Raw genomic sequence first — 55,815 nt, 5'->3', positions numbered from 1 at the left:
GCCAGAGTCTCCATGAAGTGCACCGCATCACCGATCGAGGCCACCATCTTCTGGTACTCGGCGGCCAGCGGCGAGTGGCTTACCCACTCCAGGTTCCAGTACTCGGGGTGGTGCAGGTCGGCGAAGCCACCATCGATCAGCGCCCGCACGAAGTTCATCGTCATCGCGGAGTGCGCGTGGGCCTGCAGCATCCGCTTCGGGTCCGGCAGGCGCGCCGCCTCGGTGAAGGCCGGCGCGTTGATCACATCGCCGCGGTAGCTCGGCAGCGTCACACCGTCGCGGGTCTCGGTATCGGCCGAACGCGGCTTGGCGTACTGGCCGGCGAAACGACCGACGCGGATCACCGGCTGGCGCAGGCCGTGAACCAGCACCAGGCTCATCTGCAGCAGCACCTTCAGGCGGTTGGAGATGGTGCCCGATTCGCAGTCGCTGAAATTCTCGGCGCAGTCGCCACCCTGCAGCAGGAAGCGCTTGCCCTCCTGGGCCTCGGCCAGCTGCTGCTTCAGCGCCAGGATCTCCCACGAGGTGACCAGCGGCGGCAGCCGCTTCAGCTCGTGCAGGGCAGCGTCCAGCGCCACAGGGTCCGGGTAGGTCGGCATCTGCAGCGCGGTCTTGCCACGCCAGCTCTCCGGCGACCAGGCAGCGCCGGTGGCCGCTGCGACGGGATCGGGGACAGGCGAAACGGCGGACAGGCTCATTGCAGGCTTCCGGAGGTGGGAGACGTTCATGGTCGCAGAGCCGACCGCTGTCGCAAAGGGTCGAACGGCGTCTGCACATGACTGAACGCCGGGGAAAGGGCATCGCGATCGGCCAAAAGCGGCATGCCCACGGCCAGCCGGACAGGCGCATGATTCGCCACGCACTGTTACGAAGTAACACTCAATTCCCATTGGCCCCTTCCACAGCGTATCCGCCATGAAGCCCTCCCTGCTCGCTACCGGCATCACCTTCGCCCTGACCCTGGCCAGCCTGCCTTCCCTCGCTGTGGCCGCCGATGCCGCCGCTCCCGTGAAGGACCTCGACACGGTCACCGTCAGCGCCCAGCTCGACCAGGCCCGCAACGCACTGTCGCCGGACATCGGCAGCAGCCAGTACCAGATCACCGCCGAGGACATCCAGAAGCAGCCGCTGGGCGCCTCCGCGCCGCTCAGCCAGGTGCTGCTGCAGGCGCCGGGCGTGGTCCAGGATTCCTATGGCGGCGTGCACGTGCGCGGCGACCACGCCAATCTGCAGTACCGCATCAACGGCGTGCTGTTGCCCGAATCGATCTCCGGCTTCGGCCAGACCCTGGATGCGCGCACGATCAAGAGCATCCGGCTGATGGACGGGGCATTGCCAGCACAGTTCGGCGAGCGCACCGCCGCGGTGGTCGACATCACCACCCGCAGTGGCGCCGAGCTCGGCAATGGCGGCAGCGTCGGCATCACCACCGGCTCGTTCGGCAAGGTCAATCCGAATGCCTCATGGTGGGGCTCGCAGGGGCGCTGGAGCTGGTTCCTGACCGGCAACTACGACCAGAACGAAGTCGGCCTGGAGAACCCGACCCGTTCGCGCAAGCCGGAGCATGACGATACCCACCAAGGCAAGGCGTTCGCCGACCTGACCTATCTGGTCAACGACACCACCCGCCTGAGCGTGTTCGCTGGCTTCGCCAACAACCGCTTCCAGATTCCGGTCAACCCCGGCCAGACGCCGCAGTTCGGCTACCTGGACACCACCACCTTCGATTCCAGCCAGCTGGATGAGACCCAGCGCGAGACCACGCGCTTCGGCATGCTGGTGCTGCAGGGCACACTGGGCGACACCGCCTACCAGGTCTCGGCCGGGCAGCGATACAGCGATGTCGGCTTCAATCCCGATGTGGTCGGCGATCTGGTGTTCAGCGGCGTCGCCTCGCAGGTCCAGCGCAGCAACCGCGCCAACACCCTGCAGGCCGACTTCTCCACCCCACTGGGCAACGACCACACATTGCGCTACGGCCTGTACGGCAACTACGAGAACGCGCGGGCCAGCAACAACAGCTGGGTATTCCCGGTTGATGATGCCGGCCAGCAGTCCAGCACCACACCGCTGCTGATACCTGACCGCAGCGCGTTCCATGCCAGCACGCTGGCGTTGTACGTGCAGGACGAATGGAAGCTCGGCGACGACTGGACCGTGAACTACGGCCTGCGTGGCGACCGCTACAAAGCCTTCGGCCACACCGAGGGCCAGCTCAGCCCGCGCGTGGGCGTGGTCTGGAATGCCAGCGACAGCACCACCGTGCACGCCGGCTATTCACGCTACTTCACGCCACCGGCCAGCGAACTGATCGCCAGCAGCGACATCGCGCTATACGACGGCACCACCAACCAGCAGCCCAGCGGCGGCAACAACACGCCGCTGGCCGAGCGCAGCGACTACTACGACATCGGCGTCTCGCAGCAACTGGGCGAGCACCTGACCCTGGGCCTGGATGCGTATGACCGACGCGTCGCCCGCCTGCAGGACGAAGGCCAGTTCGGCGCCGCCTACATCTATTCGACCTTCAACTATCGCCGTGGCCATATCCGCGGCCTGGAGTTCAGTGCCGACTACAGCAACGGTCCGTTCAGCGCCTACTTCAACGCCGCGCTGAACAAGGCCATCGGTACCGACGTCATCACCGGCCAGTACAACCTCGATCCGGACGCGCTGGCCTATGTGGCCAACCACTGGATCCACCTCGACCACGACCAGAAGCTGACGTCGTCCGGTGGCCTCAGCTACGCCTTCGCCGGGCACAACCGGATCGGGGCCAACTACGTGTTCGGCAGCGGCCTGCGTTCGGACATCGAGGGCGTGCCCAATGGTGGCGAGCTGCCGTCCTACCTGCAGGTGAATCTCAGCGCCGGACACGATTTCAACGCCGACAGCGGTCATCCGCTGCACGTGCAGCTGGCCGTGATCAACGCACTGGATCGCAGCTACCAGCTGCGTGATGGCGGCGGTGTCGGCGTGTTCGCCCCGCAGTGGGGGCCGCGCCGTGGCGCTTACCTGAGCCTGCAGCAGGACTTCTGAGGTAGTGCCGGCCAGCGGCCGGCACTGCCCTGCTTCAGCGCTTGACCTTGCGCAGCGACACCACCAGCGCCCACAGCGCCAGCAGCACGAACCACACGGCCGACCACATCGGCATGGTCAGGCCCAGGAACGTCCAGTCGATGTTGCCGCAGTTGCCGGTACCGGTCAGCACGGTGCGGAACACTTCCAGCGGCCCCATGGTCTCGCTCAGGAAGGCCAGCGGCGGGCCACAGGTGGAACCCATTTCCGGCGGCAGCATCTGCACGTAGACGTGGCGCGCGGCGATGCCGACACCCACTGCGGCGGCAATGAAGGCCAGCACGCCATAGGTCGCGCGGCCGGGACGGTTGGAAGGCCCGTGCAGTGCACCGATCAGGAACAGCAGCCCCAGCGCGGCAAATGCCAGGCGCTGGAAGATGCACAACGGACACGGCTCCAGGCCCATCTTCAGCTGCAGGAAGATCGCGTAGCCGAGCAGGCCCGCGCAGATCAGGAAGCCCAGGAAGAACTGGGCGCGGAAGGGCCAGCGCAGTGGATTCATCGTCAACGCTCGAATGGATCAGGCGCCAAGCGTAACCGAGAGTGCGCGCCGTCTGAACCACCACAGGTGACGCCCGTCGGAACGGTGTGGGTCGCATTGTGCCGCAGGTAGCGCCGGGCCATGCCCGGCGAGCGTAGCGGATACGGAAACGCCGGGCATGGCCCGGCGCTACCAGAACGCAAAAGCCCGGCAGAGGCCGGGCTTTCGCTGTGTCGCGTTCGAGCAGTCCGATTACTCGGCCACTTCCTCGGCCACGACCGGACGGTCGACCAGCTCGACGTAGGCCATCGGCGCGTTGTCGCCGGCGCGGAAGCCGCACTTCAGCAGACGCAGGTAGCCGCCCGGACGGTTCGCGTAGCGCGGGCCCAGGATGGTGAACAGGTTGCCCACGGCTTCGTTGTCGCGCAGGCGGGCGAAGGCCAGACGGCGGTTGGCGACGGAGTCGACCTTGGCCAGGGTGATCAGCGGCTCGGCAACGCGGCGCAGTTCCTTGGCCTTCGGCAGGGTGGTCTTGATCAGCTCGTGCTTGAACAGCGAGGCAGCCATGTTCTTGAACATCGCTTCGCGGTGGGCGCTGGTGCGGCTGAACTTACGGCCAGACTTCTGGTGACGCATGGTGATATTCCTTGGTTAATGATGAGGCTGTGCGGATCGTTGTCGCCTTCCTGGCGTTGCTGCGCGGACTGCGGTTGGTCCTGGCCGCCCGTCCTGGACGACCTGCCCCGCGAACCTGCGGTTCGTCGTGGCATGTTGTGTTGCGTTGAAGGCCCCACCGCGAACGGTGGAGCCTTCAGGCATTACCGATATCAGCCCAGCATGCCGTGGCTGGCGACACCGGCCGGCGGCCAGTTCTCCAGCTTCATGCCGAGCGACAGGCCGCGCTGAGCCAGCACTTCCTTGATCTCGGTGAGCGACTTCTTGCCCAGGTTCGGGGTCTTCAGCAGCTCCACTTCGGTCTTCTGGATCAGATCGCCGATGTAGTAGATGCTTTCAGCCTTCAGGCAGTTGGCCGAACGCACGGTCAGCTCCAGATCGTCGATCGGGCGCAGCAGCACCGGATCCACGCCGTTGTTGGCCGGCTTCGCCGCACCGCGGTCGCGGTGGGTGAAGTCACCGAACACCGACAGCTGGTCGCTGAGGATGTCGGCGGCGGTGCGCACGGCTTCCTCGGCGTCGATGGTGCCGTTGGTCTCGATATCGATGACCAGCTTGTCCAGGTCGGTACGCTGTTCGACGCGGGCCGCTTCAACGGCATAGGCGACGCGGCGGACCGGCGAGAACGAGGCATCCAGGACCAGGCGGCCGATGGCACGGGTTTCTTCGTCCGGACGACGACGCGCGGCAGCCGGCTGGTAGCCGAAACCACGTTCGATCTTCAGACGCATGTTGATCGCCGTATCCTTGGTCAGGTGGCAGATCACGTGTTCGCCGTTCAGGATCTCCACATTGTGGTCGACCTTGATATCGGCAGCGGTGACAACGCCCGGGCCCTGCTTGGACAGGGACAGGGTGGCGCTGTCGCCGGAGTGCATACGGATGGCCACGTCCTTCAGGTTCAGCAGGACTTCGAGCACGTCCTCCTGCAGACCTTCGACCGTGGTGTACTCATGCAACACGCCGTCGATTTCGACTTCCGTGATGGCGAAGCCCGGGATGGACGACAGCAGCACGCGACGCAGGGCATTACCCAGCGTATGCCCGTAACCCCGCTCCAAAGGTTCGATAACGACCTTTGCACGGGTGTCGGTAAGGCGTTCGATCTGCGGACCGCGAGGACGCAGAACCTGGTTGGCGGTAACCGTCATGTTGCGGGTTCTCCTAGTGAACCCCCGGCCGTCGCCGGGGGCTCTCCAATGTGAATTACTTCGAATACAGCTCGACGATCAGCGCTTCGTTGATGTCCGCAGGCAGATCCGAACGATCCGGAACAGCCTTGAAGATGCCGGTGAACTTGCCGGAATCCACTTCAACCCACGACGGGCTCAGGTCATGCTGGGCGGCGACGGTCAGGGCTTCCTGGACGCGCAGCTGCTTGGCAGCCTTTTCAGACAGGGCGATGGCGTCGCCAGCCTTGACCTGGTACGAAGCCAGGTTGACCGACTTGCCATTCACGGTGACGCCGCGGTGCGACACCAGCTGACGGGCAGCCGGACGGGTCACGGCGAAGCCCATGCGGTAGACGACGTTGTCCAGGCGGGTTTCCAGCAGCTGCAGCAGGTTCTCGCCGGTGTTGCCCTTCTTGGTCGAGGCCTTCTTGTAGTAGTTGCGGAACTGACGCTCCAGCAGGCCGTAGATACGCTTGACCTTCTGCTTTTCACGCAGCTGGGTGGCGTAGTCGGACAGCTTGCCCTTGCGGGCAGTGGCGCCGTGCTGGCCGGGCTTCTGCTCCAGCTTGCACTTCGAGTCCAGCGCACGCGCCGGGCTCTTCAGGGACAGGTCGGCGCCTTCGCGACGGGCGAGCTTACAGGTAGGACCGATATAACGAGCCATTTCTTATCGCTCCCTTTAGACGCGACGCTTCTTCGGCGGACGGCACCCGTTGTGCGGGATAGGCGTCACGTCGATGATGTTGGTGATCTTGTAGCCGACGTTGTTCAACGAACGCACGGCCGACTCACGGCCCGGACCCGGGCCCTTGATGCGGACTTCCAGCGACTTCACACCGTAGTCCAGCGCAGCACGACCGGCCTTTTCAGCAGCCACCTGGGCAGCGAACGGGGTCGACTTGCGCGAACCGCGGAAGCCAGCGCCACCGGAGGTCGCCCACGACAGAGCGTTGCCCTGGCGGTCGGTGATGGTGACGATGGTGTTGTTGAACGAAGCGTGGACGTGGGCAACGCCGTCGGTGACGACGCGCTTGATCTTCTTCTTGGTCTTAGCAGCGGGCTTAGCCATTTCTCAGTCCCTTACTTCTTGATCGCCTTGCGCGGACCCTTGCGGGTGCGGGCGTTGGTACGGGTGCGCTGGCCACGCAGCGGGAGGCCACGACGGTGACGCAGGCCGCGGTAGCAGCCCAGGTCCATCAGGCGCTTGATCGCGATGCCGATCTCACGGCGCAGATCGCCTTCCACGATGTACTTGCCGACTTCGGCGCGCAGGCGCTCGATTTCCGGCTCCGACAGATCGCGGATCTTGGTGGTCGAAGCAACGCCTGCGACTTCGCAGACCTTCTTCGAACGGGTACGGCCGATGCCGTAAATGCTTTGCAACCCGACCCAGACGTGCTTCTGGGCTGGCAGGTTGACGCCTGCAATACGCGCCATGACGCGGTTCTCCAGCTGAGTGATGGCCGACAGCGCGCCTCGGGCACGCCAATCCGGCAGGATGGATCAAAAAAGTGAACTAGCGATACTAACAAGGTTCCGGTTTACATGGAAGCCCGTGAAACCATTGGTTTCATGAACCCGGCCTGGGGAGTGTGCCCAGGCTCCGGCGCCGGATGGGGTTGGACCTGGGGTTTCCCCCGGAGCCGCCCGCGCTACTCCAGCGCGGGACCACCTCATCACACCCCCACCCGGAACCGCTGCGGGGGCCGCCCTTCGTTTGTGTGGCCGGAGTCCGCGAAGCGGAGGGACCATCACGTCAGGAAGACGAAAGTATAACAGGCCAATCAGCCGCGGGCAAAACCGCCGCGGTTGCCGCCCCTCAGGTTGGCCTTCTTCAGCAGGCTCTCGTACTGGTGGGACATCAGGTGCGCCTGCACCTGGGCGATGAAGTCCATCACCACCACCACCACGATCAGCAGCGAAGTACCGCCGAAGTAGAACGAGGCGTTCAGCTGCGTGCGCATCAGTTCCGGCAGCAGGCAGACGATCACCAGGTAGGCCGAGCCGGCCGCGGTCAGGCGGGTCAGCACGCCGTCGATGTAGTCGGCAGTGGCCTTGCCCGGACGGATGCCCGGAATCAGCGCGCCCGACTTCTTCAGGTTGTCGGCGGTTTCCTGCGAGTTGAACACCAGCGCGGTGTAGAAGAACGCGAAACCGGTGATCAGCGCGGCGAAGACGATCATGTGCAGCGGCTCGCCCGGGCCCAGCGCGTTGGCGACCTTCTGCAGGACCTGGCCGAAGCTGCTCTGGTTGGCGGCCTGGCCGGACCACATGGCCAGGGTGGCCGGGAAGGCCAGCAGGCTCGAGGCGAAGATCGCCGGGATGACGCCGGCCATGTTGAGCTTCAGCGGCAGGAACGAGGTCTGGTTCATGTACGCATTGCGACCGCCCTGGCGGCGCGCGTAGTTGACCGTGATCCGGCGCTGGCCACGCTCGACGAACACCACGAAGAAGGTGAAGGCGAGCACGACGATGGCGATCAGCAGCAGCTGGATGAACTGGATGTTGCCGTCGCGGTAGGCGTCGAAGGTGTGGATGATCGCACCCGGCAGGCCAGCGACGATACCGGCGAAGATGATCAACGACACACCGTTGCCGATGCCGCGCTCGGTGACCTGCTCACCGACCCACATCAGGAACATGGTGCCGGCGGTCAGCGCGACCACGGCGGTGAGCACGAAGCCCATGCCCGGTGCGTACACGACCGGAGCGCCCGACGGCGAGACCTGGCCCTGCAGGGCCAGCGCGATCGAACCGCCCTGCACCACTGCCAGCAGCACGGCGCCGATGCGCGAATACTGGGTGATCTTGCGGCGGCCGGACTCACCTTCCTTCTGCATCGCCTTCAGGGCGGGGAAGATGTGCACGGCCAGCTGCATCACGATCGATGCCGAGATGTACGGCATCACGTTCAGCGCGAAGATGCTGAAACGGTGCAGGGCGCCGCCCGAGAACATGTTGAACATGTCCACGATGCCGCCGCCCTGCTGTTGCATCATGGCAAGCATGGCATCGGGATTGACGCCCGGCACCGGCACGTAGCAGCCGATGCGATAGACGATCAAAGCCCCGACGACGAACAGCAAACGTTGGCGAAGTTCAGTGAACTTGCCCATTCCGCCCGCGAGGTTACCGATGCCAGCTTGCGCCATGATTTTCTTACTCCGTTACGCTGCCGCCGGCAGCTTCGATCGCGGCCTTGGCACCCGCCGTGGCAGCGATACCCTTCAGGGTGAACGCCTTGGTCACTTCGCCCTTGACGACGACCTTGGCCTTCTTCGCGGTGCTCGGGACCAGCTTGGCAGCACGCAGGGCGGCGAAGTCGATCTCACCGGCCGGCAGCTTGTCCAGCGCGTACAGCAGCACTTCAGCGGTGTCCTTGGCGATCGGCGAACGGAAGCCGATCTTCGGCAGACGACGCTGCATGGGGGTCTGGCCGCCTTCGAAGCCAGCCTTGATCTTGCCGCCACCCTTGCGGGCGAACGAACCCTTGTGGCCGCGGCCGGCAGTCTTGCCCAGGCCCGAGCCGATACCGCGACCGACGCGGGTACGCTCGGTGCGGGCGCCCGGTGCCGGGCTCAGTTCATTGAGACGCAGAGTCATGGTCGATTACTCCTCAACCTGGACGAGGTACTGAACCTTGTTGATCAGGCCGCGCACCTGCGGGCTGTCCTTCAGTTCACGCACATCGTTGAGTTTGTTCAGGCCCAGGGCACGCACCGACAGGCGGTGACGCGACTGGGTGCCACGCAGGCCACGCACCAGGCGGACCTTGACAGTCTTGTTGGACTCATTAGCCATGGTTGAGTTCCTCCACCTTCTTGCCGCGCTTGGCCGCGATGCGGGCCGGCGACTGCGCAGCAGACAGGCCCTTCACGGTGGCACGCACCAGGTTGATCGGGTTGCGCGAACCGGTGGCCTTGGCCAGCACGTTCTTCACGCCAACGGCTTCCAGCACGGCGCGCATGGCACCGCCGGCGATCACACCGGTACCTTCCGAAGCCGGCTGCATGAACACGCGGGCTGCGCCGTGACCATCCTTGATGGTGTGCCACAGGGTGCCGTTGTTCAGGTCAACGCTGACCAGGTTCTTGCGGGCCTGCTCCATCGACTTCTGGATGGCGACCGGCACTTCGCGGGCCTTGCCATAACCGAAACCGACCTTGCCTTCGCCGTCGCCGACCACGGTCAGGGCGGTAAAGGTGAACTGGCGGCCACCCTTGACGGTCTTGCTGACGCGGTTGACCGCGACCAGCTTTTCGATCATGCCGTCGTCGATCTTCTCTTCGCGGTTACGGTCGCGATCGCGACCCCGCTGCTGACGCTCTTCTGCCATGTTGATTCCTTGGTTGTTTGGGTATGTACGGCTCGAGGCCGCTTATGGTTGTGGAATGTCGCGTTGTTCCGGTGGACCACTGCAGAAGAGTGGCGCCGTCCCGCCTCACTCAGGCGGGCGAGCAGGCGGGCAGGAGACCACAGGTCCCCTGCCCTTATCCCTTAGAACTGCAGGCCGGCTTCGCGGGCGGCTTCTGCCAGGGCCTTGATGCGGCCGTGGTAGCGGTAGCCCGAACGATCGAAGGCAACCTTCTCGATGCCGGCGGCCTTGGCGCGCTCGGCAACGATGCGGCCGACCTTGGCGGCGGCGTCGGCGTTCTTGCCGTTCTTCAGGCCTTCCATGACGTCGGTCTGGGTGGTGTTGGCGGCAGCCAGCACCTTGGAACCGTCGGCGGTGAAGACCTGGGCGTACAGGTGCTGGCCGGTGCGCAGCACCGACAGGCGGGCGACGCCGAGCTCACGGATGTGGGCGCGGGTCGACTTGGCGCGACGCAGGCGGGCGATGTTCTTGTTCATTTTGATTGTTCCTTGAAAGCTGAAGGATGGGCTTTTCCCTGAGGAGTCCGCACATGGATGTGCGGGCTCTTGCGAGGGACTCGCACTTACGCCTTCTTGGCTTCCTTACGGATGATGACTTCGTCGGAGTACTTCACGCCCTTGCCCTTGTACGGCTCCGGCTTGCGGAACGCACGGATCTTGGCGGCAACTTCACCGACGACCTGCTTGTCAGCGCCCTGGACCAGGATCTCGGTCTGGGTCGGGGTGGTGATGGTGATGCCTTCCGGCGCCACGAACACGACCGGGTGCGAGAAACCGAGCGACAGGCTCAGGTCCTTGCCCTGCATGGCAGCACGGTAACCCACGCCGACCAGCTCCAGCTTGCGCTCGAAGCCTTCGGACACGCCCTTGACCATGTTGGCCAGGATCGCACGCACGGTACCGGTCAGTGCGACCAGCTCGGCGTTCTCGGTGCTCAGGGTGGCAACGCCGTTGTCGACGTTGATGGCAATACCGGCCGGCTTGGCCAGCGACAGGGAGCCCTTCGGGCCCTTGGCGGTGACGCTGTCCGACTGGACGTTCAGTTCAACCTTACCCAGGTCGATCGGCTTCTTGGCTACGCGGGACATAGTTCTACTCCTTTCGCCTTAGGCCACGAAGCACAGGACTTCGCCGCCGACGCCCAGCTGGCGCGCCTGCGCATCAGTCATGATGCCCTTGGAGGTGGAAATGATGGAGATACCCAGGCCGTTCATGACCTTCGGCAGCTCGCTCTTGCCGCGGTACTGGCGCAGGCCCGAACGCGAGAAGCGCTTCAGGGTCGCGATGACCGGCTTGCCTTCGAAATACTTCAGCACGATTTCCAGCTCGGACTTGTTGTTCTCCAGCTGGGTCACGCGCAGGTCGGTGATGTAACCCTCGTCCTTCAGGACCTGGGCGATCGCAACCTTGATCTTGGACGACGGGGCTTTCACCGTCTGCTTGCCAACCGCGGCCGCATTCTTGATGCGGACCAGCAGGTCGGCGATGGGATCAGTCATGCTCATATGAGTACCTTTGAGTGCACCGATATCCGCTTTCGCGAAAATCTGTTGTCTCCTGGAAACGGGCCAGGTCCCTTGATGCAGCGGGCCGGAAGCCCACTCCTACGACCCCGTTTGCGCAGGGCAAGACGCGGGAGTATACGCCAAAAGAGCCCGGCTTGCGCCGGGCTCTTCGGTTTTTTTGCGTCGGGAAAGCTGAATGCTTCCCCTGCCCGGTTCAGGAACCCCCGGAGGGGCTCCTGATCGCAGGGCCGGCTGGGATTACCAGCTGGCCTTGCGCAGACCCGGGACGTCGCCACGCATGGTGGCTTCACGCAGCTTGTTACGGCCGAGGCCGAACTTGCTGTAGACGCCACGCGGACGACCCGACAGCTCGCAACGGTTGCGCTGGCGGCTCGGCGACGAATCGCGCGGCAGCTTGGCCAGCTTGGTTGCGGCGTCGATCTTCTCTTCGTAGGTCGCGTCCACGGAGGACACGATCTTCTTCAGAGCTGCACGCTTTTCAGCGTACTTCTTTGCCAGCTTTTCCCGCTTGATGTCGCGGTTGACCATGGAGGTCTTTGCCATTTCGGTTTCCTCGACAGATCAGTTACGGAACGGGAACTTGAACGCTGCCAGCAGCGCCTTCGCTTCCGCATCGGTCTTCGCAGTGGTGGTGATGGCGATATCCATACCGCGGATCGCGTCGACGGCGTCGAAGTCGATTTCCGGGAAGATGATCTGCTCCTTCACACCCATGTTGAAGTTGCCGCGGCCGTCGAAGGAACGACCGGAAACACCACGGAAGTCGCGCACGCGCGGCAGCGAGATGTTGATCAGGCGATCCAGGAACTCGTACATCTTGTGGCGACGCAGCGTGGTCTTGCAGCCGATCGGCCAACCATCACGGATCTTGAACGACGCAACCGACACACGCGACTTGGTGACAACCGGCTTCTGGCCGGAAATCTTGGTCATGTCGCCGACGGCGTTTTCCAGGATCTTCTTGTTGGTGGCCGCTTCGCCGACACCCATGTTCAGGGTGACCTTGACCAGCTTCGGCACTTCCATCGGATTGGTGTAGCCGAACTGCTTCATCAGCGCCGGCACCACTTCGTCCTTGTAGAACTTTTCGAGACGGGAACTCATCTTCTCATTCCTCAGGCGTCGAGCGCCTCACCGCTGGAGCGGAACACACGCAGTTTGCGTCCATCCTCCAGCACCTTGAAGCCAACGCGTTCGCCCTTGCCCGAAGCCGGGTTCAGAACATTCACGTTGGAGATATGGATCGAAGCTTCGCGCTCGACCACGCCGCCGGCAACACCTGCCTGCGGGTTCGGCTTGGTGTGGCGCTTGACGATGTTCACGTTGGCGACGACCACACGGTCGCCGTCGACGCGGACGACTTCGCCCTGCTTGCCCTTGTCCTTGCCAGCGTTGACGACAACCTGGTCGCCCTTCTTGATACGGTTAGCCATGATTATCTCCTGTCGCTCACAGCACTTCGGGAGCGAGCGAGACGATCTTCATGAACTTCTCCGAACGAAGTTCACGGGTCACCGGCCCGAAGATACGGGTACCGATCGGCTCCTGCTTGTTGTTCAGCAGGACGGCCGCGTTGCCGTCGAAGCGGATCAGCGAACCGTCGGCGCGACGCACACCCTTGCGGGTACGCACCACGACGGCGTCATACACTTCACCCTTCTTGACCTTGCCGCGCGGAATCGCATCCTTCACGGTGACCTTGATGATGTCGCCGATGCCGGCGTAACGGCGCTTGGAACCACCCAGCACCTTGAAGCACATCACCTGCTTGGCACCCGAATTGTCCGCGACGTCAAGGTAGCTCTGCATCTGGATCATGATTCAGACTCCTTATTCAGCCGCACGCGTGATGACTTCCACCACGCGCCAGTTCTTGGTCTTGGACATCGGAGCAATCTCGGTCACGCGGACGACATCGCCTTCCTTGCAGGCGTTGTCGGCATCGTGGGCGTGCAGCTTCGTCGAGCGCTTGATGTACTTGCCGTACAACGCGTGCTTGACCTGACGCTCAACCAGGACGGTAACCGTCTTGTCCATCTTGTTGCTGACGACACGGCCTTCGACCGTGCGCAGCGTCTTCTTTTCAGTATTGTCGCTCATAGCGGCCATCCTTACTTCGTGCTGCCGAGCAGGGTCTTGACGCGAGCAATCTCGCGACGGACCCGGCGAATGTCGTGGGTCTTCGGCAGCTGGCCGGTGACCTGCTGCATACGGACAGAGAACTGTTCCTTACGCAGGTCGATCAGGTGGGCCTTGAGTTCGTCAGCCGACTTTTCACGGAGAGTTTTGATATCCATCAGCGCACCGTACGGGTCACGAAAGTGGTGGTGACCGAGAGCTTGGCGGCGGCCAGGCGGAACGCCTCGCGAGCCACTTCCTCGGAAACACCCTCGATTTCATAGATCATGCGGCCGGGCTGGATCTGGGCCACCCAGTATTCCACGTTACCCTTACCAGAACCCATTCGGACTTCGATGGGCTTCTTGGTGATGGGCTTGTCGGGGAACACGCGGATCCACATCTTGCCGCCGCGCTTGACGTAGCGGCTGATCGAGCGGCGGGCCGCTTCGATCTGACGCGCGGTCAGCTGACCGTGTGCGGTTGCCTTCAGGCCGTATTCGCCGAAGCTGACAGCGTTGGCGCTCCAGCTCAGGCCATCGTTACGGCCCTTGTGTACCTTGCGGTACTTGGTTCGCTTGGGTTGCAACATTGTCGTTACCTCGCTTCACGGGCCGGGCGCTGACGGTCACCACGGTCGCCGCGATCGTGACGATCGTTGCGCGACGGGGTGTCGTCCTGCTTTTCCTGGCCAACCTGGGAGAAATCGAAGACCTCGCCCTTGTAGATCCAGACCTTGATGCCGATGATGCCGTAGGTCGTCTTGGCTTCAGCGAAGCCATAGTCGATGTCGGCACGCAGGGTGTGCAGCGGCACGCGGCCTTCGCGGTACCACTCCGAACGGGCGATTTCTGCACCGTTGAGGCGGCCACCAACGTTGACCTTGATGCCCAGGGCACCCAGGCGCATCGCGTTGCCGACCGAGCGCTTCATTGCACGGCGGAACATGATGCGACGCTCCAGCTGCTGGGCGATCGACTCGGCAACGAGCTGCGCGTCCAGTTCCGGCTTGCGCACTTCGGTGACGTTGATGTGCGCCGGGACGCCCATCATTTCGCTCACTTCCTTGCGCAGCTTCTCGATGTCCTCACCGCGCTTGCCGATCACCACGCCCGGACGGGCGGTGTGGATCGTCACGCGAGCGGTCTTGGCCGGACGCTCGATCAGGATCTTGCTGATGCCGGCCTGAGCCAGCTTCTTGCGCAGCATGTCGCGCACTTTCAGGTCGGCTGCCAGGTAACCAGCGAACTCGGCCTTGTTGGCGTACCACTTGGAGTTCCAGTCCTTGGAAATGCCGAGGCGGATACCAATCGGATGAACTTTATGACCCATGGTCTTTTCCTTATCCGCTTACTTGGCGGCGCCCACAACCACAGTGATGTGGCTGGTGCGCTTGAGGATGCGGGTACCGCGGCCTTTCGCCCGCGCCATGAAACGCTTCAGGGTCGGACCTTCATCAACCATGATGGTCTGAACCTTCAGCTCGTCGACGTCGGCGCCCTGGTTGTTTTCGGCATTTGCAATAGCCGACTCCACCACCTTCTTGATCAGGTGGGCAGCCTTCTTGTCCGAGAACTTCAGCAGGTTGACCGCACGCTCGGCCGGCAGACCGCGCACCTGGTCAGCGACCAGACGAGCCTTCTGCGGGGAGATGCGCGCAGTGCGCAGGATGGCTTTCGCTTCCATTGTCATCTCTCCTTACTTGCCCGACTTCTTGTCACCACCGTGACCCTTGAAGGTCCGGGTGATGGCAAATTCGCCGAGCTTGTGGCCGACCATGTTCTCGTTGACGAGAACCGGGATGTGGTTCTTGCCGTTATGCACGGCAATGGTGACGCCTACCATGTCAGGCAGGATCATCGAACGGCGCGACCAGGTCTTGATCGGCTTCTTGCTGCCCGCAGCGGCCTCCACCTTCTTGACGAGGTGGTGATCGACGAACGGGCCCTTCTTGAGTGAACGTGCCATGGTCGATTAGCCCCTACGATCGCGGACGATGAACTGCTGAGTGCGCTTGTTATGGCGCGTCTTGTAACCCTTGGTCGGGACACCCCACGGGGTGACCGGATGCGGATTACCCTGGCCGGCCTTCGCCTCACCACCACCGTGCGGGTGGTCAACCGGGTTCATGGCAGCACCACGAACGGTCGGGCGGACGCCGCGCCAACGCTTGGCACCGGCCTTGCCCAGCTTTTCCAGGCTGTGCTCGTCGTTGCCGACTTCGCCGATGGTGGCGCAGCACTCGACCGGAACCTTACGCATTTCACCCGAGCGCAGGCGCAGGGTGGCGTAGATGCCTTCACGAGCCACCAGCTGCACGGCCGCACCCGCGGCGCGAGCGATCTGAGCGCCCTTGCCCGGCTTCAGTTCGATGCAGTGGATGGTGGTGCCGACCGGGATGTTGCGCAGCGGCAGGGTGTTGCCGGCCTTGATCGGGGCATCCGAACCAGCGATCACCTGATCACCAGCCTTCAGGCCCTTCGGGGCGATGATGTAGCGACGCTCACCGTCGACGTAGCACAGCAGAGCGATGTGCGCGGTGCGGTTCGGATCGTATTCGATGCGTTCCACGCGCGCCGGGATGCCCAGCTTGTTGCGCTTGAAGTCGATGATGCGGTAGTGCTGCTTGGCACCACCACCGACGTGACGCACGGTGATGCGGCCATGGTGGTTACGACCACCCGAGCGGCTCTGCGACTCGACCAGCGCAGCGTGCGGAGCACCCTTGTGCAGGTCGGGAGTGACCACGCGCACGGCCGAACGGCGGCCGGGGGAAGTGGGCTTGAATTTCATCAATGGCATGGGATGTACCTCAGGCCTTGGCCGTTACATCGATCGACTGGCCATCGGCCAGGCGAACGTACGCCTTGCGCCAATCGCCGCGGCGGCCAGCACGGTTACGGAAGGACTTGTTCTTGCCCTTGACGTTGACCACGTTGACGGCTTCGACCTTGACGTCGAACAGCTGCTCAACCGCGGCCTTTACATCGGCCTTGGTGGCTTCGTTCGAAACTTCGAAGACATACTGGTTGGAGAGTTCCTGCAGGCGCGCGGTCTTTTCGGAGACACGCGGGGCACGCAGCACGCTGAAGATTTTTTCGTTGCTGTTCATGCCAGCCACTCCTCGACCTTCTTGACCGCGTCAGCGGTGATGACGACCGTGTCGGCACCCACCAGCGAGACCGGATCCAGACCCTGGACGTCACGCACCTGCACGTACGGCAGATTGCGGGCGGACAGGTACAGGTGCTCGGACGCTTCTTCGGTGACGATCAGCGGGCGCTTGCCCACTTCCAGGCCGGCCAGCTTGGCGATCAGACCCTTCGTGTTGGTCACTTCGACGTCGAAGGACTCCACGATGGTCAGACGGCCCTGACGGTTCAGCTCGGACAGGATCGCGCACATGGCGGCACGGTACTGCTTACGATTGACCTTCTGCTCGAAGCTGCGCGGCTTGGCCGCGAAGGTGACACCGCCGCCGACGAAGATCGGAGCCGTCAGTGCGCCATGACGCGCGCCGCCGCCCTTCTGCTTCTTCGACTTCTTGGTGGTACCAGCCACTTCGGAGCGAGTCTTCTGTGCCTTGGTGCCGGCGCGACCGGCGTTGCGGTAGGCAACGACGACCTGGTGGACCAGATCTTCGCTGAAATCGCGACCGAACACGGCGTCGGAGACCGAGACCTTGTTGTTGCTACCCGTGATAACGAGTTCCATCGTCATCTCTCCTTATGCCTTGCTCGCCGGACGGACGATCACGTCGCCACCCGCCGCGCCCGGAACGGCGCCGCGAACGGCGATCAGACCGCGCTCGACGTCGACCTTGACCACTTCCAGGTTCTGGGTGCTCTGCTGCACCGCGCCCATGTGGCCCGACATCTTCTTGCCCGGGAAAACGCGACCCGGGGTCTGGCGCTGACCCAGCGAACCCGGCGCGCGATGCGACAGCGAGTTACCGTGGGTTGCATCGCCCATACGGAAGTTGTGGCGCTTGATGGTGCCCTGGAAGCCCTTACCCTTGGTGACACCCTGAACGTCGACGATCTGGCCGACTTCGAAGATGTCCGCCTTGACTTCGCCGCCAACGGCGAAATCGCCGAGCTGCGCGTCTTCAACGCGGAATTCCCACAGGCCACGACCCGCTTCCACCTTCGCCTTGGCGAAGTGGCCGGCTTCCGGCTTGTTGACCAGAGCAGCGCGACGCGCGCCGACGGTCACCTGCACGGCGCTGTAGCCGTCGGTTTCGACGGTCTTGATCTGCGCGATGCGGTTCGGGGTTGCTTCGATCAGGGTCACCGGGATGGAGCGGCCATCTTCAGTGAACACGCGGCTCATGCCGGCCTTGCGGCCCACGAAGCCCAACGAATACTTCTTCGTCATGGTCGTAGTCCTCAGGTCAGCTTGATCTGAACGTCGACGCCGGCAGCCAGTTCGAGCTTCATCAGCGCGTCCACGGTCTTGTCATTCGGGTCAACGATATCGAGCACGCGCTTGTGCGTGCGGGTCTCGTACTGGTCACGCGCGTCCTTGTCGACGTGCGGGGAAACGAGAACGGTGTAACGCTCGATCTTGGTCGGCAGCGGGATCGGGCCACGCACTTGCGCGCCGGTCCGCTTTGCCGTTTCAACGATCTCGCTGGCCGAACGGTCGATCAGACGATGATCGAACGCTTTCAGCCGGATCCGGATCTTTTGGTCCGCCATGGCGGTAGGTTCCTTCGTTAAAAGAGCGACAGACAAAGCCTCTGGGTTGCTTTGTCCCATGAAATTCCTGAATACGGACGGCCCACACTCCTGCAGGCCGACAAGGTCACTCCATAGACCTCAAAAACGTAGGCAGACCCGTTCCCAGGCCTGCCCAGACGTGGAAGCATAATGGCACGCAAGGCAGCTGTCAACAGTCGCCTGTTGACGCCGCCTGAATGGCATTGACCCTTCCTGGTCCGGGGAACACAAGGCACATCCTGTGCCTGCTTTCCCATTTGATACGCCCCGATGCCCTACCCAGGCAACATCGGGGCGCAGATACTACCAGATTACTCGATGATCTTCGAGACCACGCCGGCGCCGACGGTACGGCCGCCTTCGCGGATGGCGAAGCGCAGGCCTTCGTCCATTGCCACCGGGTTGATCAGGGTGACGACCATCTTGACGTTGTCACCCGGCATCACCATTTCGACGCCTTCCGGCAGTGCAGCTGCGCCGGTGATGTCGGTGGTGCGGAAGTAGAACTGCGGACGGTAGCCGTTGAAGAACGGGGTGTGACGGCCGCCCTCGTCCTTCGACAGGACGTAGACTTCGCCTTCGAACTTGGTGTGCGGCTTGATCGAACCCGGCTTGGCCAGGACCTGGCCACGCTCGACGTCGTCACGCTTGGTGCCGCGCAGCAGCAGGCCAGCGTTGTCGCCTGCCTGACCCTGGTCCAGCAGCTTGCGGAACATTTCAACGCCGGTCACGGTGGTCTTCTGCACCGGACGGATGCCGACGATTTCGATTTCGTCGCCAACCTTGATCACGCCGCGCTCGATACGACCGGTCACCACGGTGCCGCGGCCCGAGATCGAGAACACGTCTTCCACCGGCATCAGGAACGGCTTGTCGATCGCGCGCTCCGGCTCCGGAATCCAGCTGTCCAGGGCGTCGACCAGCTTCAGGATGGCCGGCACACCGATGTCGCTCTGGTCGCCTTCCAGCGCCAGACGGGCCGAACCGGCGATGATCGGGGTGTCGTCGCCCGGGAAGTCGTACTTGCTCAGCAGCTCGCGCACTTCCATCTCGACCAGCTCGAGCAGCTCGGCGTCGTCAACCATGTCGGCCTTGTTAAGGAACACGACGATGTACGGCACGCCGACCTGACGCGACAGCAGGATGTGCTCGCGGGTCTGCGGCATCGGGCCGTCAGCGGCCGAGCACACCAGGATCGCGCCGTCCATCTGGGCGGCACCGGTGATCATGTTCTTGACGTAGTCAGCGTGGCCCGGGCAATCGACGTGGGCGTAGTGACGGACCGGGGATTCGTATTCGACGTGCGCGGTCGAGATCGTGATACCACGAGCCTTTTCTTCCGGAGCGGCGTCGATCGAGGAGTAATCCTTGAACTCGCCACCGAAGCGCTCGGCACCGATCTTGGTCAGTGCAGCGGTCAGCGTGGTCTTGCCGTGATCGACGTGACCGATGGTGCCGACGTTGACGTGCGGCTTGGTGCGCTCGAACTTACCCTTTGCCATTGTTCTATACCTTGATTGTTCGTAAGTGGTTTCAAGAGAGGCTGAGCGAGGCTCAGCCCTTCTTCATGACGGCTTCGGCGATGTTGGTCGGCGCCGGCTCGTAGTGATCGAATTCCATGGTGAAGGTGGCGCGGCCCTGGGTCTGCGAACGCAGCGCAGTGGCGTAGCCGAACATTTCACCCAGCGGGATCATCGCGTTGATGATGCTGGCCGAACCGTCACCGGTGGTGTCGGAACCCTGCAGCACGCCGCGACGACGGCTGACGTCGCCCATCACGTCACCCTGGTAATCCTCCGGGGTCACGATCTCGACCTTCATGATCGGCTCCAGCAGCACCGGCTTGGCCTTGGCGAAGCCCTGCTTGAAGGCCATCGACGAAGCCAGCTTGAACGCCATTTCCGAGGAGTCGACGTCGTGGTACGAACCGAACACCAGCTTCACCTTGACGTCCACGACCGGGAAGCCAGCCAGCGGGCCGCTGGTGATGGTTTCGCGCAGGCCCTTTTCAACCGACGGAATGAATTCCTTCGGGATCACGCCGCCGGTGATGTCGTTGATGAACAGGAAGTCGTCCTTGATCATCGGAGCGATCTTCGGATCGGCACGATCTTCAGCGGTGATCGGCGACAGCTCGATCACGACGTGACCGTACTGACCCTTACCACCGGACTGCTTGGCGTGCTTGTAGTCCGACTTGACGTCGGCCAGGGTGATGGTTTCGCGGTAGGCCACCTGCGGCGCGCCGACGTTGGCTTCAACGTTGAACTCGCGCTTCAGGCGGTCGACGATGATGTCCAGGTGCAGCTCGCCCATGCCCGAGATGATGGTCTGGCCGGATTCTTCGTCGGTCTTGACGCGGAACGACGGATCTTCCTGCGCCAGACGGCCCAGGGCCAGACCCATCTTTTCCTGGTCCGACTTGGTCTTCGGCTCGACGGCCATCGAGATCACCGGCTCCGGGAACGTCATGCGCTCCAGGATGATCGGGGCGTCCACGGCGCACAGGGTGTCACCGGTGGTGGTGTCCTTCAGGCCCACGGCAGCGGCGATGTCACCGGCCAGAACTTCCTTGATTTCCTCGCGGTTGTTCGAGTGCATCTGCAGGATGCGGCCGATGCGCTCCTTCTTGCCCTTCACCGAGTTCAGCACGGTGTCGCCACCGTTCAGGGTGCCCGAGTAGACACGGAAGAAGGTCAGCGCGCCGACGAACGGGTCGGTGATGATCTTGAAGGCCAGCGACGAGAACGGAGCCTTGTCGTCCGACTTGCGGGTCATTTCGACGGTGTCGTCGTCAACGTCCACGCCCTTCACGTCCGGCACGTCGACCGGCGACGGCAGCAGCTGGATCACGCCGTCCAGCATGGCCTGCACGCCCTTGTTCTTGAAGGCCGAGCCGCAGTACATCGGCACGATTTCAGTGGCCAGGGTGCGAGTACGCAGCGCATTGATGATTTCAGCCTCGGCCAGCTCTTCGCCGCCCAGGTACTTTTCCATCAGCTCTTCGCTGGCTTCGGCAGCGGTCTCGACCATGAACTGGCGAGCCTCTTCAGCCGGGCCCTGCAGTTCGGCCGGGATTTCACCGTACTCGAACTTCATGCCCTGCGAAGCCTCATCCCAATGGATGGCCTTCATCTTCAGCAGGTCGACAACGCCCTTGAAGTTGTCTTCAGCGCCGATCGGCAGCTGCATCGGCACGGCAACCGCGCCCAGCTTGGCCTTCAGCTGGCCGACGACCTTCTGGAAGTTGGCACCGGTGCGGTCCATCTTGTTGACGAACGCGATGCGCGGCACGTGGTACTTGTTGGCCTGGCGCCACACGGTTTCCGACTGCGGCTGCACGCCACCGACGGCGCACAGGACGAAGACGGCACCGTCGAGCACGCGAAGCGAGCGCTCCACTTCGATGGTGAAGTCGACGTGCCCGGGGGTGTCGATGATGTTGAAGCGGTGCTCCGGCAGGGACTTGTCCATGCCCTTCCAGAACGCGGTGGTGGCAGCGGACTGGATCGTGATGCCACGCTCCTGCTCCTGCTCCATCCAGTCCATGGTGGCGGCGCCGTCGTGCACTTCACCGATCTTGTGGCTCTTGCCGGTGTAGAACAGGATGCGCTCGGACGTGGTGGTCTTGCCGGCATCGATGTGAGCCATGATGCCGAAGTTACGGTAACGCTCGATGGGAGTGGAACGGGCCACGGGAGCCTCTCAGATTTCTTGGATTTCGGATGGCCGAACGCCGCCTTTCGGCGGCCTTCGGATTGGCGCAGCCCTTCTGGGACCGCGAGGCAGCACGCACCGAAGTGGTGCTGCCCTGCCTGTTTTACAAGGCCGTCAAACTCACCAGCGGTAGTGGGCGAATGCCTTGTTGGCTTCGGCCATGCGGTGGGTTTCTTCGCGCTTCTTGATGGCGCCGCCACGGTTTTCCGAGGCGTCGATCAGTTCAGCAGCCAGCTTCTTCGGCATGGTGTTCTCACCACGCTTGCGCGCGGAGTCGATCAGCCAGCGCATGGCCAGAGCCATCTTGCGCGACGAACGCACTTCGACCGGCACCTGGTAGGTGGCACCACCGACGCGGCGCGACTTGACTTCGACCGCCGGAGCGACGTTGTCCAGAGCCTTCTGCACCAGCTCAATGGCGTTGGCGCTGCTGTTCTTCTCGGTGATCACGTCCATGGCGCCGTACACGATCTTTTCGGCGACGGACTTCTTGCCGCTCTGCATGACCATGTTGATGAAGCGGGCGATGGTTTCGCTTCCGTGCTTCGGATCGGGCAGGACGGAACGCTGCGGAGTATTACCCTTACGCGACATAGTGCTCTCTCCTTATGCCTTCGGACGCTTGGCGCCGTACTTGGAACGGGCCTGGCGACGCTTGGCAACGCCGGCGGCGTCGAGCGAGCCACGAACGGTGTGGTAACGCACACCCGGCAGGTCCTTGACGCGACCGCCGCGGATCAGGACCACGGAGTGCTCCTGCAGGTTGTGGCCTTCACCACCGATGTAGGAAATCACTTCTTCCTGGTTGGTCAGGCGGACCTTGGCAACCTTGCGCAGAGCCGAGTTCGGCTTCTTCGGAGTGGTGGTGTAGACACGGGTGCAGACGCCACGGCGCTGCGGGCACTTGTCGAGCGCCGGCGAGGCACTCTTGTAGGTGGTCGCTTGCCGCGGCTTGCGGACCAGCTGGTTGATCGTCGCCATCAGTAGGTTCTTCTGATTGGTGGCCGGAAAATCCGACCAGAGATGCGGAAATGTTAAAGCAGGCCAAAATTCTGGCCTGCTGAGACAGACGATTGTAGCAACCCGTCAGGAAAGCAGTCAAACGCCTCCTGTCAAGCCCGTTCCTGATCCTGGAACGTTACTGGGGGGCCTCCATGTACCCCGTTCAGGTTGGCCGGGGCGATCGCGGACGACCTCCCCTGCCCTTTCCCTACCCGTCGATGAACCGACGGGGTGGTCCGGCCTTGCGGCCGGACCGGATACCTCATTCTTCGCCGGACGCCTGTTCAGCTTCAGCTTCAACGGCCGGAGCCTCGACTGCAGCCGGGGTGCCGGTCAGGGCCTGCATCTCCGAGTCGGTCAGACCCGAAGCGCCGCGGCGGCGGCTGCTGTGGTACGACAGACCGGTACCGGCCGGGATCAGGCGGCCCACGATCACGTTTTCCTTCAGACCGCGCAGGTTGTCCTTGGTACCGCGGACGGCCGCTTCGGTCAGCACGCGGGTGGTTTCCTGGAACGACGCGGCCGAGATGAACGATTCGGTCGCCAGCGAGGCCTTGGTGATACCCAGCAGGACCGGATCGAAGTGCGCCGGCAGCTCGTTGCGGGTCGACAGGCGCGCATTCTCCTCGATAACGCGCTGACGCTCCACCTGCTCGCCGTTCAGGAACTTGCTGCTGCCCTGGTCGGTGATCTCGACCTTGCGCAGCATCTGGCGGGTGATCACCTCGATGTGCTTGTCGTTGATCTTCACGCCCTGCAGGCGGTACACGTCCTGGATTTCCTTCACCAGGTAGGCCGCCAACGGTTCGACACCCAGCAGGCGCAGGATGTCCTGCGGGCTCGGCTCGCCGTCCACGATGGTTTCACCCTTGGTGACATGCTCGCCTTCGAACACGATGACCTGGCGGTACTTCGGAATCAGCTCTTCGTGCTCCGAACCATCGGTGTCCTTGATGATCAGGCGCTGCTTGCCCTTGGTGTCCTTGCCGAAGCTGATGATGCCCGAACGCTCGGCCAGCACCGCCGGATCCTTCGGCTTGCGCGCTTCGAACAGATCGGCCACGCGCGGCAGACCACCGGTGATGTCGCGGGTCTTCGACGCTTCCTGCGGAATCTTGGCGACCACGTCACCCACGCCGACGGCAGCGCCGTCCTGCAGGTTGACGATCGAACGCGGCGGCAGCAGGTACTGCGCCGGCAGGTCGGTGCCCGGAATCGACAGGTCGTTGCCCTTGGCGTCGACGATGCGCACGATCGGGCGCAGATCCTTGGCCTGGGTACCACGACGCTTCGGATCGGTGATTTCGCGCGAAGCAAGGCCGGTCAGCTCGTCGGTCTTCTCGATGACGGTGATGCCGTCGACGAAGTCGATGAAGCGGATGAAGCCGGCCACTTCCGACACGATCGGGTGGTTATGCGGATCCCAGTTGGCCACGGTCTGGCCCGCCTTGATCGCATCACCGTCCTTGGACGTGATGGTCGCACCGTACGGCAGCTTGTAACGCTCACGCTCACGGCCGTGGGCATCGAGCACCGAGATTTCGCCCGAGCGCGACACTGCCACCAGCGAGCCGTTGGCATGCTCGACGGACTTGAGGTTGCTGAACTTGACCGAGCCGGTGGTCTTGACGGTGATGTTGTCGACCGCAGCAGCTCGCGACGCCGCACCACCGATGTGGAACGTACGCATGGTCAGCTGGGTACCCGGCTCACCGATGGACTGGGCGGCGATGACGCCGACCGCTTCACCGATGTTGACCAGGTGACCACGGGCCAGATCGCGGCCGTAGCAGCGCGAGCAGACACCGAAGGCCGATTCGCAGGAGATGGTCGAGCGGACCTTGATGGTCTGCACGCCGGCATCTTCCAGCTTGGCAACCCAGGCTTCGTCCAGCAGGGTGTTGCGGGTGACGATCGGATCTTCGTCGTTGCCCGGCAGGAACACGTCCTCGGCAACCACGCGACCCAGCACGCGGTCCTTCAGCGGCTCGACCACGTCGCCGCCTTCCACGATCGGGGTCATGATCAGGCCTTCGGTGGTACCGCAATCCACCTCGGTGATCACCACGTCCTGCGCGACGTCGACCAGACGACGGGTCAGGTAACCCGAGTTCGCGGTCTTCAGCGCGGTATCGGCCAGACCCTTACGGGCACCGTGGGTGGAGTTGAAGTACTCCTGCACGTTCAGGCCTTCGCGGAAGTTCGCCTTGATGGGCGTCTCGATGATCGAGCCATCCGGACGGGCCATCAGGCCGCGCATGCCGGCCAGCTGACGGATCTGCGCCTGCGAACCACGCGCACCGGAGTCGGCCATGATGTACAGCGAGTTCATCGACTTCTGGTCGATGGTCTCACCCTTGGCGTTGACCACCTTCTCGGTACCGATGGTGTCCATCATCGCCTTGGCGATGCGCTCGTTGGTGCGCGACCAGATGTCGACCACCTTGTTGTAGCGCTCGCCGGCGGTGACCAGGCCCGACTGGTACTGCTCCTGGATTTCCAGCACTTCGGCTTCGGCCTCGGTGAGGATGCCCTTCTTCTCGTCCGGGATCAGCATGTCGTCGATGCCGATGGAGACGCCGGCGCGGGTCGCATAGGCGAAGCCGGTGTACATCAGCTTGTCGGCGAACACGACCGTGTCCTTCAGGCCCAGCTGGCGGTAGCTGGAGTTGATCAGGCGGCTGATGTTCTTCTTGGTCAGCTCAACATTGGCCAGCGCGAACGGCAGGCCTTCCGGCAGGATTTCAGCCAGCAGGGCGCGACCGATCGTGGTGTCCACGATCGAGGTCTTGTTCTGCTTGTTGCCGTCTTCGTCGGTCACCACCTCGGTGATGCGGACCTTGACCTTGGCGTGCAGTTCCACCACGCGGTTGTCATAGGCACGCTTGACTTCGGCGATGTTGGCGAAGGCCATGCCCTCGCCCTTCTTGTTTTCCAGCGAGCGGGTCATGTAGTACAGACCCAGCACGACGTCCTGCGACGGCACAATGATCGGCTCGCCGTTGGCCGGCGACAGGATGTTGTTGGTGGACATCATCAGCGCACGCGCTTCCAGCTGGGCTTCCAGCGAGAGCGGCACGTGGACGGCCATCTGGTCACCGTCGAAGTCGGCGTTGAACGCGGTGCAGACCAGCGGATGCAGCTGGATGGCCTTGCCTTCGATCAGCACCGGCTCGAACGCCTGGATGCCCAGACGGTGCAGGGTCGGCGCACGGTTCAGCATCACCGGATGCTCGCGGATGACCTCTTCCAGGATGTCCCAGACTTCGGCTTCTTCGCGCTCGACCAGCTTCTTGGCAGCCTTGATGGTGGTGGCCAGGCCACGACGCTGCAGCTTGGCGAAGACGAACGGCTTGAACAGCTCGAGCGCCATCTTCTTCGGCAGGCCGCACTGGTGCAGGCGCAGGTACGGACCGACCACGATGACCGAACGGCCCGAGTAGTCGACGCGCTTGCCGAGCAGGTTCTGGCGGAAGCGACCCTGCTTGCCCTTGATCATGTCGGCCAGCGACTTCAGCGGGCGCTTGTTGGTGCCGGTGATGGCACGGCCACGACGGCCGTTGTCCAGCAGCGCATCGACCGATTCCTGCAGCATGCGCTTTTCATTGCGCACGATGATGTCCGGCGCGCTCAGTTCGAGCAGGCGGCGCAGGCGGTTGTTGCGGTTGATGACGCGGCGGTACAGGTCGTTCAGGTCGGAGGTCGCGAAGCGGCCGCCATCCAGCGGGACCAGCGGACGCAGGTCCGGCGGCAGCACCGGCAGCACGGTCATGACCATCCATTCCGGACGGTTGCCCGATTCCAGGAAGGCTTCGATCAGCTTGATGCGCTTGGTGAGGCGCTTGAGCTTGGTTTCCGAACCGGTAGCGGCGATTTCCTCGCGCAGGCGGGTCATTTCCGACTGCAGGTCGATGGTGCGCAGCAGTTCGTACACGGCCTCGGCGCCCATGGCGGCGTCGAAGTCGTCACCGTGCTCCTGGCGGGCCTGCAGGTACTGTTCTTCGGTCAGCAGCTGGCGGCGTTCCAGGGCGGTCAGGCCCGGCTCGGTCACCACGTAGGCTTCGAAGTACAGCACGCGCTCGATGTCGCGCAGGGTCATGTCCAGCATCAGGCCGATGCGCGACGGCAGCGACTTCAGGAACCAGATGTGCGCGACCGGCGAGGCCAGGTCGATGTGGCCCATGCGCTCGCGACGCACCTTGGCCAGGGTCACTTCGGTGCCGCACTTTTCGCAGACCACGCCGCGGTGCTTCATGCGCTTGTACTTGCCGCACAGGCACTCGTAGTCCTTCACCGGGCCGAAGATGGCGGCGCAGAACAGGCCGTCGCGTTCCGGCTTGAAGGTACGGTAGTTGATGGTTTCCGGCTTCTTCACTTCGCCGAAGGACCACGAACGGATCAGGTCCGGCGAAGCCAGCGCGATCTTGATCGCGTCGAAGTCCAGCGTCTGGCGCTGCTGGTTGAAGAGGTTGAGCAGGTCTTTCATGGTGTTCTCCAGAAGGAGGAATGCTGTGTCGATGGGCTTTCAGTTCACTGCCAGCGGCGCGGCGGCGGACCGCCGCGCCGGCATGGATCAGTTGTCTTCCAGTTCCATGTTGATAGCCAGCGAGCGGATTTCCTTCACGAGCACGTTGAAGGATTCCGGCATGCCCGCGACCATCTCGTGCTCACCGTCGACGATGTTCTTGTACATCTGGTTGCGGCCCTGCACGTCATCGGACTTCACCGTCAGCATTTCCTGCAGGGTGTAGGCCGCGCCGTAGGCTTCCAGCGCCCAGACTTCCATTTCACCGAAGCGCTGGCCGCCGAACTGCGCCTTGCCGCCCAGCGGCTGCTGGGTGACGAGCGAGTACGGACCGGTCGAACGGGCGTGCATCTTGTCGTCGACCAGGTGGTTCAGCTTCAGGTAGTGCATGTAACCCACGGTGGTGTGGCGATCGAACGCTTCACCGGTGCGGCCGTCGTACAGCTGGGTCTGGCCACTGCTCGGCAGGTCGGCCAGTTCCAGCATGCGCTTGATTTCCGCTTCGGTGGCGCCGTCGAACACCGGAGTGGCCATCGGCACGCCGTCGGTCAGGTTGCGGGCCAGACGCAGCAGTTCCTCGTCGCTGAACTGCGACAGGTCGACACGGTTGGCCACGTTGGTGTCGTCGTGGTTGTAGATGTCGTCCAGGAACTTGCGCAGGTCGGCAACGGCGGCTTGGGCCTCCATCATCGCCTGGATCTTGCGACCCAGGCCCTTGGCGGCCCAGCCCAGGTGCACTTCCAGGATCTGGCCGATGTTCATACGCGACGGCACGCCCAGCGGGTTCAGCACGATGTCCACGGTCTCGCCCGAGGCCATGTACGGCATGTCCTCGACCGGCACCACGTTGGAGACCACACCCTTGTTGCCGTGGCGGCCTGCCATCTTGTCGCCCGGCTGGATGCGGCGCTTCACGGCCAGGAACACCTTGACCATCTTCAGCACGCCCGGGGCGAGGTCGTCGCCGGCGGTGATCTTGCCGCGCTTGTCGGCGAAGCGACGCTCGAATTCCTTCTCGTGCGCCTGGATCTGCTTCTGCGCGCGCTCGATGGCTTCCGAAGCGTCCTCGTCCTTCATGCGCAGAGCGAACCAGTCAGCCTTCTTCAGGCCATCCAGGAAGGCGTCGGTGATCACGTCACCCTTCTTCAGGCCAGCGCCACCGTTGACCACCTTGCCCACGATCTGCGAACGCAGACGCATGTAGATGGCCGCTTCCAGGATGCGGAACTGGTCGTCGAAGTCCTTCTTGACGCGCTTGATTTCAGACTCTTCGATCTGGCGGGCGCGCTTGTCCTTCTCGATGCCGTCGCGGGTGAAGACCTGCACGTCGATGACGGTGCCGTCCATGCCCGGCGGAACGCGCAGCGAGCTGTCCTTAACGTCCGAAGCCTTCTCGCCGAAGATCGCGCGCAGCAGCTTCTCTTCCGGGGTCAGCTGGCTTTCGCCCTTCGGGGTGACCTTGCCGACCATGATGTCGCCGGCGCGGACTTCGGCACCGATGTACACCACGCCGCTCTCGTCCAGGCGGTTCAGCGCCTGCTCGGAGACGTTCGGGATGTCGGCGGAGATTTCCTCCGGCCCCAGCTTGGTGTCACGCGCAACGCAGGTCAGCTCTTCGATGTGGATCGTGGTGTAACGATCCTCTTCCACCACGCGCTCGGAGAGCAGGATGGAGTCTTCGAAGTTGTAGCCGTTCCACGGCATGAACGCGATCAGCATGTTCTGGCCCAGGGCCAGTTCGCCGATGTCGGTGGACGGACCGTCGGCCAGCACGTCGCCGCGGGCGATGACGTCACCCACCTGGACCAGCGGACGCTGGTTGATGCAGGTGTTCTGGTTCGAACGGGTGTACTTGACCAGGTTGTAGATGTCCACGCCTGCGTCGGTGGCGCCAACGATCTCTTCCTCGTTGACCTTGACCACGATGCGGGCGGCGTCGATCTGCACGATCTCGCCACCACGACGGGCGTTCACGGTCACACCGGAGTCACGGGCCACGGCGCGCTCGATGCCGGTACCGACCAGCGGCTTCTGCGCACGCAGGGTCGGCACGGCCTGACGCTGCATGTTGGCGCCCATCAGTGCGCGGTTGGCGTCATCGTGCTCCAGGAACGGAACCAGCGCGGCCGCGATCGACACGGTCTGCATCGGCGAGACGTCCATGAAGTGGACTTCTGCCGGCGGCTTCAGCAGCGATTCGCCCTGGAAGCGGCACGGAACGAACTGCTCGGTCAGCATGCTGTCGGCATTGGTCAGGGCGTTGGCCTGCGCAATGACGTACTCGTTTTCTTCGATCGCCGACAGGAACTCGACTTCGTCATAGACCTTGCCGTCCACGACCTTGCGGTACGGGGTCTCAAGGAAACCGTACTGGTTGGTGCGGGCGTACACGGCCAGCGAGTTGATCAGGCCGATGTTCGGGCCTTCCGGGGTTTCGATGGTGCAGACGCGGCCGTAATGGGTCGGGTGCACGTCACGCACTTCGAAGCCGGCGCGCTCACGGGTCAGGCCGCCCGGGCCCAGGGCCGAGACGCGACGCTTGTGGGTCACTTCCGACAGCGGGTTGTTCTGGTCCATGAACTGCGACAGCTGCGAGGAGCCGAAGAACTCCTTGATGGCAGCGGCGACCGGCTTGGCGTTGATCAGTTCCTGCGGAGTCAGGCCTTCCGACTCGGCCATCGACAGGCGCTCCTTGACCGCGCGCTCGACGCGGACCAGGCCCACGCGGAACACGTTCTCGGCCATTTCACCGACCGAACGCACGCGACGGTTGCCCAGGTGGTCGATATCGTCGACCACGCCGCGACCGTTGCGGATCTCGGTCAGGACCTTGATCACGTCCAGGATGTCGGAGCTGTCGCCATGGGCGGCGACCAGGCGCTTGGACTCTTCGTCGTTGCGCTCACCGTAGTACTTGCGGTCGTACAGCACGGCTTCGCCGGTGGTTTCCTTGCGGCCCACGCGACGGTTGAACTTCATGCGGCCGACCGCGGACAGGTCGTAGCGCTCGAAGGTGAAGAACAGGTTGTGGAACAGGTTCTGCGCGGCATCCTTGGTCGGCGGCTCGCCCGGACGCATCATGCGGTAGATCTCGACCAGGGCTTCCAGCTGGGTCTTGGTCGGGTCGATGCGCAGGGTGTTGGACAGGTACGGGCCACGATCCAGATCGTTCACCCACAGGGTGCCCACGGCATCCACGCCAGCCTTGCGGAAGGCCTGCAGCTGCTCGTCGGTGATCTCGTCATTGGCCTGGGCCAGCAGTTCGCCGGTCGAGGCGTCGACCACGTCGTGCGACAGGATGCGGCCGACGATGTAGTCGTCCGGCACGGCCAGGGCGGCGATGCCCGAGGCTTCCAGCTGCTTGATGTGGCGCGCGGTGATGCGCTTGCCGGCTTCCACGATGACCTTGTCGCCGTCGGCGAGGTCAAAGCCCAGGGTTTCGCCACGCAGGCGCTCCGGCACCAGCTCCAGCTGGACGCCTTCATCCGGGTTGATGTGGAAGGTGTTGATCTCGAAGAACTCGGCCAGCATCTCTTCGTTGCTGTAGCCAAGCGCGCGCAGCAGGATCGACACCGGCAGCTTGCGGCGGCGGTCGATACGGGTGAACAGCGCGTCCTTCGGGTCGAACTCGAAGTCCAGCCAGGAACCGCGGTAAGGAATGATGCGGGCGCTGTACAGCAGCTTGCCCGAGCTGTGGGTCTTGCCACGGTCGTGGTCGAAGAACACACCCGGCGAGCGGTGCAGCTGCGAGACGATGACGCGCTCGGTGCCGTTGACGATGAAGGTGCCGTTCTCGGTCATCAGCGGGATTTCGCCCAGATAGACCTCCTGCTCCTTCACGTACTTGATGGCCTTGGTCGACGACTCACGGTCGTAGATCACCAGGCGCACGGTCACGCGCAGCGGGGCGCCGTAGCTCATGCCACGCTGGCGGCACTCACGCTCGTCGAAGACCGGTTCGCCCAGCTTGTAGCCGACGTATTCCAGGGCGGCATTGCCGCTGTAGCTGGCGATCGGGAAGACCGACTTCAGCGCAGCGTGCAGGCCGTGGTCCGTGCGCTTGGCCGGATCGACGTTTTCCTGCAGGAATTCACGATAGGAATCCACCTGGATGGCGAGCAGGAACGGCACTTCGAGAATCGAGCGCTGCTTGCCGAAATCCTTGCGGATACGCTTTTTTTCGGTGAACGAATAGGACGTCATGAGGTCTTCCACCTTGTTGTGCGGATCGTGCGCCCACGATCCGAAGGGAACTTGAAATTGTCAGTTGGAAGTCGCTGGTATTGCCGGCACCAGCACGCCTTCTCCCGCTACTTCCAACTGCCAACTCGTCTGCATCCACTCCCCCGCTGCCGCGCGCTGCGCTGGCCGGCCGGGGTCTGACCGCAGCCCGTGTTGGGCTTTTTCCTGCTGTTTTTCACATCCACGCACGGCGTGGATCTACAACACTGCAACAACGACCAAAGGCCGGGGGCTTACGCCCCCAGCCTTGGCTGCATCGCCGTGAATCGGTGACGATGCAAGGTAACTGCTTACTTGACTTCGACAGTCGCGCCAGCAGCTTCCAGGTCCTTCTTCATCTTCTCGGCGTCGTCCTTCGAAGCGCCTTCCTTCAGGACGCCACCGGCTTCGGCCAGGTCCTTCGCTTCCTTCAGGCCCAGGCCGGTGATGGCGCGGACGGCCTTGATGACTTCGACCTTCTTGTCGCCGGCCGACTTCAGGGTGACGGTGAACTCGGTCTGCTCTTCAACAGCAGCAGCCGGGCCAGCGGCAGCAGCCACGGCAACCGGAGCAGCGGCGGAGACGCCGAACTTCTCTTCGATGGCCTTGACCAGCTCCATCACTTCCATCAGGGACTTCTCGGCGATGGCGTCGACGATCTGTTCGTTGGTAAGGGACATGATTAATACCTTTGGATGATTTTCTGGGTTGAGGTTCCGTCAGGAACCACGGTAAGTCGAAACTCAGGCGGTCTCGGCGGCCGGCTCGGCAGCGTCGGCGGCGACGTCGCCACCACCCTGCTTCTCGCCAACGGCCTTGATGGCGCGGGCAAACATCGTGACCGGCTCGGTCAGGACGCGGGCCAGCATGGCCAGGGCCTGGTCGCGGGTCGGCAGCGAGGCCAGCACTTCGACGTGGCTTGCCGGGAACACTTCGCCACCGATGGCGACGACCTTAGCCTTCAGCTTGTCGTTGCCCTTGGCGGCTTCCTTGATCAGGCGACCGGCAGCGCCGGGCTCCTCGAGCGAGAACGCGTACAGCAGCGGACCAACCATCTGGTCCTGGGCGACTGCGAACTCGGTGCCTTCAACGGCGCGCGAAGCCAGGGTGTTCTTGACAACCTTCAAGAAAACACCGGTTTCACGAGCCTGCTTGCGCATCGCGGTCATCTGGGCGACCGTGGTGCCAGCGTATTCGGCTGCGATCAAGGAGTGGGCCTTGGCGGCGACGTCTGCCAGCTCGGCGACTACTTCTTGCTTCTGGGACAGATTGAGAGCCATTGCACTCCTCCTATTGAACTCCGCTTACGGCTCCTGCCGTGTGCGGTCCTGTGCGGCATCCGTCCTGGACGCCGGGAACATCGGGATGATGTTCCGGGGGTGGGCCGTTCTAGACCTGGAGTGGGCCAACCTGGGAAACCCAGACGTGCGTGAACCAGAAAAACTCCAGAAGGGCACCATCTACGCAGGGTGATTCCGGGGAATCGATTAAGCGCTCATGACTGCTCCGGCGGCGACTCCTTGCCAGATCGAGCTTCCGTGCCCGTCGCCGGTATTGCCACGACCGCGCCTGCGGTCTTTGACGGCTACCGCGGGCGATGCACTGCCAGCGATGCCTTCAAATGTCACGGTCACGGCACCGAAGGTACCGTGACCGCTTGAAACAATTACTTCAGGGTCAGCGACGACTGGTCGACGGTGACGCCCGGGCCCATCGTCGAGCTGACCGAAACCTTCTGCAGGTAGGTGCCCTTCGAGGTGGCCGGCTTGGCCTTGATCAGGTCCAGCAGCAGCGCGGTCAGGTTCGACTTCAGCGCGTCTTCGGCGAAGTCGGCCTTGCCGATGGTGCAGTGGATGATGCCGGCCTTGTCGGTGCGGTAACGGACCTGACCCGACTTGGCGTTCTTCACGGCTTCACCCGGGTTCGGGGAAACGGTGCCGACCTTCGGGTTCGGCATCAGGCCGCGCGGGCCCAGCACGGTGCCCAGCTTACCGACGACGCGCATGGCGTCCGGGGTCGCGATGACGACGTCGTAGTTCAGATCGCCGGCCTGCATCTTCTCGGCCAGGTCATCCATACCGACGGCTTCGGCGCCAGCGGCCAGGGCTTCGTCAGCCTTGGCACCGGCCGGAGCGAACACGGCGACGCGGACCGACTTGCCGGTACCGGCCGGCAGCACGGTGGAGCCACGGACCTGCTGGTCGGACTTCTTCGCATCGACGCCCAGGCGCACAGCGACGTCGATCGACTCGACGAACTTGGCCTTGGTGGCGCTCTTCAGGATGTTGATCGCGTCCTCGAAGGCGTATGCCTTACCCGGAACGACGGCGGCCTTGATGGCCTTCTCACGCTTGGTCTGTGCCATCTTATTAACCCTCCACCACGAGGCCCATGGAACGGGCAGAGCCAGCGATGGTACGCACGGCGGCGTCCAGATCGGCGGCAGTCAGATCCGGTTCCTTCGCCTTGGCGATCTCTTCCAGCTGCTTACGGGTGACCTTGCCGACCTTCTCGGTGTTCGGGCGCTTGGAGCCCGACGAGATGCCAGCGGCCTTCTTCAGCAGGGTGGTGGCCGGGGTGCTCTTGGTGATGAAGGTGAACGTACGGTCCGAGTAGGCCGTGATGATCACCGGAACCGGCAGGCCCGGCTCGAGCTTCTGCGTGGCAGCGTTGAACGCCTTGCAGAATTCCATGATGTTCAGACCGCGCTGACCCAGCGCAGGACCGACCGGCGGCGAGGGGTTGGCCTGACCGGCCTTCACCTGCAGCTTGATGTAACCGACAACTTTCTTTGCCATGTGAGTACTCTCCGGGTGCTAGCGCCTTTCGACAACAGGCTCCCCATCGGACCGGGAATCACGCGTCCCGGCATCGCGTTTTGAAATCATGCTGAAGGCCACCTTGCGGCGGCCTCGTCCTGCTGGCTTCCCAGCGGGGAGCCGCGCACTATATCAGGTTTTTTCTTCACATGCCTGAAGCGGCACGTAAACGAGAGAAACCGGGCCAAGCCCGGTTTCTTGTCCGGAGTCGAGCATGGCTCGACTCTACGACTGGATCAGACGGCCTTTTCGACCTGGCCGAACTCGAGTTCGACCGGAGTGGCACGGCCGAAGATCAGCACCGAGACGCGCAGACGGCTCTTCTCGTAGTTGACCTCTTCGACGACGCCATTGAAATCGTTGAACGGGCCGTCGGTGACGCGGACCATCTGGCCCGGCTCGAACAGCACCTTCGGACGCGGCTTCTCGACGCCTTCCTGAACGCGGTTCAGGATGGCTTCGGCCTCGGAATCGGCGATCGGCAGCGGACGGTCGGCCGTGCCGCCGATGAAGCCCATGACGCGCGGGGTTTCCTTGACCAGGTGCCAGCTTTCGTTGTCGATGCGCGGAATACCGGCTTCTTCGTGGGTCTCGATCTGGACCAGCACGTAACCCGGGAAGAACTTGCGCTCGGAGCGGCGCTTCTGGCCAGCGCGCATCTCGACCACTTCTTCGGTCGGGACCAGGACATCGCCGAAGCGCTCTTCCATGCCGTCACGGACGATGCGATCGCGCAGAGCCTGCGCCACCGACTTCTCGAAGCCCGAATAGGCGTGAACGACGTACCAACGCTTCATGCAATTCTCCTTAGCGGCTCAGGAACAGCTGAATCAGCCACTGAATGACGTAATCGAACCCACCCAGCAGCAGGCTGAGAATGGTTACCACCACCATCACGACCCAGGTCATGCGGATGGCTTCCTGGCGCGTCGGCCAGACCACCTTGCGCAGTTCGAAGCGCGACTCGGAGAGGAATTCGCGGGTGTCGCGCCCCTTGCCGGTCAGCATGAACACGCCGATACCGCCAACCAGACCGACTACAACCGCCAACGCACGCAGCTGACCCGCCCACGCACCCAGCTGGGTGGCGCGACCGGAGTCGGCGGAGAACCAGAACCAGACGAACAGACCAGCCAGCACCAGCAGCGATGCGGCGACGTACTTGACGATATCCCCGCCATTGGCGGAGTTGTCCTTGGAGTGTTCGATCTTGCTATTCATCCGGCTGTGTCTGCTTTAGCGGCCCAGGCCGCTGGATAAGGTGGGCAGATGGCACGCCAGGAGGGACTCGAACCCCCAACCTGCGGTTTTGGAGACCGCTGCTCTGCCAATTGAGCTACTGGCGTACGTATTGAAACTTGCCTTCCCTTAGACGGCGAAGGCGGACCGAGGTTCCCGGCCCGCCATTCGCGTAACCGGCGGCGCTATGCAACCACCGGCACTGCAGGCTTACTCGATGATCTTCGAGACCACGCCGGCGCCGACGGTACGGCCACCTTCGCGGATGGCGAAGCGCAGACCTTCGTCCATTGCCACCGGGTTGATCAGGGTGACGACCATCTTGACGTTGTCACCCGGCATCACCATTTCGACGCCTTCCGGCAGTGCAGCTGCGCCGGTGATGTCGGTGGTGCGGAAGTAGAACTGCGGACGGTAGCCGTTGAAGAACGGGGTGTGACGGCCGCCTTCGTCCTTCGACAGGACGTAGACTTCGCCTTCGAACTTGGTGTGCGGCTTGATCGTGCCCGGCTTGGCCAGGACCTGGCCACGCTCGACGTCGTCACGCTTGGTGCCGCGCAGCAGCAGGCCAGCGTTGTCGCCTGCCTGACCCTGGTCCAGCAGCTTGCGGAACATTTCAACGCCGGTCACGGTGGTCTTCTGCACCGGACGGATGCCGACGATTTCGATTTCGTCGCCGACCTTGATCACGCCGCGCTCGATACGGCCGGTCACCACGGTGCCACGACCCGAGATCGAGAACACGTCTTCCACCGGCATCAGGAACGGCTTGTCGATCGCACGCTCCGGCTCCGGAATCCAGCTGTCCAGGGCATCGACCAGCTTCAGGATGGCCGGCACGCCAATGTCGCTCTGGTCGCCTTCCAGCGCCAGGCGGGCCGAACCGGCGATGATCGGGGTGTCGTCGCCCGGGAACTCGTACTTGCTCAGCAGTTCACGCACTTCCATCTCGACCAGCTCGAGCAGCTCGGCGTCGTCAACCATGTCGGCCTTGTTCAGGAACACGACGATGTACGGCACGCCGACCTGACGCGACAGCAGGATGTGCTCGCGGGTCTGCGGCATCGGGCCGTCAGCGGCCGAGCACACCAGGATCGCGCCATCCATCTGGGCGGCACCGGTGATCATGTTCTTGACGTAGTCAGCGTGGCCCGGGCAGTCAACGTGGGCGTAGTGACGGATCGGGGATTCGTATTCGACGTGCGCGGTCGAGATCGTGATACCACGAGCCTTTTCTTCCGGCGCGGCGTCGATCGAGGAGTAGTCCTTGAACTCGCCACCGAAGCGCTCGGCACCGATCTTGGTCAGTGCGGCGGTCAGCGTGGTCTTGCCGTGGTCGACGTGACCGATGGTGCCGACATTGACGTGCGGCTTGGTGCGCTCGAACTTACCCTTGGCCATGGCTGCTTATCTCGAATTCGTCTGAGAGGTGATGCTTAAGATGGTGCTCACGAAAGGAATCGAACCTTCGACCTCTTCCTTACCAAGGAAGTGCTCTACCGACTGAGCTACGTGAGCCGAGTTTTGCATTATGACATGAACTCGATAATATTCAAAGTTCATTCAATGGAGCGGGAGACGGGAATCGAACCCGCACCATCAGCTTGGAAGGCTGAGGTTCTACCATTGAACTACTCCCGCGCCGGGAATGTCACAACGTGAAACTGGTGGAGGGAGGTGGATTCGAACCACCGAAGGCGTAAGCCAGCAGATTTACAGTCTGCCCCCGTTGGCCGCTTGGGTATCCCTCCTTACCACCCCATTCCGTTGCCGCCGAAGCGTTGCGGTGTGTGGTGGTGAGCCGCTTATTCTGCTGATGGGACGGGGGGCTGTCAACGCTTTTTTCCACTTTTTTCACACGCTGTCGCAAACCCATTGATACGCAAGGTTATTGCCCGGGGAGCGGCAGGGTCTCGCTGGCGAAAATTGCGACATGAGGGACACCGTCGCCGCCAATCCAGCCCCGATACATGCCCTGGGTATTGAACGGCGTGGCCATTTTTCCATCTGCGCCGAGCACGATCGCACCGCCATCGCCGCCCATCTGCGGAATCGTCTCGTTGATCACGCCTTTGCCGGCCTGCTCCGGGCTCTGCCCCTGGTAACGCATGCGCGCGCAGATCTCGTGCGCGGCGGCAGTACGGATGTAGTACTCGCCCCAGCCGGTGCCAGACACCGCACATCGCGCGTCAGCCCAGGTACCGGCGCCGATGATCGGCGAATCACCCACGCGCCCATAGCGCTTGTTGGTCATGCCACCGGTGGAGGTACCAGCGGCCAGGTGCCCCTGTGCATCCAATGCGACTGCACCAACGGTCCCGAAGTGCTTTGCGGTCTCCAGATCGGCATGCGCCTGGCCGCCGGCCTCTTCCTTCAGTGCACGCTGCAGCTGCTGCCAGCGCTTTTCCGTACGGAAATAGGAGGGATCGACCAGAGAAATGCCCTGCTCGACCGCGAAGGCTTCGGCGCCCTGCCCGACCATCATCACATGCCTGGACTTCTGCATCACGGTCTGCGCCAGCAGGATCGGGTTGCGCACCCGCTGCACGCCCGCCACCGCGCCCGCCGCCTGGTTCGCGCCGTCCATGACGGCCGCATCCAGCTCGTTGTGGCCGTCGTGGGTGAACACCGCGCCCTTGCCGGCGTTGAAGGTGGGATCGTCCTCCAGCACGGTGATCGCGGCGGTGACAGCGGCCAGCGCGGGGCGACCCGCTGCCAGCTCCGCATGCCCCTTCAACAGGGCCGCCCGCAGCGCGTCACGTGCGGCCTTTTCCTCGGCCGGCGACAGGTCCTTGCGCTCGACGCCAGCGCCGCCGTGGATGACCAGCAGCGGCGAAGCCGTCGGTGCAGCCTGGACAAGCGTGGGCAGGGACAACAGTGCGGACAGCGCCAGGCGCAGTTTCATCGGGTACGTCTCCAGCAGGTGGGCAAGGGAGGCATCATCGTAGAGCCGAGCCCATGCTCGGCTGATGCCTCGGTTGAAAGGCAGCCGAGCGCGGGCTCGGCTCTACAGCATCCCATGCGTGGCCACAGGATCGCCGGGTCACTGGCGGATGACTTCGATCTCGCCGTCGCTGACGTCGGCCACGGCCTGGTAGTCGGCCTCGGCCTGGAAGTCATCCAGGCGCATGCGGCCGCCGCTGGCGACCACCGTTACCGGCACCGCGTGGAAGCGCAGCGGCTCACCTTCGACCAGGCGGTCGGCATCGCGGCCGGGGCTGACCACCCAGACCTTGCCCTCGCCGTCAGCACTGTAGACCTGTGCCTGGCCATCGGGCTCCACGCACAGGGCAGTGTCTTCGTCGACGCCGATGCCGACGATGTCGGGGTTGCCACTGTCCTGGGCAGCGCGCGCCACGAACACGATCAGGCGGCCGAGCCGATCGCGCTTGTCGAAGTGGGTGTCGGTGACCACGCGCTGCAGGTAGGGCATCTGCAGGAAGCCACTGTCCATGGTCACCGCACTGCCCATCGGGTCGGCCAGCGCACCGGCGGAGGTGATGCTGCCGCCGTCCATCGCGCCGTAGGCATAGCCACCGAGGATGGCGAGCCCAGCGCTGGTACCGGCAATCGGCTTGCCGGCGCGCACATGGGCGTTGAGCGCGCGGTTGAGCGCGGTGCCCTTCCAGAAGCGGATGTAGCGGGACTGGTCGCCGCCGGCGATGAAGATGGCATCGGCTGCAGCCACCACGCGCAGCACCGCGGGATCATCGGCACCACGGCGATTGTCGAACACCAGCGTCTGCACTGCGGTGGCCCCGCCGATCTCGCGATACAGGCGGTCCTGCAGTTCGTCACTGCCAGAAGCGCGCAGGATCAGCACGCGGCCATTGCCAGCCTGCTTCAGCCACCAATGGAAGGCGTCCGGCACCCATTCGCCACCGCCCATCAGCATCATGGCCGGCGCGCGCGGACCGGGCCGGGGTGCGTCGAGATCCCCGGCTTCGTAGTAGGCGAAGCCCGGGCCCTGCAGGTCCTGCGCAAGGGCGGCCAACGGCACGGCCAACACCAGCAGCGCCAGCCAGGCGAAGGGGGCACGCAGGGTCCGATGGAGGCGTCGCATCTTGATCTCCCTGAACAAAATCGACTTGCAAGCGTTTTCACTCTTTGCCAGATAGGGATCCAGTAGTCAAGGGCATGAAAAAGGCGTTAAATGCGCGCGCCCATTCCGGAAATCTGAATGGGGGACAGGGCCCCTCCTCTGCGGGCCGGCTTCATTTCCGAGAATTCCTCATGCGTAGAAAGGCGATGGCGTGGTCGATCCAGCTGGCGTTGATGGGCGTGGCTGCTTCCGCGGCGGCCCAGGCACCGGCTTCCTCTTCGGTGCAACAACTGGACGCGGTGCAGGTCACCGGTTCGCGCATTCCGCGCGCCCAGGTCGAAGGCCCCGCCCCGATCACGGTGATCAGCGCCGAGCAGATCCGCTCCAGCGGCTTTACCACCGTGCCGGACGTGCTGCGCGCGATGACCCAGAACGGGGGGGAGACCCAGAGCCAGCAGTCCTCCAGTGGCGCTGACTTCTCGCCGGGCGCCCAGCAGGTGGACCTGCGCGGCCTGGGCCCGAATCACACGCTGGTGCTGGTCAATGGCCGCCGCATCGCCGACTTCCCGATGCCGTTCAAGGGCCGCAGCAACTTCACCGATGTCTCCAACATCCCGTTGGGGATGATCGAGCGCATCGAAGTGCTGACCGGCAGCGCCTCGGCCATCTACGGCTCGGACGCGATCGCCGGCGTGGTCAACTTCATCCTGAAGAAGAAGGCCGACGGCACCACGATCGACATGCGCATGGGCACCACCAGCGAAGGCGGTGGCGACTCGTTCGACATGAGCCTGGCCAGCGGTTTCAGCCGCGGCAATTTCAACGCGGTGTACAGCGTCGAGCTGCAGTCGCAGAGCCCGCTGTGGGCGTACGAGCGCGACATCCAGGATTCGACTCAGGACGGCCCCACCGAGGGCTCGCGCATCGCCCGCCGCGCTTACCTGCGCACGGACTACAACGACGACTACCTGGATCCGGGTACGGCCACCTGCGAAGCGCTGGCCGGGCAGAACCAGGGCAGCACCTACCGCGCGTACCGCCCGCGCTACGGCTACTACTGCGGCAGCGACAGCTCGATCGGCTACGGCACCATCCTCAGCAAGCGTCGCGGCGCCAATGGCTACGCCTCGCTGAGCTACGACTTCGACAACGGCCAGCAGTGGTTCGCCGATGTGCAGCTGGGCTACCACACGATGTCGCTGATGCGCGACGTCACCAAGTGGGGCCGCATGGACGCCAATGGCGATGAGTCGGGCTATTTCAACAACCAGGCCACCGGCGAGATCGAGTTCTGGCAGCGCCAGTTCTCCCCCGAGGAAATGGGTGGCCTGCGCAATGCGATGGTGCGCAGCACGCAGAAGACCTTCAGCGTGACTACCGGCTTCAAGGGCAATCTGGCCGGCAACTGGGACTACGAGGCAGCATTGAGCCATTCGCAGTACCAGTCGCGGATCAGCTGGGCACAGATCATCGCCGCCAAGGCCAATGACCTGTTCCTGGGCCCGCAGCTGGGCGTGGACGACGACGGTTTCCCGATCTACAACGCCGATCCGTCACGCCTGTACCGGCCACTGACCCGCGCCGAGTACGACTCGATCGCGGCGCGTACCACTTACACCCCGAAGTCGCGGACCGAGACGGCCGCGTTCACGCTGACCAATTCCGCGCTGTTCGGCCTGCCGGGCGGTGACGCCGGCTTCGCCGCGACCGTGGAAGTGGGCCAGCAGGCGTACTCGCTGAATCCCGATCCGCTGGCGACCCAGTACTACTACTACAGCTGGAAGGATTCGGACGGCAACGGTTCGCGCAACCGCTGGGCCACGGCGGCCGAGCTGCGCATGCCGCTGCACGAGACGGTCAACCTGAGCGTGGCCGGCCGCTACGACCAGTACCGCTATTCCGGCCACACCATCGGCAAGGCGACCTGGAGCGGCGGCCTGGAATGGCGCCCGATCGACACCCTGCTGGTACGTGGTTCGTATGGCACCGCGTTCCGCGCGCCGGATCTGCACTACGTGTTCGCCGGCCCGGGCAACGACGAGACCAGCGCCGTGGACCTGTACAGCTGCCGCGCCGACGATGCCGCCGACTGTTCCGACTACGAGCACAACCTGATCCGCAGCCGCACCGGCAACCGTCAGCTCGACCCGGAAACCAGCACCTCGTGGAGCGCCGGCTTCGTCTGGTCGCCGGCGATCGGCCTGGACCTGTCGGTGGACTGGTTCGACATCGACATGCGCAAGCAGGTGCAGGACATGGACGTGCGCACGATACTGGCCAGTGAAGCGAACTGCCGCCTGGGTACTGCCGACATCAACTCGCCGACCTGCGTGGACGCGCTCGACCGCATCACCCGCACCAGTGATGGCCGCCTGTACGGCGTGCGCGTCGCCCCGATCAACGTCGCCCGCGAGTCGACCTCCGGCATCGACGTCGGACTGCGCTACCGCCTGCAGACCGGCATTGGTGATTTCATCCTCAACGGCACCCACACCTGGGTGAAGAAGCACGATTTCCAGCGCTACCCCGGTGATCCGATCCAGGACCAGTTCGCGGTCAACAGCAACTTCGACATCCCGCGTACCAAGACCAGCCTGAGCGTGACCTGGGAGAAGGAGGCGTGGTCGGCCACGGTCTATGGTTCGCGCCTGGGCAAGCTGCCGACCTCGGACAGCTACGACCAGGTATTCAAGTGGGACAGCGGTGACAGCCCGTACATCAAGGCGACCTACCGCTACAACGCGTCGCTGCAGTACCGCTTCGACGACCACGCGCGCCTGTCGCTGTCGGTGGTGAACGTCTTCAACAAGATGCCGCCGAAGGACGCCACCTACACCGCGTATCCGTATTACGACGTGTCCTGGTTCGACAGCGTCGGCCGCACCATCAACCTGCAGTACACCCACAAGTTCGGTGGCAGCGCATTGTAAGCGCGGTTACGCAGGACGTGGACGACGGGGCCCGCCATTGGCGGGCCTTGTTGTTTGCGGCGCTGGCTCGGGTTTTCCACACCCCACGTGGAAAGCGATGGGAACTAGGTGTGGACAAGTGGGTGGGAACATTGCACCGCAGGTGTTTCCACGCATGGTGTTTTTTTGTCCACGTCCCCGATTGTTTTCCACACCGGACGTGGAAAGCAGTGGGAACTAGGTGTGGACAAGTGGGCACGAGCTTTGCAGCGCAGGGGTTTCGAGGCATGGTGAAACTTTATCCACGTCGCGCGGGCAAGCACCTGTAGAGCCGAGCCCATGCTCGGCTCCGGCTGGCATCAGCCGAGCAAGGGCTCGGATCTACAGGACGTCGCATGGTTTTCCACACCAGGCGTGGAAAGCGATGGGAGTTTGCTGTGGACAAGTGCCGGCGAACGTCACGCCGCAAGCGTTTCGCAGCGTGGCGTTTTTTTATCCACCCCGGAAACGCAAACGCCCCGCTCGGGGCGGGGCGTTTGCGTAGCATCAACGTGCGATGGGATCAGACGTTGAAGCGGAAGTGCAGGATGTCGCCCTCCTGCACGCGGTACTCCTTGCCTTCCAGGCGCAGGCGACCGGCTTCCTTGGCACCGGCTTCGCCCTTGTACTTGATGAAGTCGTCATACGCGATGGTTTCGGCGCGGATGAAGCCCTTCTCGAAGTCGGTGTGGATGACCGCGGCAGCCTGCGGAGCGGTGGCGCCCTTGCGCACGGTCCACGCGCGGACTTCCTTCACGCCTGCGGTGAAGTAGGTCTGCAGGCCCAGCAGGCTGTAGGCCGCGTTGATCACGCGGTTCAGGCCCGGCTCGCTCAGGCCCAGGTCCGCCAGGAAGGTATCGCGGTCTTCGTCGTCGAGCTGGGACAGCTCTTCTTCGATCGCGGCCGACACCGGCACCACCTGCGCGCCTTCGGCGGCGGCATGCGCGCGCACGGCTTCCAGGTGCGGGTTGTTCTCGAAACCGTCTTCCAGCACGTTGGCGATGTACATCACCGGCTTCAGGGTCAGCAGGAACAGGTCACGGACCAGCGCCTTCTCTTCGTCGTCCAGGCCCACCGAACGGCCAGCCTTGCCATCCGACAGCGCCGCCTGCAGCTTGGCCAGCACCGGCTTGCGCGCCGCTGCGTCCTTGTCGCCGCCCTTGGCCGCACGCTCGGCACGGTTCAGCGCCTTCTCGACACTGTCCAGGTCGGCCAGCGCCAGCTCGGTGTCGATGGTTTCGATGTCCGAGATCGGATCGACCTTGCCGGCCACGTGCACGATGTCGCCGTGCTCGAAGCAGCGCACCACGTGGGTGATCGCATCGACTTCGCGGATGTGCGCCAGGAACTTGTTGCCCAGGCCCTCACCGCTGGCGGCACCGGCCACCAGGCCGGCGATGTCGACGAACTCGACCGCGGTCGGGATGACCTTCTGCGGGTTGATGATCGCTGCCAGCTCGTTCAGGCGCGGATCCGGCACCGGCACGATGCCGACGTTCGGCTCGATGGTACAGAACGGGAAGTTCGCCGCGGCGATACCCGCCTTGGTCAGCGCATTGAACAGGGTCGACTTGCCGACGTTGGGCAGGCCGACGATGCCGCATTTGATACCCATGGTTTGAATCCGGGTTTGAGTGTAAGTGGATTATTCGGGATTCAAGGCTCGCCTGCGGGCATGCCCTCAATCCCCAATCGTCCTTCCAGTAGCCCGCGCTAGAACGCGGCGTACAACCTGTGACGTTCTGCGTACGCTTTCAGCAGTTCTTCAAGCTGGCCGTCGTCGACCAGTGCATAGAATCGCCCATCCAGCGCATCAAGTGCTGTTTCGACTTCATCGTCGAGATACCCGTCGGCACGATAGATCTGCAGGCGTCTCTGCGCATGATGATCTTCCATGGCCTCATTGCCAAACAGTAGCTGCTGGGCCGCGAGCACGATGTCTCGCACGTCAAACTGCTGCATCTCCCCAAGCCCTGCAAGCGCTTCCGCGATGTAGCCGCCAGCAGAATTTTGGAAATAGGCATCAAGCCCTCCGCGATAGACATCATTGATGAGCGCGTTGATCGCAAAGTAGCGCTGATCCTGCACTGACAATCCGGAAAATCCACAACCGTTCCCGTGGACTTGTTCGATCAACCAATGCCAATGCCGCCCCTCTGCTGATTCCCCGAAGCGCTTGCGCTCCTCGCGAACCTCCCGATCTCGCGTCTTCGCCATTTCCATGCTTTGCCGCGTGCCATTCCGGCACGGCATGCAGAGCCCATCGTTCCGGGCCGCCGTCGCCAGCAGGATCATGGCGCCACACACGGTGCAGGGAGTACGCGGGTCGGTCATGGTCAGCGCGGAGTGTGCAGGCGCTTCATCGCTTCGCTGAAATCGCCCTGTACCGCCAGCGGCATGACGTCGATCGCATCGTCGATGGCGCGCGCGATCAGCACGTCGTCGTCCTTGGACGGGCGGCCGAGCACCCAACCCACCACGCGGTCCTTGTGGCCGGGATGGCCGATGCCCACGCGCAGGCGATGGAACTTGCCGTGACCGAGCAGGCGGATGGTGTCACGCAGGCCGTTCTGGCCACCGTGGCCACCGTCGAACTTCAGCCGCGCCACACCGGGCGCCAAGTCCAGTTCGTCATGGGCCAGCAGGGTCTCTTCCGGCTCGATCTTCCAGAACCGCTGCGCGGCGGTGACCGACTTGCCACTGAGGTTCATGAAGGTGGCGGGCTTGAGCAGCCACACCGTCTGCCCGGCGATCTCGACCTTGGCGGTCTCGCCGAACAGCTTGCTGTCCACATTCCATCGCGCACCGGCTTTTTCCGCCAGGGCCTCAACGAAATGAAACCCGGCATTGTGCCGGGTCCGGGCGTGTTCCGATCCGGGGTTGCCCAGACCGACGATCAGTCGCAGTCCTGCCATGGTTCCTTCCAGTACGGTGCCTGCCCGGAGGCAGGCACCGTAACGGTATTACTCGGCGGCAGCCGCTTCTTCGTCAGCCTCGTCGGCCTTGCCGGCCTTGGCGGTGACGATGGCGTCGTCGTGGTCCTTGCCCAGCGCCAGGGCCGGGATTTCCACGCCCTTCGGCAGCTTGATGTTGGACAGGTACACCACGTCACCGGCCTTCAGCTCGCCCAGGTCGACTTCGATCGACTCCGGCAGGTCCTTCGGCAGGCAGGTGATGGTCACTTCCTTCAGTTCGTGGGTGACCACGACGTCGGCAGCCTTGCCGGCCGGCGAGGTGTCTTCGTTGACGAAGTGCAGCGGGACCGAAGCGGTCAGGGCTTCGTTCTCGTTCACGCGCTGGAAGTCCAGGTGCATGATCAGCTGCTTGTACGGGTGGCGCTGCATGTCACGCAGCAGGACCTTCTGCACCTGGCCGTCCAGGTTCAGGTCCAGGATCGAGGCATAGAACCACTCGTTCTGCTGGGCCAGCCAGATTTCGTTGTGGTCCAGGCTGATGGCGACCGGCTCGGCGTTGCCGCCGTACACGATGGCCGGGATCACACCGGCGTGACGCAGGCGGCGGCTCGCACCCTTACGCTGCAGTTCACGCTTGGTGACCTTGATTTCATGGGTCTTCGACATTTTCGACTACTCAGGTTGTTGCCGCGCCCTGCGGCGTGGCGGTTGAAGATGCTTCCGCGACCAGAAGCACCCGGGGTATGTCCCTGCCGTTGCCGGCAGGGACGAAAAACTCAGTCGACGTACAGCGAGCTGACCGACTCACCGAAGGCGATGCGGCGCATCGTTTCGGCCAGCATTTCCGCCACGCTCAGCTGGCGGATCTTGCTGCACACCCGCGCGGCGTCCTTCAGCGGGATGGTGTCGGTCACCACCAGCTCGTCGAGCTGGGAATTGGTGATGTTGTCCACTGCCGGGCCCGACAGCACCGCGTGGGTGCAGTAGGCAGCGACCTTGAGCGCACCGCGCGCCTTCAGGGCAGCGGCAGCGGCGCACAGGGTGCCGGCGGTGTCGACGATGTCATCGACCATCACGCAGGTCTTGCCTTCGACGTCACCGATGATGTTCATCACGGTGGAGACGTTGGCGCGCGGGCGGCGCTTGTCGATGATCGCCAGGTCGGCATCATCCAGGCGCTTGGCCACCGCACGGGCGCGGACCACGCCGCCCACGTCCGGCGACACAACGATCAGGTTCTCGGTGCCGTAGGCGCGCCAGATGTCGGCCAGCAGCAGCGGGGACGCATACACGTTGTCCACCGGAATATCGAAGAAGCCCTGGATCTGGTCAGCGTGCAGGTCGACGGTCAGCACGCGATCAGCGCCAGCGGTGCTGAACATCTTCGCCGCCAGCTTGGCGGTGATCGGCACGCGCGAGGAACGCATGCGGCGATCCTGGCGCGAGTAGCCGAAGTACGGCACCACGGCGGTCACGCTGGCCACCGATGCGCGCTTGAGCGCGTCGATCAGCACCAGCAGTTCCATCAGGTTTTCCGCGCTCGGCGCGCAGGTCGGCTGGATCACGAACACGTCCTGCTTGCGGACGTTCTCTTCGATCTCCACCTGCACTTCGCCATCAGAGAAGTGCGAGACCAGCGCCTTGCCCGGGCGAACCCCCAGTTCCTTGCAGATATTCTGCGCCAGACGTTTGTTGGCGTTGCCGGAAAAGACCAGCAGGTTCGGGGACTCTTGCATCATGATTGTCTCGGGCGGGGACGAGTGGCGGGGATCCGGAGTCGGCAAGGACCCTGATGGACCCTTGCTGCTGACAACACCGCGGTTGTTTCCACGTCCCGCGCGGGCGATGCGCTGGAAGGCGCGGACACAGCCGCTATTGGCAGGGGCGGTAGGATTCGAACCTACGAATGCCAGGATCAAAACCTGGTGCCTTGGGCCTCTTGGCGACGCCCCTGCATTGATAAATCAGTGTTGCTCGAGTGCATCCAGCAATGGCGAACGCGCAACGCCCGCTGCCACCCTTGCCCGCAACTCCTTCGGCAACTTCGACCGTCCCTGCTCTGCGGCAGACTGCGATGCGAACTCGACGAAACAACCACTTCCCGAACCGGTCAGCCGCGCCGTGCCGATATCGCTCAACGCGGCGAACGCTGCCTCGACGGCAGGCTCACGGCGGCGCAGCACCGGTTCGAACGCGTTCCCGACCAGGGTCCCGGAAGCGAAGTCCTCTATTTTCGCCACTGGGCTGTCGCGCGTCAAATCCGGGTCTGCGAACAGGGCCGGGGTGGGAACATGAACGCCCGGTTCAACCACCACATACCAGGCCGGTTCCAACACGATGGGCTGCAGGCGTTCGCCCACCCCTTCGGCCCAGGCATTGCGCCCGCGCACGAACACCGGCACGTCTGCGCCCAGGCGCAGGCCCAACGCAGCAAGCGCGTCCTCATCCAGACCGGCCCGCCAGAGCCGGTTCAGCACCACCAGCACGGTGGCGGCATCGGAGGAACCGCCGCCAAAGCCACCGCCGGCAGAAACGTGCTTTTCGACGATGATGTCGGCACCTTGCGCGCTATTGGCCACGTCTTTCAGAAGCCGCGCGGCGCGGACCGCCAGATCATCCGCCTCGGCAACGCCGGCCAGCCCCTCGCCCTCACGACGCACCTGCCCGTCTTCACGCAGGCGCAGGCCAATGCGGTCGCCCCAGTCCAGCAGGCGGAACACGGTCTGCAGCTCGTGGTAGCCGTCGGCGCGGCGGCCGGTGATGTGCAGGAACAGGTTCAGCTTGGCCGGGGCCGGCCACCAGGACCAGCCCGCGTCATCGTGCCCGGCGCTCATGGGGCGCCCTGCCCCCACTGGTCCACCAGCAGGCGCACCTTGGCGTCGCCATTGCTGGCCTCGATCCGGCGCGGCAGCGCCGGGCGCCCGGCCTCGGCCGGGTACCAGTCCAGGTACTGCACCTGCCAGCCCATCTGCTGCATGCGACGCGGCCGGCCTTCACCGTCGCGCTCGACCTTCTCCGGACCGGCAGCATCGCCGGCCACCAGGCCACGGATCCACTGCGGCAGCTGGTTGACCGGGATGTCCCAGCCGGTCGCCTCCAGCAGCAGCTGCTGGGCGTCCTCGCCGTCACGCGGCCCGCCGGCCAGTCCCTCAAGGCGACCGGCTTCGGAATGGGTATCGCCGGTCAGCTTCCAGCTCTGCCGGGTCACCGGCGCGCTCAGCTCGACCACATAGCGGCGCCCTTCCTGCTTCCAGTCGATGCGACCGCTGCCGCCATCCTTGCCCTTGCTGACCGCGACCCGGCCCTGGAAGGCCCAGTCCGACTGTGCCTGCAGCGCGGCCACGCGCGCCGCCTCCGCCTGCGCCGCTTCGGCCGAAACAACCTCGACCACCGCCGGCGCCGGGGTCTTCTGCGTGCCCACGCTGGTACAGGCGGTCACCGCCAGGGTCACGGCCGCCAACAGCAGCGGCCGGATCAGGGAAACACTCATGGATTGAATTTCTCGCGGGCGCGCAGCAGCGCGCGGTTTTCAGGATCGAGCTTGGCCGCTTCTTCAAAGAAGTGGCGGGCCTCGTCATGCTTGCCCAGCACCCACAGCACTTCGCCGACATGGGCGGCGATCTCCGGGTCCTTGGCCAGGGTCCAGGCACGACGCAGCTGCACCAGCGCCTCTTCCTTGCGGCCCAGGCGATACAGCACCCAGCCATAGCTGTCGACGATGGCGGCGTTGTCCGGCTCAGCCACGCGGGCGCGGTCGATCAGCTCCAGTGCTTCCTGCAGGCGGCCGGTGCGATCGGCCAGGGTGTAACCCAGCGCGTTCAAAGCCGGCACGTTCTCCGGATCGGTCACCAGGATCTTGCGCAGATCGGCCTCGGCGCGCGGGATGTCGTCGCGGCGTTCCCAGGTGAGCGCACGGGCGTACAGCAGGCCGTTGTCATCCGGATAAGCGGCCAGGCCGCGGGCCAGCGCATCCAGTTCACCGGAACTGTCGTCGGCGCGCTGGCGCAGTTCCGCTTCCAGCAGGTAGGCGTCGCGGCGGACATCGTCGTCGACCACCGCATCGGACTGGATCGCGTGCACTTCATCCAGCGCCAGCGGCAGGCGCCCGGCCAGGGCCTGGGCGTTGGCCGCACGCAGGCGCGCTTCGCTCAGCTCATCGCCGCCGGGCACGCTGTGATACCACTGCACCGCCTCGGGATAACGCTTCAGGTACTCGGCGATCTTGCCCAGCAGCAGGCGCTGCGCCGGGTCCGGCTTGGCCGCCTGCCGCGACAGTTCGTTGTAGAGGTTGGACAGCGCCGCCTTGTCGCCCTGCTTGGCCAGCAGCGAAGCGCGCATGCCCCAGGTCTGCACGTCCTGCGGGCCGAAGGCCAGCACGCGCTCGGCCGCGGACGGCTGGCCGAGGCTGTCGTAGGCAATGGCCACCGCATTGCGCAGTTCCGGGTCCTGGCGGGTCTTAGGCTCCACATCGTGCAGCAGCGACAGCGCCTTGCCGGTCTCCCCGGCCTGCTGCAGCTGGCTGGCACGCAGCAACGCCACACGCGGTTCTTCAGGGAAGCGCTTGACCACTTCATCGATCATGCGCCGCGCCAGTTCGGGCTTGTCCATGCGCAGGGCGAGGCGGCCGAACTCCTGCCAGGCTTCGATCTTCGGTGGAATGGCGTTGGCGTCGACCAGCTCACCCAGCACCTGCGCGGGCACCGCCGGATCGCGCCCCCCACCGATCAGGGCGGCCAGGGCAAACTTCCAACCGCGCTCGTCGGAGTCGGCCAGCAGGCCCTGCAGTTCGGTGCGGGCAGCCTTCACATCGCCCTGGCGCATGGCCAGCGCACCGGCCGCACTGCGCATGGTCAATGAGCGCGGGGCCCGCTGTTGCCACAGGGCCAGGCCCTTGGCGGCGCTGGCATCATCGTTGGCGAGCATGGAAATGCGGGTCGCACGCTCGGCCAGGCCGGCGTCGCCGTCGGTCTGCTGGGCCGCCTGCAGGTACCAGCGCGCGGCCTCAGCCAGCTTGCCGGCCTGCAGGGCGAACTCACCAGCCATCACCGGCTCCAGCGCCAGTTCCTCAGTGGCCGGGGCCCTTACAGGGGCCTTGGCCGGCACCGCCGCCAGGGCCTGGCTGCAGGCCAGGGACAGCAGCAGAACACTGGGGATGCGAATCAATGCGGGCATCGTCGGCATCGGGGCCTTAAAATGTCGTCCAATGGCCAGCAGCTTATCGCAAGCAACTGAACAATGACCCTGTGGGTGCTCGGACTGAATCACCAGACCGCACCGGTGGAGCTGCGCGAGCGCGCGGCCTTCGCCGGTGAGGCGTTGCCGCGCGCGCTCGGTTCGCTGCGCGATACCCCGCAGATCGCCGAGGCGGTGCTGCTGTCCACCTGCAACCGCACCGAGCTGTATGCCGTGGCCGATTCGGCACAGGCGCTGGACCAGTGGCTGCACACCCAGGCCGGCGACCTGCAGGGCTACCTGTACCAGCACGCCGATGCCGAGGCCGTGCGCCACCTGTTCCGGGTCGCCACCGGCCTGGACTCGATGGTGCTGGGTGAGCCGCAGATCCTCGGCCAGGTGAAGGATGCCTGGTCGACCGCGCGCGACCACGGCCTGCTCGGCCAGCGCCTGGACCGCTTGTTCCAGCAGACCTTCTCGGTGGCCAAGCGTGCGCGCACCGATACCCAGGTCGGCGCCAACCCGGTATCGGTGGCGTCGGCCGCGGTGCGCCTGGCGCAGAACGCGTTCGCCCGGCTGGACGATTCCACCGTGCTGCTGGTCGGTGCCGGCGAGACCATCGAACTGGCTGCACGGCACCTGAGCGAAGGCAAGGTACGCCGGCTGCTGATCGCCAACCGCACCCTCGCCCACGCGCAGGAACTTGCCAGCCGCCATGGCGGCGTGGCCCTGCCGCTGACCGAACTGGACCGCCACCTGGGCGAGGCCGACGTGGTGTTCTCGGCCACCGCTGCGCGCGAACCGGTGATCCATCGCGAGATGGTGGCCAAGGCCCTGCGCGCGCGCCGGCACAAGCCGATGCTGCTGTTCGACCTGGCCGTACCGCGCGACATCGAGGCCGAGGTCGGCACGCTCAACGACGCCTTCCTCTACACCGTGGACGATCTCGAGCGCGCGGTGGAAGACAACCGCCGTGGCCGCCGCGAGGCCGCCGCCGAAGCCGAGGCGATCATCGACCTGCAGGTGTCGCGCTTCGTCGAGACCCAGCAGGCCAGCGCCCACCAGGCGCCGCTGCGGCAGCTGCGCGCGTTCGGCGAAGCCACCCGCGCCGAGCTGCTGGAGCGCGCACGCCAGCAACTGGCCAACGGCAAGCCGGCCGATGAAGTGCTGGAGCTGCTGGCCCACGGCCTGACCAACCGCCTGCTGCATCCGCCGACCGCCGCCCTGCGTGCGGCCGCGCTGAGTGGCGATGCCGACCTGACCCGCGCCGCCGAGCGCCTGTTCCCGGCCACGCCGGGTTACCGCCACCCACCCGTGAGACCCGATGACGCCGACCCTGCGCCGTAAGCTGGAAGCGCTGGCCGAGCGCCGCGAAGAACTGGAACGCCTGCTCGCCGAACCCGATGTGGTCGCCGACAACACTCGTTTCCGCGACCTTTCGCGCGAATTCGCCCAACTTGAACCGATCGCCATCGCCCTGGCTGATGAAGCCCGTGCCAAGGCTGATCTGGCAGCCGCCGAAGGCATGCGCACCGACCCCGACCTGCGCGAGCTGGCCGACGAGGAAATCGCTGCTGCACAGGCGCGCCTGCAGGAACTGGAGCAGGAGCTGGCGCTGCTGCTGGTGCCGCGCGACCCGCGTGATGAAGGCAACCTGTTCCTGGAAGTGCGCGCGGGTACCGGCGGCGACGAGGCCGCGATCTTTGCAGGCGACCTGTTCCGCATGTACGCCCGCTACGCCGAGCGCCAGGGCTGGAAGGTCGAGATCGAATCGGACAGTCCGGGCGAGCACGGCGGCTACAAGGAAGTGGTGGCGCGCGTGGTCGGCCGTGGCGCGTTCTCGCGCCTGAAGTTCGAATCGGGTACGCATCGCGTGCAGCGCGTGCCGGCCACCGAATCGCAGGGCCGCATCCACACCTCGGCGGCCACCGTAGCGATCATTCCCGAGGCCGATGAGGTCGATGACATCGTCATCAACCCGGCCGACCTGAAGGTGGATACGTTCCGCTCGTCCGGTGCCGGCGGCCAGCACGTGAACAAGACCGAATCGGCCATCCGCATCACCCACGTGCCGACCGGCGTGGTGGTGGAATGCCAGACCGAGCGCAGCCAGCACGCCAACCGCGACAAGGCGATGAAACGCCTGAAAGCACAACTACTGGACGCCGAGCGCCAGCGCCAGGACGCGGCGCAGGCCGAATCGCGGCGCCTGCAGGTCGGCAGCGGCGACCGCAGCCAGCGCATCCGCACCTACAACTTCCCGCAGGGCCGGATCACCGACCACCGTGTGGAAGGCCTGACGCTGTACGACCTGCCCAACGTACTGGCCGGCGACCTCGATCCGCTGCTGCAGCGGCTCAGCCACGAGCACCAGGTCGACGCCCTGGCCCAGCTGTCGGCGGGCTGAGCACGATGACGGCCTGGCAGCAGCGACAGCACCTGCAACAGGCGATTGCACGCCAGCCCGGCGACTTCGTCGCCTGGGTCATGCTGGCCGATGTGGAACTGGAAGCCGGCGACATCGCTGCCGGCGAACAGGCCGCGCGACGTGCCCTGCAGCTGCGCCCGAATCACCCTGAAGCACTGGCACGGTTGGGTCGCGTGGCCTGGATGGCCGGCGCGCATGCCGACGCGGCGAAGCTGCTCGGCCAGGCCTCGGCGCTGGCCCCGCAGCACCCCGGCATCGCGTTGTGGCTGGGCCATGCGCTGGAAGATGCCGATGATGCAGAAGGCGCGGCGGCGGCCTATCGCCGTGCACATGCGCTGATGCCGGACGAACCCTATATCGCCGCGCAGCGCCTGGCCTGGCAGCGTCGCCTCTGCGACTGGCAGGACGTGGATGCGCTGGCCACACAGGTGCGTGGCGCCCTGGCCACCGGGCAAGGCGTGGTCGAACCGTTCGCGTTCCTCAGCGAGGATGCCAGCGCGGCCGAACAGCTGGCCTGCGCGCGTGCACGCGCCGCAGTGGTTGCTTCGGGGGTACGTCCCCTTCCTGCCGTGAAGGTGCGCGCGCACGGCCCCCTGCGCGTCGGTTTCCTTTCCAATGGTTTTGGCGCCCATCCCACCGGGCTGCTGACCGTGGCCCTGTTCGAGCAGCTGCGTCATGACCCGGCGTTGCAGCTGCATCTGTTCGCGTTGAACCGCGACGACGGCAGCCGCATCCGCCAGCGCCTGCAGACGGCCACACAGCTGCATGATGTGGCTGGCCTGCGCCATGCAGACACTGCCGCGCGCATCCGCGCACAGGGCATCGACCTGTTGTTCGACCTGCGCGGCTGGGGCGGCGGCGGCACGCCGGAAGTGCTGGCGATGCGCCCTGCCCCGCTGCAGTTGAACTGGCTGGCTTATCCGGGCACCTCGGGCGCGCCGTGGATGGATGCGGTGATCGGCGATGCCTTCGCCCTGACACCCGCACTGGAGCCGCACTACAGCGAACGCGTGCTGCGCCTGCCGCGCGCCTTCCAGCCGTCGGACAACACCCGCGTGCTGGCGCCTGCGCCGAGCCGCGCCGACTGCGGCCTGCCCGAACAGGGCGTGGTGTTCTGCTGCTTCAACAACAGCTACAAGCTCAACCCGCGCAGCATGGGCCGCGCCTTCGCCATTCTGCAGGCAGTGCCCGGCAGCGTGCTGTGGCTGATGTCCGGCCCCGGCCAGGCCGATGCGCGCCTGCGTGCCGCCGCACAGACCGCAGGCCTGGACCCGGCGCGCCTGGTGTTCATGGCCAAGCTGCCGCATCCGCAGTACCTGGCCCGATATCAGCTGGCCGACCTGTTCCTGGACACGTATCCGTACAACGCCCACACCACCGCGTCCGATGCACTGTGGGCCGGCTGCCCGGTGCTGACCTGCCCCGGCGACACCTTCGCCGCGCGCGTGGCCGGCAGCCTCAACCACCATCTGGGGCTGGCACGGATGAATGTCGCCGACGATGCCGGGTTCATCGCCACCGCCAGCGCGCTGGGCAACGATCCGGCAGCACTGGCGGCGTTGCGCGCTGAACTGGCACAGGCACACGAAGACAGCGGCCTGTTCGACATGGCCGGATTTGCCCACGACCTTTCGGCGCTGCTGCAGCATCTGGCGGGCGAACAGGGCTGGCAGGGCCTCGACATCGCCTGAGCGATCCCTGCGCTACGCTCGGGATTCCTCCCCGCGTGGTGTGACGATGGCCAAGCTCAAGCGCAAGGACTACGACGAACTGCTGCTGCCTTTGCAGCTGGAACTGACCGCCATGGCGCGCTGGGTGCAGCACAGCGGGCAACGCCTGCTGGTGCTGTTCGAGGGACGTGATACCGCAGGCAAAGGCGGCGCGATCCAGGCCATCAGCCAGCACCTCAACCCGCGCCAATGCCGGGTGGTGGCGCTGCCCAAGCCCACCGACCGCGAAGCCACGCAGTGGTACTTCCAGCGCTACGCCTCGCACCTGCCGGCCGCCGGCGAGATCGTGCTGATGGACCGCAGCTGGTACAACCGCGCAGGCGTCGAGCGGGTGATGGGCTATTGCAGCGAAACCGAGTACCAGCAGTTCCTGCACCAGGCGCCGGTGTTCGAACAGCTGCTGGTGGACGACGGCATCCTGCTGTTCAAGTACTGGCTGTGCGTGGACCAGGAGCAGCAGGAAAAGCGCTTCGCCGAGCGCCACCTCGATCCGCTGAAGGGCTGGAAGCTCTCCCCGGTCGACCTGAAATCGCGCAGCAAGTACAGCGCTTACACCGAGGCCCGCGAGTCGATGCTGCGCGCGACGCATCGTGAGGCGGCGCCGTGGACGCTGGTGGATTTCAACGACCAGCGGCTGGGCCGGCTGACCCTGGTGCGCAACCTGCTGGACCGGCTGCCGGATACGCGGGTGGATGCGCCGTTGCCGGAGCTGCCGAAGCTGAAGGGCAAGCTGCATCGCGAGCACTACGATGTGCTGAAGCCGATCGAGGATTTCCCGGTCGAGGAATAGGGTGGGTCGGCAGGGCCTGCGGCCCTGCACCTGCTACGAACCAAGGCAACAGCAACAGCCGAAGCAGAAGCGGGTTACCTGTGGGTAGGCGGGGTGGGTCCGGTTGCGGGGGACGCTGCAAG

58 protein-coding genes and 5 tRNA genes (1 of these 63 only partly in view) are annotated in these 55,815 nt (G+C 64.4%); 6 read left to right on the top strand and 57 right to left on the bottom strand.

The features are described from left to right. A protein-coding gene (locus G5A07_RS14320) for a 3-deoxy-7-phosphoheptulonate synthase class II (protein ID WP_010483972.1) crosses the window boundary here: on the bottom strand, positions 1-698 show its 5' portion. The gene continues 694 nt to the left of window position 1, outside the view; the window shows 698 of its 1,392 coding nt (coding positions 1-698); its start codon is at positions 696-698; the stop codon falls past the left edge of the window. 217 nt (positions 699-915) lie between these two features. On the opposite strand from G5A07_RS14320, the gene G5A07_RS14315 reads away from it, so the two are divergent. Next, complete coding sequence (locus G5A07_RS14315; RefSeq protein WP_049411415.1) at positions 916-3,039, top strand: TonB-dependent receptor; 2,124 nt, start codon at positions 916-918, stop codon at positions 3,037-3,039. A 34-nt stretch (positions 3,040-3,073) separates the two neighbouring features. Here G5A07_RS14315 and G5A07_RS14310 read toward each other — a convergent pair whose 3' ends face one another. The 47 genes from G5A07_RS14310 to G5A07_RS14080 form a co-directional block, all read right to left on the bottom strand. Then, positions 3,074-3,580 carry a disulfide bond formation protein B gene (locus G5A07_RS14310; RefSeq protein ID WP_043401431.1) on the bottom strand — a complete coding sequence of 169 codons (507 nt, stop codon included), beginning with the start codon at positions 3,578-3,580 and terminating at the stop codon, positions 3,074-3,076. A 231-nt stretch (positions 3,581-3,811) separates the two neighbouring features. Continuing rightward, positions 3,812-4,195 (bottom strand): 50S ribosomal protein L17, encoded by a 384-nt coding sequence (gene rplQ / locus G5A07_RS14305; RefSeq protein WP_005408217.1) that lies wholly within the window; start codon positions 4,193-4,195, stop codon positions 3,812-3,814. 191 nt (positions 4,196-4,386) lie between these two features. Then, positions 4,387-5,385, bottom strand: coding sequence for a DNA-directed RNA polymerase subunit alpha (gene rpoA / locus G5A07_RS14300; protein ID WP_010483975.1), 999 nt, complete (start codon positions 5,383-5,385; stop codon positions 4,387-4,389). Between the two features lie 55 nt (positions 5,386-5,440). Then, the gene (gene rpsD / locus G5A07_RS14295; protein ID WP_004145446.1) at positions 5,441-6,070 is read right to left on the bottom strand and encodes a 30S ribosomal protein S4; all 630 of its coding nucleotides are present in this window, start codon (positions 6,068-6,070) and stop codon (positions 5,441-5,443) included. Positions 6,071-6,085: 15 nt separating this feature from the next. Continuing rightward, positions 6,086-6,475 (bottom strand): 30S ribosomal protein S11, encoded by a 390-nt coding sequence (rpsK, locus tag G5A07_RS14290; protein ID WP_004145443.1) that lies wholly within the window; start codon positions 6,473-6,475, stop codon positions 6,086-6,088. Positions 6,476-6,486: 11 nt separating this feature from the next. Further along, positions 6,487-6,843, bottom strand: a complete 357-nt coding sequence (rpsM, locus tag G5A07_RS14285) for a 30S ribosomal protein S13 (RefSeq protein ID WP_004154500.1) — start codon at positions 6,841-6,843, stop codon at positions 6,487-6,489. Between the two features lie 347 nt (positions 6,844-7,190). Then, positions 7,191-8,558 carry a preprotein translocase subunit SecY gene (gene secY / locus G5A07_RS14280; protein WP_191863479.1) on the bottom strand — a complete coding sequence of 456 codons (1,368 nt, stop codon included), beginning with the start codon at positions 8,556-8,558 and terminating at the stop codon, positions 7,191-7,193. 7 nt (positions 8,559-8,565) lie between these two features. Continuing rightward, positions 8,566-9,009, bottom strand: coding sequence for a 50S ribosomal protein L15 (gene rplO / locus G5A07_RS14275; protein WP_004154498.1), 444 nt, complete (start codon positions 9,007-9,009; stop codon positions 8,566-8,568). Between the two features lie 6 nt (positions 9,010-9,015). Next, complete coding sequence (gene rpmD, locus G5A07_RS14270) at positions 9,016-9,207, bottom strand: 50S ribosomal protein L30 (protein WP_005408214.1); 192 nt, start codon at positions 9,205-9,207, stop codon at positions 9,016-9,018. After that, complete coding sequence (gene rpsE / locus G5A07_RS14265) at positions 9,200-9,742, bottom strand: 30S ribosomal protein S5 (RefSeq protein WP_005408213.1); 543 nt, start codon at positions 9,740-9,742, stop codon at positions 9,200-9,202. The genes rpmD and rpsE overlap by 8 nt, the downstream gene beginning before the upstream one ends. A gap of 161 nt (positions 9,743-9,903) precedes the next feature. After that, positions 9,904-10,263 (bottom strand): 50S ribosomal protein L18, encoded by a 360-nt coding sequence (gene rplR / locus G5A07_RS14260; RefSeq protein WP_174208984.1) that lies wholly within the window; start codon positions 10,261-10,263, stop codon positions 9,904-9,906. An 80-nt stretch (positions 10,264-10,343) separates the two neighbouring features. Then, the gene (gene rplF, locus G5A07_RS14255; protein WP_010483977.1) at positions 10,344-10,868 is read right to left on the bottom strand and encodes a 50S ribosomal protein L6; all 525 of its coding nucleotides are present in this window, start codon (positions 10,866-10,868) and stop codon (positions 10,344-10,346) included. Positions 10,869-10,886: 18 nt separating this feature from the next. Further along, positions 10,887-11,285 carry a 30S ribosomal protein S8 gene (rpsH, locus tag G5A07_RS14250; RefSeq protein WP_005408210.1) on the bottom strand — a complete coding sequence of 133 codons (399 nt, stop codon included), beginning with the start codon at positions 11,283-11,285 and terminating at the stop codon, positions 10,887-10,889. A 258-nt stretch (positions 11,286-11,543) separates the two neighbouring features. Then, a complete protein-coding gene (rpsN, locus tag G5A07_RS14245; RefSeq protein ID WP_005408209.1) occupies positions 11,544-11,849 on the bottom strand; it encodes a 30S ribosomal protein S14 in 306 nt (101 codons plus the stop codon). Between the two features lie 18 nt (positions 11,850-11,867). After that, a complete protein-coding gene (gene rplE, locus G5A07_RS14240; protein ID WP_004154491.1) occupies positions 11,868-12,410 on the bottom strand; it encodes a 50S ribosomal protein L5 in 543 nt (180 codons plus the stop codon). Between the two features lie 11 nt (positions 12,411-12,421). Continuing rightward, on the bottom strand, positions 12,422-12,739 hold the full coding sequence (rplX, locus tag G5A07_RS14235) for a 50S ribosomal protein L24 (RefSeq protein WP_004154490.1): 318 nt from the start codon (positions 12,737-12,739) through the stop codon (positions 12,422-12,424). A gap of 16 nt (positions 12,740-12,755) precedes the next feature. After that, positions 12,756-13,124 (bottom strand): 50S ribosomal protein L14, encoded by a 369-nt coding sequence (rplN, locus tag G5A07_RS14230; RefSeq protein ID WP_010483978.1) that lies wholly within the window; start codon positions 13,122-13,124, stop codon positions 12,756-12,758. A 12-nt stretch (positions 13,125-13,136) separates the two neighbouring features. Then, positions 13,137-13,406, bottom strand: coding sequence for a 30S ribosomal protein S17 (gene rpsQ / locus G5A07_RS14225; protein ID WP_004154489.1), 270 nt, complete (start codon positions 13,404-13,406; stop codon positions 13,137-13,139). Positions 13,407-13,417: 11 nt separating this feature from the next. Continuing rightward, positions 13,418-13,603, bottom strand: a complete 186-nt coding sequence (gene rpmC / locus G5A07_RS14220; RefSeq protein WP_004154487.1) for a 50S ribosomal protein L29 — start codon at positions 13,601-13,603, stop codon at positions 13,418-13,420. Continuing rightward, positions 13,603-14,016: a 50S ribosomal protein L16 gene (gene rplP / locus G5A07_RS14215; protein WP_004154486.1), complete on the bottom strand. Its 414-nt coding sequence runs from the start codon at positions 14,014-14,016 to the stop codon at positions 13,603-13,605. The genes rpmC and rplP overlap by 1 nt, the downstream gene beginning before the upstream one ends. Before the next feature lie 5 nt (positions 14,017-14,021). Continuing rightward, positions 14,022-14,756 carry a 30S ribosomal protein S3 gene (gene rpsC, locus G5A07_RS14210; RefSeq protein ID WP_005415414.1) on the bottom strand — a complete coding sequence of 245 codons (735 nt, stop codon included), beginning with the start codon at positions 14,754-14,756 and terminating at the stop codon, positions 14,022-14,024. 18 nt (positions 14,757-14,774) lie between these two features. Beyond that, positions 14,775-15,110 carry a 50S ribosomal protein L22 gene (gene rplV, locus G5A07_RS14205; RefSeq protein WP_004145348.1) on the bottom strand — a complete coding sequence of 112 codons (336 nt, stop codon included), beginning with the start codon at positions 15,108-15,110 and terminating at the stop codon, positions 14,775-14,777. A gap of 12 nt (positions 15,111-15,122) precedes the next feature. Then, complete coding sequence (rpsS, locus tag G5A07_RS14200) at positions 15,123-15,392, bottom strand: 30S ribosomal protein S19 (protein WP_004154485.1); 270 nt, start codon at positions 15,390-15,392, stop codon at positions 15,123-15,125. 6 nt (positions 15,393-15,398) lie between these two features. Beyond that, complete coding sequence (rplB, locus tag G5A07_RS14195) at positions 15,399-16,226, bottom strand: 50S ribosomal protein L2 (protein WP_004145339.1); 828 nt, start codon at positions 16,224-16,226, stop codon at positions 15,399-15,401. Positions 16,227-16,236: 10 nt separating this feature from the next. Further along, the gene (gene rplW / locus G5A07_RS14190; protein WP_004145338.1) at positions 16,237-16,536 is read right to left on the bottom strand and encodes a 50S ribosomal protein L23; all 300 of its coding nucleotides are present in this window, start codon (positions 16,534-16,536) and stop codon (positions 16,237-16,239) included. After that, a complete protein-coding gene (gene rplD / locus G5A07_RS14185; protein WP_004145337.1) occupies positions 16,533-17,138 on the bottom strand; it encodes a 50S ribosomal protein L4 in 606 nt (201 codons plus the stop codon). The genes rplW and rplD overlap by 4 nt, the downstream gene beginning before the upstream one ends. 12 nt (positions 17,139-17,150) lie before the next feature. Continuing rightward, positions 17,151-17,801, bottom strand: a complete 651-nt coding sequence (gene rplC, locus G5A07_RS14180; RefSeq protein WP_004145336.1) for a 50S ribosomal protein L3 — start codon at positions 17,799-17,801, stop codon at positions 17,151-17,153. Between the two features lie 11 nt (positions 17,802-17,812). Further along, on the bottom strand, positions 17,813-18,124 hold the full coding sequence (gene rpsJ / locus G5A07_RS14175) for a 30S ribosomal protein S10 (RefSeq protein WP_005408208.1): 312 nt from the start codon (positions 18,122-18,124) through the stop codon (positions 17,813-17,815). Positions 18,125-18,456: 332 nt separating this feature from the next. Beyond that, complete coding sequence (tuf, locus tag G5A07_RS14170; RefSeq protein WP_004154360.1) at positions 18,457-19,647, bottom strand: elongation factor Tu; 1,191 nt, start codon at positions 19,645-19,647, stop codon at positions 18,457-18,459. Between the two features lie 52 nt (positions 19,648-19,699). Next, positions 19,700-21,841 (bottom strand): elongation factor G, encoded by a 2,142-nt coding sequence (gene fusA / locus G5A07_RS14165; RefSeq protein ID WP_010480354.1) that lies wholly within the window; start codon positions 21,839-21,841, stop codon positions 19,700-19,702. Between the two features lie 141 nt (positions 21,842-21,982). Then, positions 21,983-22,456 carry a 30S ribosomal protein S7 gene (rpsG, locus tag G5A07_RS14160; RefSeq protein ID WP_004145321.1) on the bottom strand — a complete coding sequence of 158 codons (474 nt, stop codon included), beginning with the start codon at positions 22,454-22,456 and terminating at the stop codon, positions 21,983-21,985. Positions 22,457-22,468: 12 nt separating this feature from the next. Next, positions 22,469-22,843 carry a 30S ribosomal protein S12 gene (gene rpsL / locus G5A07_RS14155; RefSeq protein WP_004145320.1) on the bottom strand — a complete coding sequence of 125 codons (375 nt, stop codon included), beginning with the start codon at positions 22,841-22,843 and terminating at the stop codon, positions 22,469-22,471. A 283-nt stretch (positions 22,844-23,126) separates the two neighbouring features. Next, entirely contained in the window at positions 23,127-27,350 is a 4,224-nt protein-coding gene (gene rpoC / locus G5A07_RS14150; RefSeq protein WP_010480372.1) for a DNA-directed RNA polymerase subunit beta', read from the bottom strand. An 87-nt stretch (positions 27,351-27,437) separates the two neighbouring features. Beyond that, on the bottom strand, positions 27,438-31,592 hold the full coding sequence (gene rpoB / locus G5A07_RS14145; protein ID WP_100447780.1) for a DNA-directed RNA polymerase subunit beta: 4,155 nt from the start codon (positions 31,590-31,592) through the stop codon (positions 27,438-27,440). 329 nt (positions 31,593-31,921) lie between these two features. Next, complete coding sequence (rplL, locus tag G5A07_RS14140) at positions 31,922-32,290, bottom strand: 50S ribosomal protein L7/L12 (protein ID WP_010480374.1); 369 nt, start codon at positions 32,288-32,290, stop codon at positions 31,922-31,924. Positions 32,291-32,353: 63 nt separating this feature from the next. Next, on the bottom strand, positions 32,354-32,890 hold the full coding sequence (gene rplJ / locus G5A07_RS14135) for a 50S ribosomal protein L10 (RefSeq protein ID WP_010480377.1): 537 nt from the start codon (positions 32,888-32,890) through the stop codon (positions 32,354-32,356). A 386-nt stretch (positions 32,891-33,276) separates the two neighbouring features. Further along, entirely contained in the window at positions 33,277-33,975 is a 699-nt protein-coding gene (rplA, locus tag G5A07_RS14130) for a 50S ribosomal protein L1 (protein WP_004154350.1), read from the bottom strand. Positions 33,976-33,979: 4 nt separating this feature from the next. Next, positions 33,980-34,408 (bottom strand): 50S ribosomal protein L11, encoded by a 429-nt coding sequence (gene rplK, locus G5A07_RS14125; RefSeq protein WP_004145248.1) that lies wholly within the window; start codon positions 34,406-34,408, stop codon positions 33,980-33,982. 257 nt (positions 34,409-34,665) lie between these two features. After that, on the bottom strand, positions 34,666-35,226 hold the full coding sequence (gene nusG / locus G5A07_RS14120) for a transcription termination/antitermination protein NusG (RefSeq protein WP_004154362.1): 561 nt from the start codon (positions 35,224-35,226) through the stop codon (positions 34,666-34,668). A gap of 10 nt (positions 35,227-35,236) precedes the next feature. Next, positions 35,237-35,650, bottom strand: coding sequence for a preprotein translocase subunit SecE (gene secE / locus G5A07_RS14115; protein WP_010480389.1), 414 nt, complete (start codon positions 35,648-35,650; stop codon positions 35,237-35,239). Positions 35,651-35,699: 49 nt separating this feature from the next. Further along, positions 35,700-35,775 (bottom strand) — tRNA-Trp (locus G5A07_RS14110). A gap of 103 nt (positions 35,776-35,878) precedes the next feature. Continuing rightward, entirely contained in the window at positions 35,879-37,069 is a 1,191-nt protein-coding gene (tuf, locus tag G5A07_RS14105) for an elongation factor Tu (protein WP_014036096.1), read from the bottom strand. A gap of 41 nt (positions 37,070-37,110) precedes the next feature. Then, positions 37,111-37,186 (bottom strand) — tRNA-Thr (locus G5A07_RS14100). 49 nt (positions 37,187-37,235) lie between these two features. Then, positions 37,236-37,309, bottom strand: a tRNA-Gly gene (locus G5A07_RS14095). A gap of 24 nt (positions 37,310-37,333) precedes the next feature. Beyond that, positions 37,334-37,419, bottom strand: a tRNA-Tyr gene (locus G5A07_RS14090). 137 nt (positions 37,420-37,556) lie between these two features. Further along, on the bottom strand, positions 37,557-38,573 hold the full coding sequence (locus G5A07_RS14085; protein WP_191863478.1) for an isoaspartyl peptidase/L-asparaginase: 1,017 nt from the start codon (positions 38,571-38,573) through the stop codon (positions 37,557-37,559). 138 nt (positions 38,574-38,711) lie between these two features. Continuing rightward, positions 38,712-39,731: a cyanophycinase gene (locus G5A07_RS14080; protein ID WP_191863477.1), complete on the bottom strand. Its 1,020-nt coding sequence runs from the start codon at positions 39,729-39,731 to the stop codon at positions 38,712-38,714. Positions 39,732-39,901: 170 nt separating this feature from the next. Between G5A07_RS14080 and G5A07_RS14075 the strand changes: the two genes are divergently transcribed. After that, positions 39,902-42,640, top strand: coding sequence for a TonB-dependent receptor (locus G5A07_RS14075; protein WP_100447776.1), 2,739 nt, complete (start codon positions 39,902-39,904; stop codon positions 42,638-42,640). 541 nt (positions 42,641-43,181) lie between these two features. Here the strand turns inward: G5A07_RS14075 and ychF are convergent. The 9 genes from ychF to G5A07_RS14030 form a co-directional block, all read right to left on the bottom strand. Continuing rightward, positions 43,182-44,273, bottom strand: a complete 1,092-nt coding sequence (ychF, locus tag G5A07_RS14070; protein ID WP_043403185.1) for a redox-regulated ATPase YchF — start codon at positions 44,271-44,273, stop codon at positions 43,182-43,184. Positions 44,274-44,371: 98 nt separating this feature from the next. Then, positions 44,372-44,953, bottom strand: a complete 582-nt coding sequence (locus G5A07_RS22500; RefSeq protein ID WP_241882898.1) for a DUF4375 domain-containing protein — start codon at positions 44,951-44,953, stop codon at positions 44,372-44,374. Positions 44,954-44,994: 41 nt separating this feature from the next. Beyond that, the gene (gene pth, locus G5A07_RS14060) at positions 44,995-45,573 is read right to left on the bottom strand and encodes an aminoacyl-tRNA hydrolase (RefSeq protein WP_010481742.1); all 579 of its coding nucleotides are present in this window, start codon (positions 45,571-45,573) and stop codon (positions 44,995-44,997) included. A 48-nt stretch (positions 45,574-45,621) separates the two neighbouring features. Next, positions 45,622-46,239, bottom strand: a complete 618-nt coding sequence (locus tag G5A07_RS14055; protein ID WP_010481743.1) for a 50S ribosomal protein L25/general stress protein Ctc — start codon at positions 46,237-46,239, stop codon at positions 45,622-45,624. A 110-nt stretch (positions 46,240-46,349) separates the two neighbouring features. After that, positions 46,350-47,309, bottom strand: a complete 960-nt coding sequence (locus tag G5A07_RS14050; RefSeq protein ID WP_005415400.1) for a ribose-phosphate diphosphokinase — start codon at positions 47,307-47,309, stop codon at positions 46,350-46,352. Between the two features lie 140 nt (positions 47,310-47,449). Next, positions 47,450-47,526 (bottom strand) — tRNA-Gln (locus G5A07_RS14045). Between the two features lie 11 nt (positions 47,527-47,537). Then, the gene (gene ispE, locus G5A07_RS14040) at positions 47,538-48,407 is read right to left on the bottom strand and encodes a 4-(cytidine 5'-diphospho)-2-C-methyl-D-erythritol kinase (RefSeq protein WP_191863480.1); all 870 of its coding nucleotides are present in this window, start codon (positions 48,405-48,407) and stop codon (positions 47,538-47,540) included. Beyond that, positions 48,404-49,063 (bottom strand): lipoprotein insertase outer membrane protein LolB, encoded by a 660-nt coding sequence (gene lolB / locus G5A07_RS14035; protein ID WP_043403178.1) that lies wholly within the window; start codon positions 49,061-49,063, stop codon positions 48,404-48,406. The genes ispE and lolB overlap by 4 nt, the downstream gene beginning before the upstream one ends. After that, positions 49,060-50,745: a tetratricopeptide repeat protein gene (locus G5A07_RS14030; protein WP_177178908.1), complete on the bottom strand. Its 1,686-nt coding sequence runs from the start codon at positions 50,743-50,745 to the stop codon at positions 49,060-49,062. The genes lolB and G5A07_RS14030 overlap by 4 nt, the downstream gene beginning before the upstream one ends. A gap of 63 nt (positions 50,746-50,808) precedes the next feature. On the opposite strand from G5A07_RS14030, the gene hemA reads away from it, so the two are divergent. Genes hemA through ppk2 form a run of 4 tightly spaced genes read left to right on the top strand, consistent with a single transcriptional unit; the run spans position 50,809 to position 55,693 of the window. Beyond that, positions 50,809-52,092: a glutamyl-tRNA reductase gene (gene hemA / locus G5A07_RS14025; protein ID WP_010481752.1), complete on the top strand. Its 1,284-nt coding sequence runs from the start codon at positions 50,809-50,811 to the stop codon at positions 52,090-52,092. Next, positions 52,070-53,152, top strand: coding sequence for a peptide chain release factor 1 (prfA, locus tag G5A07_RS14020; RefSeq protein WP_191863476.1), 1,083 nt, complete (start codon positions 52,070-52,072; stop codon positions 53,150-53,152). The genes hemA and prfA overlap by 23 nt, the downstream gene beginning before the upstream one ends. Positions 53,153-53,157: 5 nt before the next feature. Next, positions 53,158-54,864 carry a tetratricopeptide repeat protein gene (locus tag G5A07_RS14015; protein ID WP_049480235.1) on the top strand — a complete coding sequence of 569 codons (1,707 nt, stop codon included), beginning with the start codon at positions 53,158-53,160 and terminating at the stop codon, positions 54,862-54,864. 46 nt (positions 54,865-54,910) lie between these two features. Continuing rightward, positions 54,911-55,693: a polyphosphate kinase 2 gene (gene ppk2, locus G5A07_RS14010; RefSeq protein WP_134959242.1), complete on the top strand. Its 783-nt coding sequence runs from the start codon at positions 54,911-54,913 to the stop codon at positions 55,691-55,693. The last annotated feature ends 122 nt before the right edge of the window (positions 55,694-55,815 follow it).

Origin of the sequence: Stenotrophomonas sp. AS012628, assembly GCF_010608305.1 — a bacterium.
Lineage (GTDB): Bacteria > Pseudomonadota > Gammaproteobacteria > Xanthomonadales > Xanthomonadaceae > Stenotrophomonas > Stenotrophomonas geniculata.
This window is presented reverse-complemented; position numbering and strand designations above follow the sequence as displayed.

Bases quoted from the DNA above. Each gene is read 5' to 3' on its own strand.
- G5A07_RS14315 (WP_049411415.1), top strand. From the start codon at position 916: ATGAAGCCCTCCCTGCTCGCTACCGGCATCACCTTCGCCCTGACCCTG.
- G5A07_RS14310 (WP_043401431.1), bottom strand. From the start codon at position 3,580: ATGAATCCACTGCGCTGGCCCTTCCGCGCCCAGTTCTTCCTGGGCTTC.
- rplQ (WP_005408217.1), bottom strand. From the start codon at position 4,195: ATGCGTCACCAGAAGTCTGGCCGTAAGTTCAGCCGCACCAGCGCCCAC.
- rpoA (WP_010483975.1), bottom strand. From the start codon at position 5,385: ATGACGGTTACCGCCAACCAGGTTCTGCGTCCTCGCGGTCCGCAGATC.
- rpsD (WP_004145446.1), bottom strand. From the start codon at position 6,070: ATGGCTCGTTATATCGGTCCTACCTGTAAGCTCGCCCGTCGCGAAGGC.
- rpsK (WP_004145443.1), bottom strand. From the start codon at position 6,475: ATGGCTAAGCCCGCTGCTAAGACCAAGAAGAAGATCAAGCGCGTCGTC.
- rpsM (WP_004154500.1), bottom strand. From the start codon at position 6,843: ATGGCGCGTATTGCAGGCGTCAACCTGCCAGCCCAGAAGCACGTCTGG.
- secY (WP_191863479.1), bottom strand. From the start codon at position 8,558: ATGGCGCAAGCTGGCATCGGTAACCTCGCGGGCGGAATGGGCAAGTTC.
- rplO (WP_004154498.1), bottom strand. From the start codon at position 9,009: ATGACTCTGCGTCTCAATGAACTGAGCCCGGCACCGGGCGCCCGCACC.
- rpmD (WP_005408214.1), bottom strand. From the start codon at position 9,207: ATGGCTAATGAGTCCAACAAGACTGTCAAGGTCCGCCTGGTGCGTGGC.
- rpsE (WP_005408213.1), bottom strand. From the start codon at position 9,742: ATGGCAGAAGAGCGTCAGCAGCGGGGTCGCGATCGCGACCGTAACCGC.
- rplF (WP_010483977.1), bottom strand. From the start codon at position 10,868: ATGTCCCGCGTAGCCAAGAAGCCGATCGACCTGGGTAAGGTTGAACTG.
- rpsH (WP_005408210.1), bottom strand. From the start codon at position 11,285: ATGAGCATGACTGATCCCATCGCCGACCTGCTGGTCCGCATCAAGAAT.
- rpsN (WP_005408209.1), bottom strand. From the start codon at position 11,849: ATGGCAAAGACCTCCATGGTCAACCGCGACATCAAGCGGGAAAAGCTG.
- rplE (WP_004154491.1), bottom strand. From the start codon at position 12,410: ATGAGTTCCCGTCTCGAAAAGTTCTACAAGGACGAAGTGGTGCCGGCG.
- rplX (WP_004154490.1), bottom strand. From the start codon at position 12,739: ATGGCTAACCGTATCAAGAAGGGCGACCAGGTTGTCGTCAACGCTGGC.
- rplN (WP_010483978.1), bottom strand. From the start codon at position 13,124: ATGATCCAGATGCAGAGCTACCTTGACGTCGCGGACAATTCGGGTGCC.
- rpsQ (WP_004154489.1), bottom strand. From the start codon at position 13,406: ATGAGCGACAATACTGAAAAGAAGACGCTGCGCACGGTCGAAGGCCGT.
- rpmC (WP_004154487.1), bottom strand. From the start codon at position 13,603: ATGGATATCAAAACTCTCCGTGAAAAGTCGGCTGACGAACTCAAGGCC.
- rplP (WP_004154486.1), bottom strand. From the start codon at position 14,016: ATGTTGCAACCCAAGCGAACCAAGTACCGCAAGGTACACAAGGGCCGT.
- rpsC (WP_005415414.1), bottom strand. From the start codon at position 14,756: ATGGGTCATAAAGTTCATCCGATTGGTATCCGCCTCGGCATTTCCAAG.
- rplV (WP_004145348.1), bottom strand. From the start codon at position 15,110: ATGGAAGCGAAAGCCATCCTGCGCACTGCGCGCATCTCCCCGCAGAAG.
- rpsS (WP_004154485.1), bottom strand. From the start codon at position 15,392: ATGGCACGTTCACTCAAGAAGGGCCCGTTCGTCGATCACCACCTCGTC.
- rplB (WP_004145339.1), bottom strand. From the start codon at position 16,226: ATGCCATTGATGAAATTCAAGCCCACTTCCCCCGGCCGCCGTTCGGCC.
- rplW (WP_004145338.1), bottom strand. From the start codon at position 16,536: ATGAACAGCAACGAAAAAATCTTCAGCGTGCTGCGTGCCCCGCGTGTC.
- rplD (WP_004145337.1), bottom strand. From the start codon at position 17,138: ATGGAACTCGTTATCACGGGTAGCAACAACAAGGTCTCGGTCTCCGAC.
- rplC (WP_004145336.1), bottom strand. From the start codon at position 17,801: ATGACGAAGAAGTATTCGTTGGGCTTCGTGGGCCGCAAGGCCGGCATG.
- rpsJ (WP_005408208.1), bottom strand. From the start codon at position 18,124: ATGGCGGACCAAAAGATCCGGATCCGGCTGAAAGCGTTCGATCATCGT.
- tuf (WP_004154360.1), bottom strand. From the start codon at position 19,647: ATGGCAAAGGGTAAGTTCGAGCGCACCAAGCCGCACGTCAACGTCGGC.
- rpsG (WP_004145321.1), bottom strand. From the start codon at position 22,456: ATGTCGCGTAAGGGTAATACTCCGCAGCGTTCCGTCCTGCCCGATCCG.
- rpsL (WP_004145320.1), bottom strand. From the start codon at position 22,843: ATGGCGACGATCAACCAGCTGGTCCGCAAGCCGCGGCAAGCGACCACC.
- rpoC (WP_010480372.1), bottom strand. From the start codon at position 27,350: ATGAAAGACCTGCTCAACCTCTTCAACCAGCAGCGCCAGACGCTGGAC.
- rpoB (WP_100447780.1), bottom strand. From the start codon at position 31,592: ATGACGTCCTATTCGTTCACCGAAAAAAAGCGTATCCGCAAGGATTTC.
- rplL (WP_010480374.1), bottom strand. From the start codon at position 32,290: ATGTCCCTTACCAACGAACAGATCGTCGACGCCATCGCCGAGAAGTCC.
- rplJ (WP_010480377.1), bottom strand. From the start codon at position 32,890: ATGGCTCTCAATCTGTCCCAGAAGCAAGAAGTAGTCGCCGAGCTGGCA.
- rplA (WP_004154350.1), bottom strand. From the start codon at position 33,975: ATGGCACAGACCAAGCGTGAGAAGGCCATCAAGGCCGCCGTCGTTCCG.
- rplK (WP_004145248.1), bottom strand. From the start codon at position 34,408: ATGGCAAAGAAAGTTGTCGGTTACATCAAGCTGCAGGTGAAGGCCGGT.
- nusG (WP_004154362.1), bottom strand. From the start codon at position 35,226: ATGAAGCGTTGGTACGTCGTTCACGCCTATTCGGGCTTCGAGAAGTCG.
- secE (WP_010480389.1), bottom strand. From the start codon at position 35,650: ATGAATAGCAAGATCGAACACTCCAAGGACAACTCCGCCAATGGCGGG.
- tuf (WP_014036096.1), bottom strand. From the start codon at position 37,069: ATGGCCAAGGGTAAGTTCGAGCGCACCAAGCCGCACGTCAATGTCGGC.
- G5A07_RS14085 (WP_191863478.1), bottom strand. From the start codon at position 38,573: ATGAAACTGCGCCTGGCGCTGTCCGCACTGTTGTCCCTGCCCACGCTT.
- G5A07_RS14080 (WP_191863477.1), bottom strand. From the start codon at position 39,731: ATGCGACGCCTCCATCGGACCCTGCGTGCCCCCTTCGCCTGGCTGGCG.
- G5A07_RS14075 (WP_100447776.1), top strand. From the start codon at position 39,902: ATGCGTAGAAAGGCGATGGCGTGGTCGATCCAGCTGGCGTTGATGGGC.
- ychF (WP_043403185.1), bottom strand. From the start codon at position 44,273: ATGGGTATCAAATGCGGCATCGTCGGCCTGCCCAACGTCGGCAAGTCG.
- G5A07_RS22500 (WP_241882898.1), bottom strand. From the start codon at position 44,953: ATGATCCTGCTGGCGACGGCGGCCCGGAACGATGGGCTCTGCATGCCG.
- pth (WP_010481742.1), bottom strand. From the start codon at position 45,573: ATGGCAGGACTGCGACTGATCGTCGGTCTGGGCAACCCCGGATCGGAA.
- G5A07_RS14055 (WP_010481743.1), bottom strand. From the start codon at position 46,239: ATGTCGAAGACCCATGAAATCAAGGTCACCAAGCGTGAACTGCAGCGT.
- G5A07_RS14050 (WP_005415400.1), bottom strand. From the start codon at position 47,309: ATGCAAGAGTCCCCGAACCTGCTGGTCTTTTCCGGCAACGCCAACAAA.
- ispE (WP_191863480.1), bottom strand. From the start codon at position 48,407: ATGAGCGCCGGGCACGATGACGCGGGCTGGTCCTGGTGGCCGGCCCCG.
- lolB (WP_043403178.1), bottom strand. From the start codon at position 49,063: ATGAGTGTTTCCCTGATCCGGCCGCTGCTGTTGGCGGCCGTGACCCTG.
- G5A07_RS14030 (WP_177178908.1), bottom strand. From the start codon at position 50,745: ATGCCCGCATTGATTCGCATCCCCAGTGTTCTGCTGCTGTCCCTGGCC.
- hemA (WP_010481752.1), top strand. From the start codon at position 50,809: ATGACCCTGTGGGTGCTCGGACTGAATCACCAGACCGCACCGGTGGAG.
- prfA (WP_191863476.1), top strand. From the start codon at position 52,070: ATGACGCCGACCCTGCGCCGTAAGCTGGAAGCGCTGGCCGAGCGCCGC.
- G5A07_RS14015 (WP_049480235.1), top strand. From the start codon at position 53,158: ATGACGGCCTGGCAGCAGCGACAGCACCTGCAACAGGCGATTGCACGC.
- ppk2 (WP_134959242.1), top strand. From the start codon at position 54,911: ATGGCCAAGCTCAAGCGCAAGGACTACGACGAACTGCTGCTGCCTTTG.